Source organism: Candidatus Paceibacterota bacterium (assembly GCA_041666915.1).
GTDB lineage: Bacteria > Patescibacteriota > Minisyncoccia > Phycocordibacterales > PALSA-1337 > C7867-002.
The window spans coordinates 56,443-102,320 of sequence record JBAYFZ010000002.1 but is presented as its reverse complement, the minus strand read 5'-3'; the positions used below and the strand labels follow the sequence as shown (position 1 = coordinate 102,320).

Annotated in this window: 43 protein-coding genes and 4 tRNA genes (1 of these 47 running past the window's edge); 22 read left to right on the top strand and 25 right to left on the bottom strand. The window is 38.0% G+C overall.

Features of this window, described 5'->3' with window-relative positions:
* Positions 1-552: 552 nt before the first annotated feature.
* Together WCS89_03010 and ruvB are read left to right on the top strand one after the other, a co-directional pair.
* The gene (locus WCS89_03010) at positions 553-2,226 is read left to right on the top strand and encodes an ATPase, T2SS/T4P/T4SS family (protein MFA6554455.1); all 1,674 of its coding nucleotides are present in this window, start codon (positions 553-555) and stop codon (positions 2,224-2,226) included.
* A 498-nt stretch (positions 2,227-2,724) separates the two neighbouring features.
* Positions 2,725-3,735 (top strand): Holliday junction branch migration DNA helicase RuvB, encoded by a 1,011-nt coding sequence (gene ruvB / locus WCS89_03005; GenBank protein MFA6554454.1) that lies wholly within the window; start codon positions 2,725-2,727, stop codon positions 3,733-3,735.
* Positions 3,736-4,088: 353 nt separating this feature from the next.
* On the opposite strand, the gene WCS89_03000 is transcribed toward ruvB, so the two are convergent.
* Entirely contained in the window at positions 4,089-4,361 is a 273-nt protein-coding gene (locus WCS89_03000) for a helix-turn-helix domain-containing protein (protein ID MFA6554453.1), read from the bottom strand.
* Positions 4,362-4,432: 71 nt separating this feature from the next.
* On the opposite strand from WCS89_03000, the gene WCS89_02995 reads away from it, so the two are divergent.
* The 4 genes from WCS89_02995 (at position 4,433) to WCS89_02980 (ending at position 8,464) form a co-directional block, all read left to right on the top strand.
* A complete protein-coding gene (locus WCS89_02995; protein ID MFA6554452.1) occupies positions 4,433-4,963 on the top strand; it encodes a YebC/PmpR family DNA-binding transcriptional regulator in 531 nt (176 codons plus the stop codon).
* A 4-nt stretch (positions 4,964-4,967) separates the two neighbouring features.
* Positions 4,968-5,468, top strand: coding sequence for a crossover junction endodeoxyribonuclease RuvC (ruvC, locus tag WCS89_02990; protein MFA6554451.1), 501 nt, complete (start codon positions 4,968-4,970; stop codon positions 5,466-5,468).
* A 122-nt stretch (positions 5,469-5,590) separates the two neighbouring features.
* Entirely contained in the window at positions 5,591-5,905 is a 315-nt protein-coding gene (locus WCS89_02985; GenBank protein MFA6554450.1) for a hypothetical protein, read from the top strand.
* A gap of 27 nt (positions 5,906-5,932) precedes the next feature.
* Positions 5,933-8,464 carry a penicillin-binding protein gene (locus tag WCS89_02980; GenBank protein MFA6554449.1) on the top strand — a complete coding sequence of 844 codons (2,532 nt, stop codon included), beginning with the start codon at positions 5,933-5,935 and terminating at the stop codon, positions 8,462-8,464.
* A 201-nt stretch (positions 8,465-8,665) separates the two neighbouring features.
* Here the strand turns inward: WCS89_02980 and WCS89_02975 are convergent, their stop codons facing one another.
* The 3 genes from WCS89_02975 to dnaA form a co-directional block, all read right to left on the bottom strand.
* A complete protein-coding gene (locus WCS89_02975; protein MFA6554448.1) occupies positions 8,666-8,923 on the bottom strand; it encodes a hypothetical protein in 258 nt (85 codons plus the stop codon).
* A gap of 1 nt (position 8,924) precedes the next feature.
* The gene (gene dnaN / locus WCS89_02970) at positions 8,925-10,031 is read right to left on the bottom strand and encodes a DNA polymerase III subunit beta (protein ID MFA6554447.1); all 1,107 of its coding nucleotides are present in this window, start codon (positions 10,029-10,031) and stop codon (positions 8,925-8,927) included.
* A gap of 224 nt (positions 10,032-10,255) precedes the next feature.
* Entirely contained in the window at positions 10,256-11,599 is a 1,344-nt protein-coding gene (gene dnaA / locus WCS89_02965) for a chromosomal replication initiator protein DnaA (protein MFA6554446.1), read from the bottom strand.
* A 120-nt stretch (positions 11,600-11,719) separates the two neighbouring features.
* Between dnaA and rpmH the strand changes: the two genes are divergently transcribed.
* The 3 genes from rpmH to WCS89_02950 are packed head-to-tail and all read left to right on the top strand — an operon-like array spanning position 11,720 to position 12,968.
* Positions 11,720-11,854, top strand: coding sequence for a 50S ribosomal protein L34 (rpmH, locus tag WCS89_02960; protein MFA6554445.1), 135 nt, complete (start codon positions 11,720-11,722; stop codon positions 11,852-11,854).
* Between the two features lie 4 nt (positions 11,855-11,858).
* A complete protein-coding gene (locus tag WCS89_02955) occupies positions 11,859-12,197 on the top strand; it encodes a ribonuclease P protein component (protein MFA6554444.1) in 339 nt (112 codons plus the stop codon).
* Between the two features lie 60 nt (positions 12,198-12,257).
* Positions 12,258-12,968, top strand: a complete 711-nt coding sequence (locus WCS89_02950; GenBank protein MFA6554443.1) for a YidC/Oxa1 family membrane protein insertase — start codon at positions 12,258-12,260, stop codon at positions 12,966-12,968.
* 13 nt (positions 12,969-12,981) lie between these two features.
* Here the strand turns inward: WCS89_02950 and WCS89_02945 are convergent, their stop codons facing one another.
* From WCS89_02945 to WCS89_02895, 11 genes are all read right to left on the bottom strand, one after another.
* A complete protein-coding gene (locus WCS89_02945; protein MFA6554442.1) occupies positions 12,982-14,313 on the bottom strand; it encodes a hypothetical protein in 1,332 nt (443 codons plus the stop codon).
* A 10-nt stretch (positions 14,314-14,323) separates the two neighbouring features.
* Positions 14,324-15,541 carry a hypothetical protein gene (locus WCS89_02940; protein MFA6554441.1) on the bottom strand — a complete coding sequence of 406 codons (1,218 nt, stop codon included), beginning with the start codon at positions 15,539-15,541 and terminating at the stop codon, positions 14,324-14,326.
* Between the two features lie 9 nt (positions 15,542-15,550).
* Positions 15,551-16,576 carry a hypothetical protein gene (locus WCS89_02935; GenBank protein MFA6554440.1) on the bottom strand — a complete coding sequence of 342 codons (1,026 nt, stop codon included), beginning with the start codon at positions 16,574-16,576 and terminating at the stop codon, positions 15,551-15,553.
* 33 nt (positions 16,577-16,609) lie between these two features.
* A complete protein-coding gene (locus tag WCS89_02930) occupies positions 16,610-17,071 on the bottom strand; it encodes a hypothetical protein (protein ID MFA6554439.1) in 462 nt (153 codons plus the stop codon).
* Between the two features lie 7 nt (positions 17,072-17,078).
* A complete protein-coding gene (locus tag WCS89_02925) occupies positions 17,079-18,893 on the bottom strand; it encodes a DUF87 domain-containing protein (GenBank protein ID MFA6554438.1) in 1,815 nt (604 codons plus the stop codon).
* 1 nt (position 18,894) lies between these two features.
* Positions 18,895-19,536, bottom strand: coding sequence for a hypothetical protein (locus WCS89_02920; GenBank protein ID MFA6554437.1), 642 nt, complete (start codon positions 19,534-19,536; stop codon positions 18,895-18,897).
* A 2-nt stretch (positions 19,537-19,538) separates the two neighbouring features.
* A complete protein-coding gene (locus WCS89_02915) occupies positions 19,539-19,973 on the bottom strand; it encodes a PrgI family protein (protein ID MFA6554436.1) in 435 nt (144 codons plus the stop codon).
* A gap of 70 nt (positions 19,974-20,043) precedes the next feature.
* On the bottom strand, positions 20,044-20,853 hold the full coding sequence (locus tag WCS89_02910; protein ID MFA6554435.1) for a hypothetical protein: 810 nt from the start codon (positions 20,851-20,853) through the stop codon (positions 20,044-20,046).
* A 2-nt stretch (positions 20,854-20,855) separates the two neighbouring features.
* Positions 20,856-22,742, bottom strand: a complete 1,887-nt coding sequence (locus WCS89_02905) for a hypothetical protein (protein MFA6554434.1) — start codon at positions 22,740-22,742, stop codon at positions 20,856-20,858.
* Positions 22,743-22,787: 45 nt separating this feature from the next.
* Complete coding sequence (locus WCS89_02900; protein MFA6554433.1) at positions 22,788-24,338, bottom strand: hypothetical protein; 1,551 nt, start codon at positions 24,336-24,338, stop codon at positions 22,788-22,790.
* A gap of 7 nt (positions 24,339-24,345) precedes the next feature.
* Positions 24,346-25,242, bottom strand: coding sequence for a hypothetical protein (locus tag WCS89_02895; protein ID MFA6554432.1), 897 nt, complete (start codon positions 25,240-25,242; stop codon positions 24,346-24,348).
* A 144-nt stretch (positions 25,243-25,386) separates the two neighbouring features.
* Here WCS89_02895 and WCS89_02890 point away from each other — a divergent pair, with 144 nt between their 5' ends.
* Entirely contained in the window at positions 25,387-26,430 is a 1,044-nt protein-coding gene (locus WCS89_02890) for a peptidoglycan-binding domain-containing protein (GenBank protein MFA6554431.1), read from the top strand.
* Here the strand turns inward: WCS89_02890 and rsmA are convergent.
* Both rsmA and WCS89_02880 read right to left on the bottom strand, forming a co-directional pair.
* Positions 26,427-27,227 (bottom strand): 16S rRNA (adenine(1518)-N(6)/adenine(1519)-N(6))-dimethyltransferase RsmA, encoded by an 801-nt coding sequence (gene rsmA / locus WCS89_02885; protein MFA6554430.1) that lies wholly within the window; start codon positions 27,225-27,227, stop codon positions 26,427-26,429. The genes WCS89_02890 and rsmA overlap by 4 nt on opposite strands.
* Before the next feature lie 2 nt (positions 27,228-27,229).
* Entirely contained in the window at positions 27,230-29,164 is a 1,935-nt protein-coding gene (locus WCS89_02880; GenBank protein MFA6554429.1) for a UvrD-helicase domain-containing protein, read from the bottom strand.
* Between the two features lie 495 nt (positions 29,165-29,659).
* Here WCS89_02880 and WCS89_02875 point away from each other — a divergent pair, with 495 nt between their 5' ends.
* Positions 29,660-30,763 (top strand): peptidoglycan DD-metalloendopeptidase family protein, encoded by a 1,104-nt coding sequence (locus WCS89_02875; protein ID MFA6554428.1) that lies wholly within the window; start codon positions 29,660-29,662, stop codon positions 30,761-30,763.
* Positions 30,764-30,962: 199 nt separating this feature from the next.
* Here the strand turns inward: WCS89_02875 and WCS89_02870 are convergent, their stop codons facing one another.
* The 6 genes from WCS89_02870 to rpsO all read right to left on the bottom strand — a co-directional run bounded on the left by WCS89_02870 (position 30,963) and on the right by rpsO (position 37,794).
* A complete protein-coding gene (locus tag WCS89_02870; protein ID MFA6554427.1) occupies positions 30,963-32,486 on the bottom strand; it encodes a YifB family Mg chelatase-like AAA ATPase in 1,524 nt (507 codons plus the stop codon).
* A gap of 95 nt (positions 32,487-32,581) precedes the next feature.
* Positions 32,582-32,944, bottom strand: a complete 363-nt coding sequence (locus tag WCS89_02865; GenBank protein ID MFA6554426.1) for a TraR/DksA C4-type zinc finger protein — start codon at positions 32,942-32,944, stop codon at positions 32,582-32,584.
* Between the two features lie 9 nt (positions 32,945-32,953).
* On the bottom strand, positions 32,954-34,501 hold the full coding sequence (locus tag WCS89_02860; protein MFA6554425.1) for a hypothetical protein: 1,548 nt from the start codon (positions 34,499-34,501) through the stop codon (positions 32,954-32,956).
* 50 nt (positions 34,502-34,551) lie between these two features.
* The gene (locus WCS89_02855; GenBank protein ID MFA6554424.1) at positions 34,552-36,693 is read right to left on the bottom strand and encodes a polyribonucleotide nucleotidyltransferase; all 2,142 of its coding nucleotides are present in this window, start codon (positions 36,691-36,693) and stop codon (positions 34,552-34,554) included.
* A 210-nt stretch (positions 36,694-36,903) separates the two neighbouring features.
* On the bottom strand, positions 36,904-37,428 hold the full coding sequence (locus WCS89_02850; protein MFA6554423.1) for an NYN domain-containing protein: 525 nt from the start codon (positions 37,426-37,428) through the stop codon (positions 36,904-36,906).
* Positions 37,429-37,527: 99 nt separating this feature from the next.
* The gene (rpsO, locus tag WCS89_02845; GenBank protein MFA6554422.1) at positions 37,528-37,794 is read right to left on the bottom strand and encodes a 30S ribosomal protein S15; all 267 of its coding nucleotides are present in this window, start codon (positions 37,792-37,794) and stop codon (positions 37,528-37,530) included.
* A 63-nt stretch (positions 37,795-37,857) separates the two neighbouring features.
* Here rpsO and xerA point away from each other — a divergent pair, with 63 nt between their 5' ends.
* Together xerA and WCS89_02835 are read left to right on the top strand one after the other, a co-directional pair.
* Positions 37,858-38,775, top strand: coding sequence for a site-specific tyrosine recombinase/integron integrase (gene xerA, locus WCS89_02840; GenBank protein ID MFA6554421.1), 918 nt, complete (start codon positions 37,858-37,860; stop codon positions 38,773-38,775).
* A gap of 30 nt (positions 38,776-38,805) precedes the next feature.
* Complete coding sequence (locus WCS89_02835) at positions 38,806-39,600, top strand: exodeoxyribonuclease III (GenBank protein ID MFA6554420.1); 795 nt, start codon at positions 38,806-38,808, stop codon at positions 39,598-39,600.
* A gap of 501 nt (positions 39,601-40,101) precedes the next feature.
* On the opposite strand, the gene WCS89_02830 is transcribed toward WCS89_02835, so the two are convergent.
* Complete coding sequence (locus tag WCS89_02830) at positions 40,102-41,586, bottom strand: HD domain-containing protein (GenBank protein ID MFA6554419.1); 1,485 nt, start codon at positions 41,584-41,586, stop codon at positions 40,102-40,104.
* Between the two features lie 106 nt (positions 41,587-41,692).
* Here WCS89_02830 and WCS89_02825 point away from each other — a divergent pair, with 106 nt between their 5' ends.
* The 8 genes from WCS89_02825 to WCS89_02790 all read left to right on the top strand — a co-directional run bounded on the left by WCS89_02825 (position 41,693) and on the right by WCS89_02790 (position 44,772).
* Entirely contained in the window at positions 41,693-42,385 is a 693-nt protein-coding gene (locus tag WCS89_02825) for a hypothetical protein (protein ID MFA6554418.1), read from the top strand.
* Positions 42,364-42,436, top strand: a tRNA-Arg gene (locus WCS89_02820). The genes WCS89_02825 and WCS89_02820 overlap by 22 nt, the downstream gene beginning before the upstream one ends.
* Before the next feature lie 105 nt (positions 42,437-42,541).
* A tRNA-Gly gene (locus WCS89_02815) sits at positions 42,542-42,612 on the top strand.
* Between the two features lie 184 nt (positions 42,613-42,796).
* On the top strand, positions 42,797-43,207 hold the full coding sequence (locus WCS89_02810; GenBank protein ID MFA6554417.1) for a YraN family protein: 411 nt from the start codon (positions 42,797-42,799) through the stop codon (positions 43,205-43,207).
* Positions 43,208-43,229: 22 nt separating this feature from the next.
* Positions 43,230-43,302 (top strand) — tRNA-Pro (locus WCS89_02805).
* A 1-nt stretch (position 43,303) separates the two neighbouring features.
* Positions 43,304-43,738, top strand: coding sequence for a hypothetical protein (locus WCS89_02800; GenBank protein MFA6554416.1), 435 nt, complete (start codon positions 43,304-43,306; stop codon positions 43,736-43,738).
* An 83-nt stretch (positions 43,739-43,821) separates the two neighbouring features.
* Positions 43,822-43,892: transfer RNA gene (locus WCS89_02795), tRNA-Gly, on the top strand.
* Positions 43,893-44,136: 244 nt separating this feature from the next.
* Complete coding sequence (locus WCS89_02790; protein MFA6554415.1) at positions 44,137-44,772, top strand: hypothetical protein; 636 nt, start codon at positions 44,137-44,139, stop codon at positions 44,770-44,772.
* Between the two features lie 545 nt (positions 44,773-45,317).
* On the opposite strand, the gene WCS89_02785 is transcribed toward WCS89_02790, so the two are convergent.
* The gene (locus WCS89_02785) at positions 45,318-45,728 is read right to left on the bottom strand and encodes a four helix bundle protein (GenBank protein ID MFA6554414.1); all 411 of its coding nucleotides are present in this window, start codon (positions 45,726-45,728) and stop codon (positions 45,318-45,320) included.
* A gap of 3 nt (positions 45,729-45,731) precedes the next feature.
* Between WCS89_02785 and WCS89_02780 the strand changes: the two genes are divergently transcribed.
* Positions 45,732-45,878, top strand: the 5' portion of a protein-coding gene (locus WCS89_02780) for a reverse transcriptase domain-containing protein (protein ID MFA6554413.1). Its footprint extends 858 nt past the window's final position; only the first 147 of its 1,005 coding nucleotides appear in the window; it begins with the start codon at positions 45,732-45,734; its stop codon lies off the right edge, out of view.

Genomic DNA, 45,878 nt, shown 5'->3' with positions numbered 1-45,878 from the left:
TTACAGACAAGGAACTTAGCAGCGTTGTGTGGATGATGAACCACACAAAGCGTAAATGCCTTAATTGGCGTACTCCATGCGAAATGTTTGGGAAGTGTTGCACTTCAACCTAGAATTCAAGACCGCCAACGCCAACATTTTAACGATAATTTTCATAGAACACTTGCCTTTCTTTTTTCATCCTAAGTTCATCCTAGGATTACTTTACTTCGTATACAATTATAGCACAGTTAACATCACAAAGTCAATCATAATCACACAATATGACTCTATATAGCCATTTATTACTTTCGTAGCCATATCCAACCTAGCTACCGCACCCTTTTTCCTAAAACACACCTACTAATTAACTGCTTAATTGTTATAGCAAGAGCTCGGAGATGGGTATTGTTTCAAAACGACATCCACAGACAATTTTCAGCAGAAAATTGTCGAGGACTAGGACGATTTCTTGCAAGAAATCGTCCGCGTCGTTTTGAAACAATACCCATCTCCGAGCTCCTCCCAATTATTAGTAGGCGTGTTTCCCCTTCTTGCGCTATAATATCTCCAATGACTTTAACCTTTGACGAAGATAAGCAAAATCAAAAGATTACGGATCTTCTTCACAAAGAAGAGGAGGAGCTTGTCCAAATATTATCTGCAAAATATGGTTTAGAATACGTAAACTTATCCGTTACCCCAATAGTAGCGGACGCTCTCCGTCTCATTGATGAAAAAGATGCCAAAGAAGCTTTGGTAGCAGGATATGCTCTTGTAGACAAAAAGATCAAAGTAGCAAGTCGTAATCCACAAAACGAAAAGACTTTGGCTGTACTAAATACCCTCAAAGAAAAAGGATACATTCCCGAACTTTATATAACTTCTACACAAAGCCTAGAAAAAGCATGGACTGCGTACAAAGACCTTTCTTTCGCCTACGAAAGCAAGTCTGGCTCAATAGAGGTTTCTAGTGATGAAATAACAAAGATTATAAATGAAACAAAAAATCTACCAGACGTAATCACGGTTCTAGAAAAAATCTTAGCTACCAAAATGAGTTACAGAGTTTCTAGGATTTTGGAGACATCTATAGCCGGTGCTTTGGCAGTAAGTGCTTCTGATATTCACTTTGAACCAGAGCAGGCCTATGTCCTACTTCGATATCGTATGGACGGAGTTCTTCATGATGTTATCCGTTTTGATAATGAAACTTATGCTTTACTTTTATCCAGAATCAAACTCATCTCTGGAATGAAATTAAATATAAAAAAAGATAACCAAGACGGACGTTTCAGTATAAAACTAGCTGATGGCGAGATTGAGGTTCGTGTCTCAATACTACCAGGCGCATACAACGAATCAATCGTTATGCGTATCCTCAACCCCAAATCTATTGACGTTCCCCTAGAAAGCCTCGGTATACACCCAAAACTTTTGACAATACTATTAAAAGAGATGTCCCGCCCAGACGGCATGATACTCACCACAGGACCGACCGGTTCCGGTAAAACAACAACTTTGTATTCTTTTCTTAAAAAAATTCACAGTCCAGATTTGAAAATAATCACACTAGAAGATCCTATTGAATATCATCTTGAAGGTATCGTCCAGACTCAAGTCAATGACAAGGGTTACAATTTCGCAGAAGGCTTACGTGCAACAGTTCGCCAAGACCCCGACATTATAATGATCGGTGAAATCCGTGATGGAGAAACAGCAAACATCGCTATTAACTCTGCACTTACAGGACACTTGGTATTTTCTACGCTACACACCAACGATGCCGCTGGTACATTCCCCCGCCTCATAGACCTAGGTGTCAATTCAAAAGTTATAACTTCAGCCATCCGAGTTGCAATGGCACAGAGATTGGCTCGTAAACTTTGCGAATTCTGCAAGAAAGAAACTGCACTTGAAGGAAACGAGAAACAAGAAATAGAAACTATTGTAAATAGTATTGAAGACAAATCACTGATCCCAGAACAAAGAACAAAGATTTGGAAACCCGTAGGTTGTGATAAATGTAATAAAACTGGCTATAAAGGAAGAGTTGGTGTCTACGAGGCTATTTTGAGTAGCGAAAAAATTGAAAATGCCGTTGAAAAAAATCCTAGCGAGAGAGAGATCTGGGCCGCCGCAAAAGAACAAGGAATATTAACTATGCGACAGGATGGAATATTAAAAATCCTCCAAGGAATTACTTCATTGGAGGAACTAGAAAGAGTTATTTCTTTGCAAGACTAAAAAGGCTACTGGAACTTTTGGTGTTTTAAAAATTAAATTACGTTAAAACAGGCAGTTATCCCCTTTGTCAATTGCTTTTTATTTGTGGACAGAGTTAGTATGCAAACAGATACAAACCGATCCTGCATTTTTGGATGCAGTTCGAGGAACAAGCGAGGTTTATGACCAAAATGTATTTTCTATACATTGCGGGAATAAACCGAGTGAAGAGACGAAGAAATGCGCCAAAAATGCGGGATCGGAATTTAAGAATGTGAATCTCTAAGCAATATCATATCGCGTGATGCGTTATGCGAGGCACAGTCCCGAGGATAATACCAGTACGCAACGCCGAAGCGTTACAACCAAGATGTCCTTAGCACTATGCCCAAACCTCGGAAGGCCATTGCTTAGAGGTTCACGAGCTCAAATACCAACAAATATAAATATTTGTGAAAAAACGACTATTATGACGACGCTCAGTTCACTGCCCCAATATACTAGCATATAGCAATACAAATGTCAAGAAATTCCAACAATTCCGTAAATAACGAGAAGGATCCTGGGTTTTTGGACCAAACCCTTCGACCGTCACGTTGGGAAGAATACATCGGACAGAAAAATATTAAGGATAATCTGCATATACTTCTCACTGCAGCAAAAGAACGCAAACATCCTCCGGAACACATCCTTTTTTATGGCCCACCAGGTTTGGGCAAGACAACTTTGGCACATCTTATAGCAAAAGAAACTGAAGCGCAGATGAAAGTTACTTCTGGACCAGCCATTCTCAAAGTTGGAGACTTGGCATCTGTCCTCACCAACCTTTCTTCTGGTGACATACTTTTTATTGATGAAATTCACAGGCTAAACAAAGCTATTGAGGAGGTTCTCTACCCCGCCATGGAAACAGGTAAGCTTGATATCATCATTGGTAAAGGTCCTTCCGCTAGAACTATTCAATTAGACCTTCCTCCTTTCACTTTGATCGCTGCCACCACTCGTATTGCCATGATTTCTGCTCCGCTTCGTTCCAGATTTTCTGGCGGGGTTTTCAAATTGGAATTTTATAGCAACGACGAGATAAGTCAGATCATAAAACGTTCTGCAAAGATTTTGGATATTGGAATAGAACCTACAGCTGTTACCGAGATAGCAGTCCGTTCAAGATTTACTCCTAGAACAGCCAACTATCACCTAAAGAGATGCCGTGATTATGCGCAAATAAATAAGACTACTCTTACAAAAGATATTGTTGAAAAAGCTCTTTCAATGCTGGGCGTAGATATTATCGGACTCACCGGCGCCGATCGTGATATTTTGAAAGTTATTATAAATAAGTTTAATGGTGGCCCTGTTGGTTTGAACACTATCGCAGCTGCTCTTTCTGAAGAACAAGCGACTATTGAAGAGGTTTATGAGCCGTATTTGATACAACTTGGTTTATTGGAGCGTACTCCTAGAGGAAGAATCGCTACTGATAAAGCTTACAAACATATAGGGATTAAGGAAACTGGGAGGTTGATGTAGTAAAAAAGGGCGGTGGCAGAATTTATAGTCGTGGCAATCTCATGTTCGGGGAGTTAATTGCCACACCCACTTTAACCACATCAAAAAAGTGACGAACTTTTCGTCACTTTTTTGATGTGACAAAAACGACACCGTCTGACACACACCCCTTTTCCCCAAACTTGAACTTCGTAAAATGTGACGGAAAATCCGTCACATTTTATTTGTGAGGAAAGAGGACTCTCCCCCACCAAGTCCAATTTACGCCATTTCAAACAACCTCAGTTTTCCAATCCAATTCCTCTACACGCCTCTACACGTTATTACCACTTTTTACCGCCACACCATCCTGACCATTCAATTAATAGAAAAAATCACCACTTAACCGGTCGTCTCTCCATAAATTCCAATCCTCTTTTATATTTCCAATTAGATCTCCTTTTCATAGTCACTCTCTCAGCAAGACCTCTTTCTTTTAATCTATGTAAAATATCACTAACTGTCATCCTCGGTAAACCTGCAACTCTCGCAATCTTCGCAATATCTCTTCCAAGAGTTTGAGTTCTAAGCACCTCAAAAACCTTTGCCTCATTAATAGACAAACCGAGCGAACCTAGTATTTTTGGATTAATTTGAGGTTTTTTCATGATCATTAACTCCTCTGGAACTCTTATCCATTCGTGCTAATATACCAGAGATACTAACTAACATAAAACTTATGTCTGGACACAATAAATTTTCTAAAATAAAGCACTTGAAAGCAAAGAATGATGCTCAAAAGAGTCAGCATTTCGGTAAACTTGTTCGTCTCATTACAGTTGAAGCAAAATCTGCAAAAGGTAATCTCTCTTCTCCGGGACTTGCCGCCGCTATTGAAAAAGCTCGCAAGGAGAACATGCCAAACGACACAATAGACCGCGCAGTCAAAAAAGCTACTTCCGACAATAGCGCCGCTATGGAAAATATTATCTACGAATCATACGGACCAGGCGGTGTAGCTATCCTCATTTCATCTCTTACTGACAATCGCAACAAAGCTGCACAAGAGATCAAACACATTCTTTCAAAAAACGGATTTGAACTCGCTTCCCCCGGAAGTGCTTCTTGGGCTTTCCAAAAAACTCACGAAGGTTGGACACCAACTACAACTATGCCATTGGAAGATGCGGACATTGATGTTCTAACCAAACTTGTTGAAGATCTGGAAAATAACGAAGATGTGCAAGAGGTATTCACGAATGCAGAATAGTTAAATGAAAATACTTGGTATTGACCCAGGCTATGGTCGTCTCGGCCTAGCCGTCATAGAAAAACCAAACAAAGGAAAAGAAGTTGTCCTTTACTCTTCTTGCATGGAAACTTTCGGTAAAGATTCCATATATCAACGTTTCAAAGAAATAGGATTGGAAATTGTAAAAATCATAGAAGAATACAAACCTGATGAAGTTGCTCTAGAAACTCTTTTCATAGAAAAAAACCAAAAAACTGGCATGCGGGTTGCTGAAGTGCGTGGAATTATTATCTACGAAGCGGTCAAAAGAGATATTCCTGTTTTTGAATATAGTCCCCTACAAATCAAATCGTCCATCACCGGCGATGGTACTAGTGATAAAACAAGAATGATAAAAATGATCGGACTTCTTGTAAAATTACCAAAAAAGATAAAGTTAGATGATGAATACGACGCTATCGCCGTTGCTTTGACCCATTCTGCATGCAGACGATCTCTTTTATCACCGACTACCAACCATTGAAACTTTACGGGAATTAACCAATAATGGAGGCGCACATAATTATCCCCAGAAAGACTTTCTTGCAAAAAATACAGGATTTGTTAAAACATAGGCACGGTCTTTAATAGATTCACAATAAGAGTATGCCTCAAAGAAAAAATTCACATTCTAAAAATGTAAAAACAAGTGCTAATTCCAAAAACGCAAAATCAAGCACAAAAATAAAAAGTAAAGTTGCTATAGTAGCTCCTGTACAAAACGAGGACGAAATGAAAGACGCTCAAGTTTTGAACGACAAAAAAATCATAGATCTAGAAGCTGTTCTTGAACCCGCTCTAGTAGAAGAAAAAGAAGTGGAAGACGCTCCTATTGTAGCTGAAGATTCAGAAGAAGCCGAAGATCAACTATCTTTAGATGATGAAGAATTAAATCCTTTTGGTGATAAGTGGGAACAATAAGCACGCAGTGCTATAATAAACTCCTACATGTCTCATAGACACAAGAGCAAATTTCGTCACGTAAAATCATTGATTCTACTAGGAATATCCGCCTTTCTAATAATAGTTGGCTTAGGCGCTCTTTGGATTGCCACCATCAAAATGCCGGATTTGAATTCTTTTCAAAACCGCAAAATAATAGAATCAACAAAAATTTATGACAGAACAGGTACTGTTCTTTTATATGACACTGGTATCAATACCAAATTAACCTTTGTTCCCATCTCTCTCATATCTCCTTACATTCAAAAAGGAACAATAGCTATAGAGGACTCAAATTTTTACAATAATATTGGCATTGAACCAACATCTATCCTTCGTGCTGTTTTAGCAAACTTCGTTTCAGGAAATTACAGCCAAGGTGCTTCCACGATAACTCAACAGGTAATCAAGAATTCCCTTTTGACACAAGACAAAACTGTTACAAGAAAGATAAAGGAGTGGGTTTTGGCTATAAAAATTACTCGCATAATGAGTAAGGAAAAAATCTTGGAAACATATCTGAACGAAAGTCCTTACGGTGGAACGGTATACGGGGTAGAAGAAGCTAGTCAAACATTTTTTGGTAAACCAGCAAAAGACTTGTCTCTAGCTCAATCAGCTTACATAGCGGCAATTCCTCAAGCTCCAACATACTATTCCCCTTATGGTACACACCGTGAAGCTCTAGACTCAAGACAAAAACTTGTTCTCCAAAGGATGAAGGCTCTAGGAATGATCTCCGAGGATGATTATAAGACCGCTATAGCAGAAAAAGTTCAATTTCTATCCAAAAATTCTGGGGGTATCCGTGCTCCACATTTTGTAATGTATGTAAGAGATTATTTGGTACAAAAATACGGAGAAGACACAGTTACCGATGGTGGTCTACGTGTAAAAACAACGCTTGATTTCAATATGCAACAAAAAGCCGAAGATGTAATTTCAAAATTTTCACCTTCATTGGAAGAGACATACAAAGCAACAAACGCATCCATAGTAGCAATAGACCCAAAAACTGGTGATATTTTGACCATGGTTGGATCAAAAGATTATTTTAGTAAAAAAATAGATGGAAACTTCAATGTTGCTCTAGCCAAACGCCAACCAGGTTCAACCTTCAAACCATTTGTCTATGCCAGTCTTTTCAAAAAAGGATACACTCCAGAAACCGTTCTCTTTGACACTGAAACAGAATTTTCCACATACTGCACACCAGAAGGAAAACCTATAAACATCAATGATGATCCAGAAAAAGTTTGTTACATGCCAGGAGAATACGATGATATTTTCCAAGGTCCTTTGACTATACGTCAGGCTCTAGCTCAATCTCGTAACATTCCAGCTGTTAAAGCTCTATATTTAGCAGGGATACCAGAATCAATACAAACAGCCCATGATTTGGGTGTTACAAGCCTAAACGATCCATATCGTTACGGCTTAACACTTGTTTTGGGTGGTGGCGAAGTCAGTTTATTGGACATGACAAGTGCTTATGGAGTTTTTGCTAATGACGGAATACGTAACCCAAATAGAGTAGTTTTGGAAGTTTATGACAATAAAGGAAATCTTCTAGAAAAAGCAAGTCAAAACCCTATGCAGGTGCTTGATCCAAAAGTTTCTAGACAGATTTCTAGTATTATTTCTGACAACTCTGTTCGTATGAATAGTCTAAAACCTATTGCCGATAGCGTTGGAAGAAAAGTTGCTATAAAGACAGGAACAACAAACGACTATCGCGACGTTTGGACCATTGGATACACACCCAATCTGGTAGTAGGTGCTTGGGCTGGAAACAATGACAATACTCCGATGCAACATAATGTCGCCGGACTTATCATCTCCCCTCTTTGGGGCGCCTTCATGTCACAAGTTGCCAAGAATTTTCCTCCAGAAGATTTCGGCACACCGCCAGAACCTCTAACTGATGCCAAACCAATCCTCCGTGGTATTTGGCAAGGCGGTGTTTCTTATAAAATTGATACAATTTCAGGAAAATTGGCAACGGAATACACTCCAAAAGAAACAATAAAAGAAACTGTTTTCAATAACGTTCACACTATTTTACAATGGGTTAACAAAGATGATCCGAATGGAAAAGCTCCTAATGAACCAATATCTGACACTCAATACCCTTATTGGGAATATGGTATTCGTAAATGGTTTGATAATTGGAAACTAAGCCACCCTGAATTCAAAGAAAGTACTACTGATGTAGCTATTCCAACAACTTATGATGATGTCCATACTCCGGACAAGGCTCCACGAGTTACGATTACTTCTCCAGCACCAAATTCAATAATTAACCCAAATAACCAACTTTCTATCCAACTCCAATCTTCTGGACCTTTCCCAGCAAAAAAATCCGAGGTTTATTTAAATGGTAAATACGTACTGACCGCTGAAAGTAATCCTCTTAACATTACTTTTGTTCCGGCTGATGTTAGTGGTCTTTCTGCTACAAACACTTTATCTGTTACTCTTTACGACTCTGTATATAACAAAACTGAAGCTTCGGTTGATTTTGTAGTCCAACAATAAAGACGGCAATTGCAGGGTCATTTAAACATTAGTGCAAAGTGAGAAGTGCAAAATGCAAAGTTTTAGTGAAAAGTTATTAAGTTCCCTTAACTACTAACTAATTAACTAAAACTTTGCATTTTGCACTTTTCACTTTGCACTAGAAGAAGTTGAATACATGCGCAGCTACAAAAAAAGAGTCTAGCCAAGACATTATCACTACTACCTAACATCCGTAATAATCTTAACCCCAGAATTCTTGAGATCTTCCAAAATCTTCTGTTTTTTTATAAAAATAACAGAAAGAGCTGATTGATTTACGTTTTTCAAGGCCACAGTCTCCCCTTTGCAAGTGATACTCTCTATTGGAATATCTACGCCAGTGTGTTTCTTTATAATTTCTTTGATAGTTGTACGTAGAACAACCTCTTTGGTAAAAGAATTTTGAATATTCTTAAAAAAACCAGAAATTCCAAGCATATTACCTATTCATTGGCATCGCCAAATACATAAATGACTGATCGCCAGAAACTGGACGGATGACCATTGGACGGTTTATGCCACTCAACTGTAAGGAAACACTATCGGCGTCAATAGATTGGAAACAATCGGCAATGTATTTGTAATTGAAATTTATCTCTACACGGTCACCAGTGATGGACGCGTCCACTGCAGTACTATTTTCACCAATATCACTATTTTTGGTCTGTATAGCGAAAATTTTCTCTTTGGGGTCTATCGTGAGGTGGATCTGATTGAATTTATCAGAGAAAATGTTGGATATCTTCAAAGCATTTATAAAATCCTGTTTCAACATTATGGCTTCTGTACTGTAATTCTTTGGAATAATCTGTTTATAGTCTGGAAAGACACCGTCAATCAGACGAGAGACGAGATAAATATCTTTGGCAGTAAAGGATATAAGATTTTTATTGATCAAAACCTTAACGTCACCGCCCATACTTTCAAGAATTCTGATGATATCGGGGATATTTTTGAATGGAATAAGAATGTCACTAAGATTTGCAGATGTTGGAGCTTTTATTCTCTTTTCAGCCAAACGAAATGAGTCCGTAGCCGCAAATACCAAATTTCCATCATCCTTATAAACATAAACACTGGACAACTCTGGTTTAACACTAGAAACTGACGAGCTGTACCAAACAGACTTGAGTCCTTTTACAAATAATTCTGAGGGTAGAGAAAATGACTGACCATCTATAACCTGAGGAATAGTTGGAAAATCTTCAAAAGGTTGAGTTTTTATTACGCCTTTAGATTTTGAAGTGGTTATCTGAAGATTGCCTGACGAATTTTCCAAACGAACAACCTGACTATCTCCAGAAGTTTGAGAAACAAAAGAGGCAAGTATGTGAGCAGGTACAGCCATAGTACCATCTTCATTGGACTTAACTGGCACAGAAATTTCTATACCAATATCAAGATTGGTTGATTTGAATACAGCTAAGTTAGATTTAACTTCTATCAAAATACAAGAAAGAACTGGTAAAGTCATATGTTTTCCCGCCACCTTATCAATAGTGAGAATTGTATCTTTTAGTTTTTGAAAATTTAATTCCAGTTTCATGTTTGTTTTTTAAATAAATAAAGTTTTATTACTATTAAGGGAGTGGATAGGTTGATAGTTTTTTTATCCTTGATTTAGTTAAGTGGTTTAGCTTTTGTAAATATTTATCATGTGAACACCTACAGTTTTAATTTGGAAGTAATTTTTGGTTAAAAAGTATCAACTAACTATCCCCCTTCTGTTTAGTTTCTAAAACACAGTTTATCAACAGCTTTTACACATAGTTATAACATTAAACGAATCTGGTTTATTTCTTGCGATAACAAAGTGTTGCTCTTGATCTCCTCCTTAACCTTCTCATAAGAGTGTATAACCGTTGTGTGGTCACGTCCACCAAGTTTATCCCCTATTGAAGGGAAAGAGATACTGAAATCTTCACGCAAAATATACATGAGTACTTGGCGAGGGCGAACAACCTCTTTTCTACGGGTTTTGTTATATATACTTTCTTCATCAATATTGTAGAAATCAGAGACAATCTTCACAATATCCTTGATAAGAACGGTTTTCTTTGGTTTAGCGCTATTTTTTAAGATAGCCTTTATCTCATTAATGTTTAATTCTCTATTACGAAGCTGGGTTTGGCAGGCAATGACGTTGATAATACCTTCTATTTCCCTGATATTGTCTTCTATTGCTCCGGTAACTAGTTCTACAGCCTCATTACATAGTGTTATTGAATGTACGGCGCATTTGGTGCGTACTATGGCAATCCTAGATTCATGATCTGGTTCTGGTATATCAACTATCATACCTACACTGAACCTGCCACGCAGGCGTTCTTCTAGCCCTGGAATAACATTTGGGTGACGATCGGAAGAAAATACCAACTGTCTTCCTGTATCATGGAAGGTGTTGAAAAAATGGAACAATTCTTCTTGGAACTTTTCTTTATTAGAGAAGAATTGAACATCGTCCATAATAATAACATCGTATTTACGGTATTTGTCTTTAAAAGGTTGGACTTTGCCTTCTTGGATAGCCACGAAGAATTCGGATCCAAAGCGTTCGGAAGTCATGTAAAAGACTTTCTTGTTTGGGTAAAGCTTTTTTATTTCGTTTCCAACGGCTTGAATAAGGTGAGTTTTGCCACGACCGGTGGAACCATAGACGAATAGTGGGTTATATACCTGCCCAGGGCTTTTTATGACGGTTTGGGAGGCGGCATGAGCCAACTCATTGAAAGGTCCAACAACAAAGTTTTCAAATGTATAACGAGGGTTTAAATTGTCTTCCTTGTTTATGTAGAAATCCTGAAGAGGCATAGACATTGTTGGAGCAAGGAGGTGTTTTTTTGAATTGTCTACCTTTTTACTATCTTCTTTGACTACAACGTATTCCAAAGCACGCACATGGTCGTTCAGTTGGCGTAATATCTTGAGAATTGAGTTATGGAACTTCTTATAGAGCCATTCTTGGGTGAAAGAGTTTGGAACACCTAGATATACAATCCCCTCTTCTTCCTTGATAATGTTTGTTTCTTTGAACCATGTTGAAAAGTTGGCCCGAGATACATCGGATTCAATCTCGATGAGAGCGGTCTGCCACATTTTTGAATAGTCTTGCATTGCGATAAGTATATACCTGTTTATAATTCTGCAAACTTGTGGAGAGCTTTAAAATATGTTGATAAGTTTTTAACAACTTTGTTTCCTTGAAAAAAAACTGAAATACTGTATAGTGGTGTAATGTCATTTACGTATCAACCAAAGAAAAGAAAGAGAGCAAAGACTCACGGTTTTCGTGTTCGTATGAAAACACCAGGTGGTCGCAAGGCACTGGCTCGTCGCCGAGCTAAAGGTCGCAAGCGCGTCGCTGTTTAAAACTATGCTTTCTCGTTCACAGAGACTCTCTGGAGAACAATTAAACTCAGTAATGGAAAAAGGGAGAGTTACTCACTCTTCCCTTTTTTGGTTGCGAACTCTCAAGCATGAAGGGAAAACCAAGATTGCCGTAATTGTTCCTAATAAAGTTGTTAAGACCGCTTCCGGTAGAGTTGGTTTGAGAAGACGAATGTACGAAGCCGTTAAGTTGATTCATTCATCTATTGTTTCAGACAATTCACTAGTAGTTATTTGTGCCAAAGAACCAGCTGTAAAAGCGGAGTTTAAGGATCTTTCAAAAGAAATGAAGGATATTTTTGTAAAATCTGGCCTTTTGAAGTAGAATAGACAAATGTATAACACATTTATATTTCTCCCTCTCTACAATGGTCTTGTAGGGATTATGAACATTATTCCAGGAATAGACGTAGGTATTGCTGTAGTTATTTTTACTTGTATTGTTCGTTTGATCCTCTTCCCTCTTTCAAAGAGTGCTCTGATTACTCAGGTTCGTATGAAAAGTGTAGAACCAGAAGCCAATAAGATCAAAGCTCAATACAAAGATGATAAGCAGGGACAGGCTTTGAAGATAATGGAGCTTTATAAGTCAAAAAATATAAAGCCTTTTTCTAGTATTCTACTTGTTATTATTCAATTACCAATCCTTTTTGCTTTGATTTCAGTCTTTTACAAGATTATTCCAAATGTTGACCCAACTCTTCTCTACTCTTTTATCAAAGATCCACACGCGTCAGCAACACTTTTGGGTCTAGATTTAACTCAGAAAAGTCTAATCCTCGCCCTTATTACTGGAGCAATTCAATATTTACAGCTTCATTTCTCTGTTGCTGCCAAACAACACAAAGAAATGGCAAAAAATACAGTCAATAATGGCAACAAGTTAGATATGGCTTCACAGATGGCAAACTCAATGAATACTCAGATGAAATACATGCTTCCTGTTCTAGCCTTTGTTTCTGTGTACTGGATAATTCCCGCTAGTTTCCCTCAGGCTGCCGCTATCATTGCTATATATTGGTCAGTTAGTTCCCTATTTACTCTAGGACAAGAGATCTACATCAAAAAGAGACATCTTGGTGAGTTGGGTAATTAATTTCTCTTACTACTTACTGCTTAGCATTCAAATCAAGTGACCAAAATGATAGGTCACTCTTGTTCATGAAGAATAGAAAGTCATCTTTCATATCTAAACCAAGATTGAAAGCGTCAATAACGCGATCCGATTGGTCTACAATAGAACTGACCAAATAAGCCTCTCCATTTGTTGCATTTATCTGCCAGATTTTATCTATGAATGAAATATTGCCCTTATACCAGTCGTCAGGATAAATAGATGATTCAATCTCTGATGGTACGGCGCAATAAACTAATTCTTTGTAGAAATTACCCCAAACACATTTGTCTGCAAGTGTTCTGATGATTGCGTCGGTTGAAGTACCATTTGATGTGGAGTAGATGTTTGTTGATATAGAGCCATTCTTGTTCGTTCCAGAAGTCAAAACATATTTTGCATTACGGCTTACTTTGGTACTCAATCCGAATATTGGACCAACTATCTTTTTCCAGATACCTGTTTTGGTGTTAACAAAGTACAAGAAACCAGCCTGACTAGAAGAACCTTTTGTCGTTATAGCTATGGTGGTTTCTTCTGGCCAATCAACGTTGATTTGAGTCAGTGGTGTATTGAATATTTTAACAACCGAGGTACCGTCAAAGTTTGCTATGTAACCTACTCCAGAATTACTTTCTTTTACTAACATGAAAATATTGTCTCCTTTTGGTGATACAGCATAATCAATCATGCCTTCGGGCAAGTTTTTACCTTTAAGTGAATACGGAGTTAGGTTTGTTGTTTGAGTGTCAGATGAAGAATTTGAGTTAACTAAAGTTGTTGACGCTATTGAAATTATTTGTTTTGGTAGAGTTGAAGTGGCCTGTACTTTCAATTGAGCATAAATAACAGTTGGAACATCAGTTTTACTTGGTAATAATGAGCCAATGAAAGCCGATATGTTTTTATTCCAAACACTTTGGTATGTCCTAGGAAGAATCGTGTTGGATAAAGTGTCTATAGTGAGAGAATTTCCTTTTGCTTCCATAACATTTCCTCTTCCGCGATCAACCCAGCGCACAATAGTCGTGCTAGCAGTTGTACTGGCGCCATAACCACCTATCGGAGTATTACTGAGTAAGCGTAAAGATGGTATAGGTTCTGTGTTTGAGATTGGTTGACCTTGTTCACCACCGTTATTATTGTTGTTTGTACTAGTGCCGTTTGATACCGGAAAACCGTTGGAAAGAGGAGAGAAACCATCTGGGGGGTTAGTTACAGGTGTAATAGGATTTCCCTTTCCATAGAAGAATAGGTACCAATAAATACCACCTACTACAAGTAGTAGGATGATGACTGATATTATTATGATAGATTTTTTCTTCATGGGTTTTTATTTATTTTCCTCCAAATTTAGCGTTTAGTGTGGCTTCCGAGCTATTTATTTTAGCTTGAAGGTCAGCTTTTAGTTTTGGATCTTTTATGTTTTCTGTTGCTGTTTTTGCTTTATCTATCTCACTTTGGATTGATGCTTTTGCGGATTCTACGCTTTGTAGACTTCTAGGACCACTTCCGTCACTACTTTGTAATCTTGCATTTAAACTACCTCCTTTCACAGATTGAGCACTATTAGTTATTTGATCTGCTTTCATTAAAGTAATAACAGCTTCTGTGTAATTTGCATTATCGTTAATTTCTGTATGATTGAATTCGCCTAGTTTTTGTAATTTTGAAGTTGCTAGGTCCCTATATTTTCCAGCACTTTCTAATTCTTTGTTTAGTTGTTTGATTTTGTCGGGAGTATCATAGTCGGGGTTTGTAGTGGCTGATGTTGCACCAGATAATGTTCCGTTTAAAGCACTTTGAGCTAATTGTTTTTGATATTTTATTTCCGAATTATTGAGCTCGTTTGTAGCTTTAGCTTTTTCCGCTAATAGTTTTGTATACTCTGGATTGGTGGTATCGCCTTCGTATTCATAAAAACCTATCTGAGTATTAAGTTCGTCTATCTCTGCCTGTTTAGTAGCTTTTTCTTGTTTTGTATCTTGTAATAATTTTCCAACTTCGTTTCTTTTGAGGTTGTATTCTTTTGAATCGTTTTGGATTCTATCCAACAACATCTGTGAAGCATCTTTAGTCATATAATCCTTCAGTATTATTTTTGGTACCAAGGTCGTAGGTATTTCTACTAGTCTAGGATCAATAGTTTTTAGAATAATGAAAGAACAAAGTACAAGAACCAATCCAATAATTGCATTTTTTGCTCTTTCCAAACCCTCTTTCTTTCCTTGGAATGAACCGTTGTACATGTATTCTATTCCCCCCCAAACAATCATAACTACAGCAATAACTGCAGATATCGCGATCATTAAGTTTATAGCGTATTGAACGTAAGTCTTGAAATCTACTTTTTCTTGCAAGGAACCGTCTCCGCCAGCACAAGTTATACCGTTCCCTGCTACGCAAGGTAGTGGTGCAAGTACAGTGTAAGAATCGGCTGATGATGGAGTTTCTGCTCCGTTTGCAATAGGAGTTGCGGTAAATAGAGGAGAACCGGCCAAAATGGTAACGGCTAGAACAATTATTGGAAATTTAAATTTGTGGAAATGATTCATGGTAGATGATTAGAAGCTGACATTGTTTGTTTTTGAATTACCGGTTTTGAAGTTTGCTGAGAAACCTAAACTGGCACCCTGAAGTATTTTCTTTGTATTTCTTATACGCAATTCAACTTTTGAAGATCCAGATGATTCGTTTGGTGCTCGTAATGTTACAGACTCATTTTCAGCTAATTCAGGATGTTCAACACCATTGATCATCCAAGCAAGAGCCAGATCACCTATTCCTGAGTTTGGTTTATTGAATCCAAAAGGAACACCGAGAACACTAGTTTCTTTTTCTGAACCTATGGAAATGATATTTTTTATTGCTTTGTTGAACAGTGGTCCGTAAAGAGAGTCGTCAAGATAAAATGATAAAGACGGAGACTCGTAAGGTATGGATATGTAACCCGTTGCCCTAGAATCACCATCACGAGTAGAAACGGTAACTGTGATAACAGCGGTACGAGGTACAATATCACCAATCAAAGTCATTGATTGTTTGTTATAGCCAGACTGATCTTCAACTGCAAGGCTATTTTTTTTCCATTTATAAATAAGAGTCTTCGGATCGTATTCTACCCCTTTGGAATCGGCTATATGAGGAACTGCAATAATATTGATACTATTTTGATAACTTACAGGTTGTTTACCTTTGAAAAAAGGGTGAACATAACCGTTGTTTTCTACTATCATATCTACTGAACCAGAACTAATGGATATTGTACCAGCTGAAGTTATACCATTTGTTGTCACAGCCGTTACGTTTATATTAAGTTTTTGACCTAGAGTAGGAGCTTTGATCTCTAGTTTTGTAGCACCTACGTTCTTCTCTACAACTTTACCGTTGATTGTCCATGTAACAGTTGAAGCGTTTATATCTATAGTATAACTTCGGGCAGTGATGGTAACTGTTTGTCCAGGAATAGGGCTATCTGTTGAGGCCGTAATGTCTACTCCAACTCCAGCGGGAACGCCTTGTGCTTGCGCAGTAATAGAAAAGAGCAAGGAAGAGAAAAAGAAAATAGTTAGTAAGAGTACACGATTCATTGATAGTATTTTATCATACTAAAGAAACCTGACCTATGTAGATAATCCCCCATTTGGCGGTCTCACCCCTTCTATATTTATTGATCTAGAAACATTGTTCTGTACATTATATTCAGGTTGTCTCACACCATTATTGTAAAGAGGTTTACGACTTCCAGATAATTTATTTGATCCTGGCATCAATTTTTTACCAGTTTTATCTTCAATTCTTACTAAAATAATCACTGCTAATGCCCCAGCAAAAATAAGGGGGAGCTCTTGGACTAGTGGAATCATTTCGGCAACCATTGAGATGATGGATGTTGCCAATCGTCGCGCATTCAAAAGTCCACAACCAATGCTCCAGAGATAAATACTGACACAGACCCAAAAGATTGGTCCGACAATGTCCCCGACAAACGGAACAAGACTCAATAAGTCAGCAATTACAGCAGTTATTAAAATAACAGAAATTCCCATCCATCCCATTCGGTATTTTTTTCTGGTTTCTTCCATGTTTTTATTACTGCCCTGCTGACTCCAAATCCTTCTTGGCTTTGGTTATTTGCATAACTTGTGCGGGATTGGTTGTGATGATCTGGTCTTCTGTATATGAGGCTATTATCTTTATAGCGACATGTTTCAAGCCTACGAAGAACATTCCCTCTCCTACGTCTGATTCTAGAAGTAGATATTTTTCTTCATCAGTGAGGTTGAATGTCTTTTGAATATGATCAATGATAGTCGGTGATTGTTTTAGAAGAATTTGGATTGATGAGTTTGTGAGGATAGGTAAACCATAAGGAGATTTCAAGAAATCATCCACGTCTTGGGTGATAGTGGCCAATCCAAGGAAATATTTACGTCCACGTTTTGCCAAACCGAATAAGAATGAAGCGGTATCTTCAGATTTCATCATCCACCAAGCCTCATCAATAACTAGCAAACGTTTTTTTAGATTTTTACGAATAGCATTCCATATATAGTGAGTGACGATGTACATAGCTACTGGTTTGAGTTCATCTTCCATATCGCGTAGAGAAAAAACCACGAATTTTTTGTTGATGTCTACATTTGAAGGACGGTTGATGAAACCTGCCCATGTTCCTTTTGTGTACTTGGATAACCTTTGGACCAACGAATCGGCTCCTTCCATTCCTGCCAAAACTAGTTCAAAATCTGACAACAAAGGTGGCTCTACACGTCTAAAGTCTGATTCAGGAGTAATATCCTTCAAGGCGTAAGTTTCTGTGATTGCACGGTCTATGATAGCGTCTTCTTCTTGAGTGAGACCACCTAACATGATGCGGAATAGTCCAACCAAATTGATAATATTTGAACGTAGAACATCGCTAGCGGATTCATCTTCACGAGGTATAGGCAGATCAAATGGGTTTATGTGGTGCTCTGAATTTAGAGAAATATTGAAATATTTACCACCAGTAGCCGAAGCCATGTATTCGTATTCTTTTTCTGGGTCAATAACTATGACATCAGTATCAAACATGAGTGTACGGAGAATTTCTAGTTTGGTGCAGTAAGATTTGCCTGCACCAGCCATAGCAAAAGTTACGGAGTTGTAGTTTCCTAGAAGAAAACGATCAAATAGAACCAAAGATGAGTTGTGGCGATTGATACCGTAGAGAATGCCTTTGTCCGAGGTTAGATCAAATGAAATAAAAGGAAATAGTGAAGAAAGTGGTGAAGAGTTGAGTTTGGAATGGACTGCTAGCAAGTCGTCGCCAACTGGCAGAACACTTTTGAAACCTTGTTCTTGTTGGAATAAAGCAGGTTTAATGTAAACAAGTTTGGATTCTAGTATGGATTTGATCTCTGATTCTAGTTTATCTAGTTCTCCTTCTGAATCTGCGAATATGGTTATGTAAACACCAACATCAAAGAGGTGTTCCTGTGCCTGCATGAGCTGGTCTCGTAATGCTTCTAGATCTTGGTAAGCCGTATCTAGAGAAGGGTCACGAACTAGTCCTTTATCTTCCCTTCGGGAAATCTGACTCTGTACCTCAGCAACTTTCTTTTGGAAATGACGAAGGATTTTGGCTGTGTCTACGGGGTGAATAAAAATAGAGACGTTAAAAACTTTGTCTAGGTTTATAATAGGAGAAAACCAGCTCTCATCTATAAAACGAGGGTATGATATAACAAATAATGTACGTCCAACCTTTTCGCCGAGGTTCAATTCTTTTGGACTGATCTTGAGAGCAGAAGGAGCTATGACATCTTTCAATTCCAAAACCCCAGCCTGATATATTTCTTCAGGCAAGACCGAGATAATCGGTGATTCTTCTTTTTTACCAAATATTTTGTTTAGGAATGACATGTTATGTGATTTGGATTGGCTTCTCTGTCTCGCCAGGATTGAATAATTTGTAATACAATTCTACCACCTCTTCAGTTCCTAGTTCGGCAGTGCGTATACCACAACGAACCAGACCTTGCTCTACTACTGCTGTACGTTGTTCAAGCTGGCTTCGGTATTCTGTAAATTGTTCATCGGCTGTTTCTGTTTGAGTTTTACCTCGGTTTTTACCTGGAAGCATTCTAGAAATAGGATTGTTTGATATAGCTACTGGTGCAGGGTCATAAGGTATGACGATAAAGAAACTTTTTGACATAATACTCGTATTTTCTACGAATGTTTTGACGAACTCTATGTATTCCCGAACTTGGATCTTCATAAGTTCAGTTGTTTGTTCCTTGTAACGATTTTCCAAGAGAGCTATATATGGCCTTATATCAAGTTTTTTTGATTGAATGAATATTTGTATGGAAAAATCCAATGAATTTAGAAAGTTTTGGAATTGCATCAAAATTGAGCTTTGTTCATCTTGTGATTTCAAAGCAAAATTAAGAGAAGATGCTAGTACAAGACTTCTCATCCCACCATTTTTCAAGATGATTACACCATCACGTATTTCTTTGATTGGAACAAAGTCTTGAGTTGTCTTGGATTTTATTGCCATAATTATTTCTGGTTATTTTTTGAGTACAGGCTCTCCTTTATATCCAAACTCCATGTCAAATCTTTCAATCTGCTATCAGAAATTTTGGGAACCATGATGGATGCGTAATTTTTTGCATCTTTTACTGCAGTCTGAATATTTTGAGGTCTGACTTTTTCTTGTTTTTTCCATATGTAGAGTTTATTACCAAGATAATATTTAAATGCTGATTCTACTACGTTCACAAAAGGCTTATTGTTGATTTTGTAGAAAGCGAAAGTGCTTGATATGACCATTATTAGAATAATGGGAATAGCTGATAGAAAGACACTATCTAGAAATATATATACTAAGAAAGATAAACCTCCCCCACCAGCCATGTATATGAACTGTTTCAGCGTTAGTTGGCCGAAGATCTTATCTTCCATCTCGATAAATTGAGGAACTTGGAATCGCATTGGTTACATTATAGCTTATTGTGTCATTCTCGCGAAGGTGAGATCTGTCTCCTGTCTAGAGATAACGAATTTAAAACGGTTCCCTGTATAAATCTGCACCTTTTGGCTTTTGCGGGACCGCTTGAACTATCGGAGGTGTAGCGTTTTCTGAGTTTTCTGTCGGTAGATTTGCTGGGATTGGTGGTGCAGGCTTTTGAACAACCTCCTTTTTTATTGACACTTCTGGCATTGTTGGTACTTTTGATATTGGTTTTACGGCGACATCTTCAGATTTTTCTGAAGAAGTATCATTTAAGGCTTCTAACAGGTGATCTGCCAAAGGTTCTTTGTATTCCTCTGTCTTTGTAGAATTCGGTTCATTTTCAATTGTCATGTTACCAGCTTTTTCTAAGTCTAAAACATGACTTGATTTTGGTGTCTCAACAGCTGGTGGCAAGATGATTGGGTTTATAGGTTTGAGTGTAGGGGTAGTTGATGGTGGTTGAATGGGAGGAGTTGGTTCGGTTGGTGGAGTTTCAATACCCAACTGACTGTTTTGGGGTTCATTAATAGCATTTTTTTCTTCATCAGTTTCTCTTATGTAAGAACGTATTTTGTCGAAGACTTCCCTATTTATGTCCTCGGCAATTGCTTTTGATATATCTTCACTCAAACCTGTTTCATTAGAAAATTCTTTGATGAAATTTTTGGAAGATATTATACCAAGCATAATAAGTCCAATTAGGTCTACAAGTTCACCTAATTGATCTACTTGCAAACTATATTTTTTGGCTACATTTTGTATCGTTTCGTTTATTTCAGGAGAAGTTATAGCCGACTGCAATTCTTTGGGCAGTTTTTCAAATTGAGCTTGTATTTCTTCAGCTGTAAATTTTTTCATACTTATTTTTTATCTTCTTTAGGTTTGTCTTCACCACCTTTATCTTCCTTTGGTTTCTCTTCCCCACCAGCTTCTTCTTTAGCTTGATCGGCTAATTGTTTTAATGCTGCAGAAGTATCTTTCTTTTTCTTTGAACCAGAAGCACGATCAACAGCACCTTGAAGTTCAACATTCTCTCTTTCCAAACGTTTCTTTTCCGCGATTTCCTCACTAGTTAGTAATCTTAATGAACCGGGTTCTGTATTAACGAGTTTTTCAATTTCTTTTATACGTGTATCGTTTTCGACTATTTTAGCTTTATTTTCTTTAAGCATCGCTTCCTCAGTTAGACTTCTAGAAACTTGTTTATTTGCCCTATTATCAAGCATAAATCCTATGACACTATTGTTTCCCCAAGGAATATTTTCTCTATATTCCTTCTTCATCTCTTCTGCCTTTCGTTTTGCTTCTATGTATTCTGCTTCTGATGAGTAGTTATCTCGGTCAACATTTCCAATATGCTTATGTAATTTTTCGTAATTTGTCTTTTTTGCCTTTAATCTATCTTCATAACTTCCTCCCTTCTTTGCTCCAAATCCAGCGGAACTTACACCAGAAAGACCTTTTGATGCCAATCCTCCTAATAATGGAGATCTACTAGCTAATCCCTTTATTGCAGAACTTTCGTTTAATGCGTAAGCGGCTCTACCAAGAGTACGACTTCCAGCTTGGCTTCCAACCCCCTTCCAAATATTCCCAGCATCAAATTTTTTCATACCACCACTTATAAGAGTAGTTGCCATACTGCCCATAGATAGACCTACAAATAACGGCAAGTTGAGCATGAATATAACTAAGACGAAATTCACAGCCAAAATGATGAAAGGAAAAGCCCAGTTGGTACCAGTTGGTAAGTTAGAATTGGCAGACATCATTGCCCCCATGATATTACTTTCATTTAGAATTCTGAGAGCTACATACATGAGAAGTAGATAGACGGGCATGAAAACGAGTTGTGAATATAGGGCATCGTAGAATTTACCCATGTATTTTTCTAGATCAGGCAACATCTTTCCTGCAAACCATAATGGTGAAAAAGCTAGGAGGAAAAGCAGTATTATTAACCTAGAAATGAAAGCTATGGCAGCCAAGATGAAACTAGCCGCTGTTGTGAGCATCATAATAATTCCAGTTATTCCAATCATTATGATTTTGAATGGGTCACTACCAGAAGCACCTAGTTTGTTGCCTTGTACATCATATATCGTCTGTATTTTCAGACTATTCATAAATACATTAGAAATGTCAGAAGATCCGGACTGCCCCACCAAATCAGATAGTGACGATGTTGGACTTATATGTACTTCTGCATGATTTGGTATCATGGAATTGTATATGGCTTGCGAGATGATGTTGGAAGCGTCAATAGCGATACTGGTAAGGAAGAAACTAAAGTTTATGAGAATACCTGCAACAACTATATTTTTTATTGTTTCGGCATAACTAGGACCTTTTCCGTATCCAGTAATCATCTGTATTGCAGCGTAAAGAAGATAGAATATGAAGAAGAGTCCAGTGATATCTCGCAGAGTTTGCCAGACGGTATATATTGCAGGAGTAGCGTCCACGAAGTCTTTGATATGCAAGGTTAATTTTATGGAGACGTCCAATATGTATGCCGCCATAGAGACCAGAAAACCAGTTAACATCAAAGCTGTGTTGACGATGTAGGATAAGATATCGTTTACGAGTCCCAAGAGATTTGAGGATCCAAAAAACATTTCTTTGGCAGCTGAAGCAGCAGCGACAATTGGTGCTTGAGCGTAAGTTGCGTTGGTTTGTATCACGAAAGCCAGTCCTGCGACTATGATGGCGACGAAAATATTTGGAAGGTAGCTTTTTGGTCTCATGATTGGCAATTCTTTCTAATTCGGACGCCTTACTCAGTAATCTTTCTAATAACCCTGACATTCTCTAAGCAACGAAGCCGATTCGGTATTTAATGACTGAACCTGTCTCTGTGTCTCTGAAAGACTTGCTAAAGCGTCATCAAATTTTGGTTGGTAGTTTGTACCCCCTGCTGTGACGAAATCTGTATAATTTTGTGACTGTCTGCTGATATTGTTTAATGAATTATCGGTAGTTAAGAAGTAATTTATATCAGTAAGCTTTTTCTTGTCTGCCAAACTGCTATTGTATTTTAGAGTCAAAGCATCTAGCGGAGGATTGATGGTGTTGTTTATCTTTGCATCTATAGTTGCAACTCTTGCCATAGCGTTGGTTGTATTTTTGTTGATGAAACATGTTCTAGCTGTTGTGTAACGACTCTTGCTGTCGGTTAGTAAGTTAACAGATTGTTTGTATAGAGATACGTAACTCTCCACCTGATCTAGAGATGATGCGACTTGAGGTTGTAAATTGCGAAGTATCTCTTGTGCTTCCCTACTTGAATTTGAATCGTTTATAACTTGTTGAGTATAAGATTGTCCTCCACCAGAATTGCCACTGAGAGAATTGAGTCCAGAAGAGAGCATTGTACTTATCATTTGTGTTACCAAAGCATTTATAACTGCATTTATATTGTCAGCCAATTCTAGTTCGGTTACAGGTACGTTCAAGTTTTTTTGCAAAGTTCCAGAGATGACTGAACCCGGTGTTTGAGTTTCACATTGTTGATATGTAGTAGTTCCGTCTCCGTTTTGAACCTGATTGTTGCCAACTTCAGATACCTGATCTTCGGGATCAACATTTGAAGCCCCTGGGATATCTTTGCAACTTTGCCATGACATGAAACCACTTCCCAGTTGTATATCGGCTTTGATAACATTTTGTCTTGCACTTATCCTTGAACGTAAATCACTTTGTGCAGCTAAGGTTGCTCCGTAAGGATTGTTTTGTTGTTCTGTTGTGAGTGCTATGAATGCTGGCCAACCACCTTGATTGAAATCTCCACCCAAGAAGCCGTTCATTGAACCAGAAGATGAACGAACTGACCTTCCGTTGACGATGATCTCGGGTCCATTTTTCTGTGCCTCAATAATCCTGCCCAATGTACAAGTATATCTCTGGTCCGCCATAGAGGTCTGACCTAGGGCTAGAGATAATGAAAGGTCTATGACAAATGGAGAACAAAGAGATGAAAGAGGTCCATTACCGGCTAGGAATGCTCCAGTTATCTGGTCTCCAACGTCAAGAAAGAAAGCTTCTGGATTGGTGAGAAATGCAGGACTACCTTTGAAACCAGAGTTTATCCAGTTCACTACACTAGCTGTCATCTGGTGAAGTATTTGCTTTGCTATCATTGTAGCGATCTTGTCTAGAGTGAAATTCTTTTGATAGTTCATGACACTCTGAAAATCTTGACCAGTTGATATAGGAACACCTAGCGATGGTGCTGGTGCTTGTGCTTGTGCAGTTTGTATCAAAGGATATACGGATGACACGAAGACAATTGCTATTACACAAACTCCTGAAACGAACTTTTTTATTTTGTTTTTTGTAAACATACAATTGTTATTGTGGAACAGTTACGAATAATATTCCTGGTTCATTGTTAGTAAAATAGACACGATTTGTATTGAAATAACTATTCATACTGAGGAGTGCTAACCTTATAGCCTCTTGTGTAGGGGTATAAAGTTTGATAGCCAGCATACTCTGTACTGGATCGGTAGAAACTTTTTCTAGGCCTTGTGTAACAAAAAGCATGGAGCTCAAAGAGTTAACGAGATTGAGATGGTAATTTGCGAGTGGTCGTGGTACTGGAGTAGCTATGACAGCTCTTATCATCTTATCGTAAGAAGTTATTATAGGTTTTATGTTTTTTAGTAAATTCATATCCCCTTTTTCTAAAGCGTCACTTACTATCATGACAGGATCTGCTCGAGGACCGTCTTTTGAAAAGACCGTTCCTATATTATTTCCGTAACTATGGGTAGTATTGGAACTAGTGTCTTCTATTATTGTCAGATGAGAGAGGTTGTATATTTTTGGTTGCGAAGCAGAATTTATAGTGGTGTTCAAAGTTTGGTCAACAATCTTTTGTACGGATTCATTATCTTCTGATAGATTGTTTTTCTTCAATTCTACGTAACGGGTGAAAAAATCCCTGCTGAGTTGATCGGTCAGAGTTAATTTTTCTTCAGTAGTATTTTTTGTGGAACCGTTTGAAGTTTTTGTAGATACAGAAGTTGTGCTGGATGTTGTCAGAAAAGCTTTTCTCCAATCGGTGTTGGATACATCGGATATTGTATTTTTTTGCTCTTCATTGACGGCTTTTATCTCTACATTTGAAAGACTATTATTTTTAATCAAAATTTGAGGGCGAATATATACCAATGTACAGATTACGATTAATGTACATATAATGGCAATAAGCACCGTCTGTTTATGTGGGTAGTATTTAGCCATACTAATCACAATTATAGCTTAAAAGACAGGTTTTTATCATGAAAATGTGGGGATAGTGTTGATTTTATGAAGGTAATTTGTCGGACAACAATCAGGTGTTATAAAAATGATACTTTTTTAAGTTAAGTGGTATAATTATTCTTAATGATTAAAAAGAATTACACATTTTTTATAATAGTCACGTCAATATTTTTATTGTCTTCAGGAAATCTTGCACAAGCCGTGCAATTCCCTATTTCAAGAACGTTAAAAGTTGGAATGTCTGGAGAAGATGTGAAAGTTTTACAAAAAATACTCAATCAAGACTCTACTACGAGAATATCTAGTGTTGGTATCGGGTCTTCCGGTCAAGAATCAACATATTTCGGTGCTTTAACACGTAATGCAGTCATTCGCCTTCAAGAAAAGTATAAAAATGAGATTTTGACACCAAATGGCCTGTCTTTTGGCACAGGTATCGTTGGTCCAAGTACTCTCAAGGTACTTTCTTTGCTATTTCAGGGCTCGGCAACAGTTTCTACTACAGTTATACCTACCAATTCTACAGCTACAAATATAAATATTCCTACAAATCCCACAATTGTACCTATTTCTACTACCGTAACAGTTCCGAAAGTTCCAGCAAATCCAAATCTTAACAATCTCAGTACCTTTATTGATTCTTTTGAGAAGGTTTCAAAAAAACAAGGCTTATCCAATGAAAGAATTGCTTTTCTTAAAGATAAAATTTTAAAAGATGTTGCTACATCAACAGATCTAAAGAAAGAATTTATGAAATTGGTAGAAAATGACAAAAATATCTCTAAAAATAACGAAATAGACGGGCAATTTCCTATAAAAACCGCCTTTAACGAGGTTTTTGAGCTTCTAAAAGATTCTTTTGTTCCTAAAGAAGCCTTTGCTGGTGTCGGTACACCATTTGGCGGACCACTCATTTATTCATTTTATTGTGATTGTAGTGCTAGTTGGCTTCTCACTATTGGACCTTTGCCTCCTACAATGGTAACTCTTTTAACATATACGGTAGGTTCGCAAGCTCATCTTTCTTATAATATTCCTAAAACAAGTTGGCTTTTGGGAGATTATACAAAACTTACTGGTCAATGTTTGGTAAATACTGGAGAGACTTGCGGAAGTTTACCTTCAGAAGGCCATATAACTCCAACCGTTGGCTCATCACCAAACTAGTTAGGCCTGTTGAGGTGTTTGGAGATATTGATCCAATTTTCTAGTGTCATTTTCTCGGATCTAATTTTCGGGTCAATCTTTAAGGTGTTCCAAATCTCTGCAAGCTTATTTTTGTCCATGATTTCTCCCAAATTGCTTATAGTATATTTGCGTTTATGGGCAAATCCAGCCTTCACAACTGCAAAAAAGCTAGATATTTGGACGTTATTTTCTTTGAATAGTTTATCGGAAATATTTTCTATTGCGAGAATTGCTGAATCAACATTTGGTGGTGGTGTGAAGGCTCCACGAGGCACTTTTGCGACTATTTTTGGTGTACCAAAGGCTTTGACTGATATAGATAATATACTTTCTTTATCATCTTTGGTTGTAATCCTGTCGGCAACTTCTTTTTGTACCAAGAGAATCATTCTATTTGGTTTACGATCATTTTCTAGGAATTTTTCTAAGATTGCACCAGTGATGTAGTAAGGAATGTTGGCAACTATCAGATATGGCTCATTTGGTATGCAGTTTGAGGAATCTTCTAGCACGTCACCATGAATTAATGTTAGTTGTTGTTTGGTTATTGATGTTTGGAATTTGGATCTTAGCAATTCTATTGCTCTATCATCTTTTTCAACCGTTATGACTTTTGCTCCTGTATTCAAAAGTGCTTCCGTCAAAATACCTGTGCCTGGACCTATTTCTAATACCAATTCCCCCTTTTTTATGTTGGCAGATTCAATAATCTGTTCCAAAACATGTTTGGAATTGAGAAAATGTTGCCCTAATGATTTTTTTGCAAATAAAAACATAATTAGAAATCAATAAATAAAGCTTTTGCACCACTTGGTTTTTCTGCCGTTTGTTCTTCTATCAAACTTTTTTCTATATCATCTATGAATTCTGATGGAGTATTCACTTTTTGAGCTCCATATATGCTTCGGATAATAGCATAACTCAAATACACTTTCATTTTTGCTCTAGTCAGAGCTACATAAAAGAGTCTCCTCTCTTCTTCCTCTTCGGCTTCGTCAATATTTTCTTCCTTTAGGTGTTTGAAAGGAAATAGTTCTTGTTCCATTCCTGCAATGAAAACATATTTGAATTCCAAACCTTTTGAAGCATGAACCGTCATGAGTTTTACTGCATCGTTATCTTTTTGTAGTTCATCCTGATCTGTAGCTAGAGCAACGTTAGCTAGAAACGCTTCTATTCCTTCCTCTGGAGGTAAATGGTCGTAGCTAGAAGCTACTGTTACCAATTCTCTAATGTTCAAAAGTCTTTCTTCATCTTCGGCATCACCTTCACGAAGTGAACGTTCTATACCAGTTTCTTGTATTACAAATTTCACTGATTCAGAAGGTTTCTTTTCTATAATTTCGCGCTTGATATCTTCTAGGAGTTTCCAAAAATTAGCAATTTTAATTTTCATGGCTGGTGGCAAAAGATCTTCTCTTTCAGACATGATTTTGGCTACGGTGGCTTTACCTATGCCTCGTACAGGAACGTTGATGATCCTACCTATATCGCTCCAACTGCTTCTATTCAAAGAAGCTTTGATGTAAGAAAGAACATCTTTTATTTCTTTTCTCTCAAAAAATCGCACGCCGATAAGTTGGTAAGGAAGATTTTTCTTTATAAATGATTCTTCCAATACTCGTGATTGGAAATTTGTTCTATAAAGTACAGCAATATCACGAGCCTGAGTGCCGGCTTCTATGAGTGACCTTGTTGTGTCGGCAATATTTCTAGCCTCATCATTTTCTGTATATGAAACTGAAAGAGAAATTTTCTCACCAGAATCATTGTCTGTGTATAGAGTTTTCTTTTTACGTAAACGATTTTTTTCAATGACGTTATTTGCTGCCAAAAGAATAGTTTTTGTTGAACGATAATTTTTTTCTAGTGTAATAACTGTAGATTCTGGATAATCTTTTTCAAAATTAAGAATATTTTCAATAGTTGCACCGCGCCAACTGTAAATATTTTGGTCAGCATCACCAACGACACAAAGATTATGATGTTCTTCAGCTAGATGTCTAACTATTTTGTATTGAACACGGTTTGTATCCTGATATTCGTCAACGTGGATGTATTTCCAGATAGAACTATAGTGTTTGCGTACAGCCTCGTATTTTCCTAACAAGTAAGAAGTCTTCAAGAGGAGGTCATCAAAATCCAAAGCTTTTTCTTTGGCCAAAATAGCGTCATATTTCTCCCAGATACTAGCGACAGTTTCTTCCATGAAATCTTTTGAATGATCCAAGTATTCCAAATATCCTATCCCCTCTCCTTTGGCTCTGGAGATGAGGTTCAATATTGTTCCCGGGTCAAATTTCTTTGGATCAATGGAGACTTGCTCCATGGATTCTTTGATAGCTCTCTTTGAATCGCTACGATCAAATATTGTGAAATGCCTAGTCAAACCCAGTAATGAAGCATTTTCTCGAATGATGTGTACTCCAAGAGCGTGAAAAGTACTAATAAAAGGGCGTTCATTCATAGAAACGGGGATGTTTAGACCGGAATCTTCTTTCAAAAGCATACCCACCCTTTCTCGCATTTCCGTCGCCGCTTTATTGGTGAAAGTTATTGCAAGTATAGAATGTGGAGCAGTACCTTTTTTGATTAAGTTTAAAATCCTGTGGGTTATAGCCTTGGTTTTACCTGTACCTGCTCCAGCGATAATAAGGACAGGACCATCGGTTGTATCCACCGCTCTCTGTTGTGCTTCGTTTAATGATGACATGGAGGTTAGTTTAACACAGAGATGATTGAAAACTGGCAGAACATTCTTTTTGAAAACCTGCGAAAACCACTCTTTTAGAGAGGAGTCGGGTCAGAAAATAACAAAACATTCTTTTTGAAAACCGAGAACTTGTCTGAGCGCAGTTTTAGTTTCTTAGTAAAATGCGAATGTCCTTGGAATTACGAGAGGACGATTAGTCCTCCGTAATTCCTGAGCATTTTACTTAGAAAGTAAACGGAGCGAGTCTCGCAGGTTTTCAAAAAGAATGTTTTGTTATTTTCTGACCTGATTCCGACCACATTATTTGACACCTAATCAATTAAAATGACTGTGTATAGCTATCATTGACAATAAATTCCTTCTTGCTAGTCTAGATAGGTCACTTGAAATTTGATTTAATAATTATGGCTAAGTAGAGCCATATAAATATATAAGTTACCAACACCGAACGAAAGAAAGACCTTTACGGACTATTGCCAGCGCGAACTATATGTTATGAAATTAAATACTCACAAACAAACTAAATATAACCTTACTTTTAAGCGTCTAGCAAACTGGATTGCTATTTGTGTTTCTATATTTATTATAACCATTACTTTCTCAGAGACCGCCCATGCAGGTCTCGTTTCTTTTATAGGTTCAATGTTTGGAAGTGAAGAAGCTTCTGCAAAAATCTCCAAAAACGTATCGGTAAATTCACAGAACATGCCATTACCTATTGTTGCTGTTAATTTTGATCCAAATCCAGACAAATCTTTTGATACGGTACCAGTTGTCGGTGGAGAGACTCTGGTTGCGGATATAGCCAGTACAAATGGTGTTTCAACGGATACTTCTACAAAAATAAGTATTTATAATGTTAGATCTGGCGATACATATTCTGGAATAGCAAAAATGTTTAATGTTTCGGTCAATACAATACTTTGGGCAAATAATCTAACAAGCAAATCTGTTCTTAAAGTTGGTCAAATACTCATAATCCTCCCTGTTACTGGTATCAAGTATACGGTTCAAAGGAACGATACTGTCTTGGGTATTGCAAATAAATATCATGCAGATGCTGGTGAAATATATAGTTACAATGATCTAGATGCGTCATCCAAGCTTGTTATTGGTCAAAATTTAATTATTCCTGATGCTGAAATGGGATTGTCTGCAACTGTTTCAAAAACAATCAATCAAAAACTTATTTATGAGCCAGTCATAGGAAATGTCAGTAACTTACCTTCATATCCTGGATATTATAGTTGCCCACTTATTGGTGGAAGATTGAGTCAGGAGTTGCATGGACGTAATGCTGTAGATATGGCTACGCCTATAGGGACACCTTTGCGTGCTTCTGCTGCTGGTACGGTCATAATCAGTAAATCAAATGGTGCTTGGAACGGTGGTTATGGAAACTATATAGTCATTTCTCATTCTAATGGAACTCAGACTTTGTATTCCCACATGCTTAGAAGTCCTATTGGTCCTGGTGAGCAAGTCTCAAAGGGTCAAATCATTGGTTATAGTGGTAATACAGGTTTTTCTACTGGACCTCATCTACACTTTGAAATCCGTGGTGCCAAGAACCCTTTTGTTGACGGAAGATGTAATTAAAAATTTCTAATCATTGTTAGTGATTCCTGACAAGACAGAATTGTCTTTTTCAAACCCGAGTATTTCTCCCGAGCGACGAGCAACTAGCATTTCCAGAGATAATTAAGCGCCACGAAAAAAATTGTAAGGAGAAATGCAGGAGCGAGGAGTTCCTCGGGATACGCAGGGTTTGTAAAAGACAATTCTGTCTTGTCAGGAATCACCCCACTTTCTGCCTATACTGCAGTGCCTCCAAAATATGATGCTTTTTAACTGAACTGCTCTTTTCTAAATCAGCAATGGTCTGTGCCACCTTTATAACCCTATGAAAAGCCCTACCAGAAAGTTCCAATTTTTCTGCTGATGAAGTAAGTAATATACGAGCGTCATCGTCTAGAATAACAATTTTTTCTATATCCAAAGCATTCATCTCGGCATTGAAGACTTTTTGAATTCCGTGGGACGCAAATCTTTGTTCTTGAATTTTTCTTGCTCCAATAACTCGGTCTTTTATAGTTTCTGAACTTTCTCCTGACGAATCTTTGGCACCAAGTTGTTTGTAATCTACTTTACTAACGTTTAGCCATATATCTAGTCGGTCTATGATAGGTCCGGACATTTTTCTATTGTAAGCTTCAAGGGCTTTTAGGGTACAGGTACAACCATTGCGCCTACCTTTTCCACAAGGACAAGGATTCATAGATGCAATGAGGATACATTGTGCTGGGAAAGTGACTACTCCTCTGGCTCTAGAAATGGTTATCATCCTATCTTCCAATGGTTGACGTAAAGCTTCTATGACACTGCGGTCAAATTCTGGAAATTCATCTAAAAATAATACACCTCTGTGGGCTAAGGTTATTTCGCCGGGTTTTGGAAATCCTCCCCCACCAACAATAGATGGGTATGAGGCTGTATGATGGGGCGACCTAAATGGTGGACGGAATATCAAACCTCGTTCTAGTGTCCTAGCGGTAGAGTGTATGCCAGTGACTTCTATTGCTTGTTCGTACGAAAGATCCGGTAATATTGAAGTGAAACATTGAGCAAGCATGGTTTTGCCAGTCCCTGGAGGACCGCACATGATGATATTGTGTGCACCGGCTGCAGCTATTTCTAAACCACGTTTGGCTGTTTCGTTACCGCGAACATTGTTCATATTTGTTCCAAAAGATGAAGATGTTTCTGGATTTGAATAAATGGTTTCATTCGGTTTTATATTTTTTATACCAGTAAGATGTTCAATGATTTGATTTAAGGTGGAGGCGGGATATGTGGTTATGCCTTGGGCCAAGGATGATTCTTCGGAATTGTCTTTTGGAATGAAAGCTTCGGTGAAACCTTGGGCTTTTGCTTGGCAAAGAATCGGTAATATACCACTGATTTTTCTCAAGTTTCCTTCAAGTGATAATTCTCCTAAAAATAGTTTATTTTCTGGAGAAAAATCTATCTCTTTTGATGCAGATAGATAAGCTATCGCCATGCCGAGATCAAAAGAAGGCCCTTCTTTGTGTATATCTGCTGGAGCTAGTGATATGACTACTTTCTGGTTTTTCTGCTTTGGAGATTTGAAGTTGCTATTTTTTATAGCTGCAGATATACGATCTTTTGATTCTTCTACGGACCTATCGCCGAGTCCAACTACGGAAAATGAATGAAGACCGTTTGAAATGTCTACTTCTATTGTCACAACTTCTGACATGAGTCCTATTAGTTGTGCGCTGTATGTTTTTGCTAAGCTCATCTAATAATCATACAGATACGAGTTAAAATCCTGATTAAGAAAGGTTAAAGAAATGATTAAGAAAAATCCCGAGACAATATCTCGGGATTTTTCTGTTAGTGCTTGTGTTTTATTGAAATTTTTGAAGAAGGGTTTGCTTCTAGACGTTCTTTTTCTATGGGCTCTTTGCAAACCTCACATATACCGTAATTACCATTGTTAATCCTCTCTAAAGCAGAATTTACTTCATTTAACTGTTTTTCTAGCTTTTCCATGACACCTTTGTTGCCTTCATATTCTTCAAACTTGTCTGCAACCTCGTTTTCATCGGCTGGGTCAACGTCCATATTGCCTGAAGTGGCTTCCCAACCTTGTGCTAAAGATGGATTTTTTTGGGCAACTTCACCAAGCTCGGTTTCAAGATCCTTTTTTTCCTCTAATAATTTAGTTTTGAAATGCTCCAAGTCTCTTTTGTTCATAACCTCATATTATCTTATAAGTGTTGTTTTTTCAAGCCTTGAGATTATTTCTTGTAAAGTCTCTTCACTATCCGTTATGACTAGTTTATTGTTGTCTATGAACGAATATAGAAAGATAATGTGTCCATTTTCAGCTATATATTCACGGACATCTTTATTCTTTATAATACGATCTTTGTATTGTCCACGTAATGTTATCTTTGATAATTCGGAAGACGAAGCGTTATTGGGAAATGTTGGATATAGATATTGTCCCAAATCTTCGGGCATAGTCTTTTCCCACTGAATTATTCCAGCGAAAGTGTTTTGGAAGAAGTTGTTTGTCGTTATTACAAAAGTATTTTTTTGTCCATTAGTGCTGGCGTATACACCAAGCATCCAGTCTGTGCCAAGTGATCTACTGAAGATATCTGGAGGTGTTAATCTTGCTATTTCAAGTATCTTTTTGGCCGAAGTTTTCTCGGTTATATCGTTTAGTGTTTTTGTAAGGAGGATTTCTTTTATACTATTTTCTTTTTGAGTTTTGTCTATTTCCTTTTTTATGCGAGATATTATCTGATCTTGAGTCAGATTGTCTATATTTATAATACTTTGACTGTCAGATTTAATAATTGATCTGGAATATTGAGGTTGTGCTACAGGTACAGGAGGAGTTACAAGAGATAATTGACTCTTGGAATAAAAGTAATAAGCAGTATATGCTCCACCTCCTACCAAAATCAGACTCAATATACTTAGGATTAGGTTTTTGATTAGATGGGATGGTTCTTTTTGTTCAACCATCCTTACACGGTCTGCAATCGCTATATTTTCATTGGAGATTATATCGTCTTCTTTGATTGTCTCATTTCTTACAACTTCATTTTTTATAGCCTCTTCTTTTTTGTCTTCAGCTATGGCAAAAGAAGCCTTTGATAGATTTCTCTTGGACATTGCTTCAGCAAAATCAGTCTCGTATGTTCGTATTGGTTTTACATTCGGACCATTTTTTATTTCTACAGGTTTACTGGGTATGGTCTTACCTTCATTTGATTGACTTATAGATGAAACCGCCTCTTGTAAAGAAGTTGGTCTTGCAGGAATGTTTTTTGTTTGATCAACTGGTTTGAAGGAAAAAGTTGTAGACCCTATAGTCTTTGCAGGAGGGTTTGCTGGTCCGTATTGAGAAGTTGTTGCCTGTGGTTTTGGGGTAAGTTCAGGTCTTACAGGTGTTGGAGGATTTGTACCTGGGATTGTTATCTTTGAAACAGCTTCTTCCAGAGTCGTCTTTTTTAGATCTACCTTTGGTGTGCTTATTGGGATATTTATTGGAATAGGTTTTGGAATCTCTGTTTTTATTGGTCGGGCTGTATTTATTGAAGCTGTGGAGATCGCTGAAATTGTCTGTGGTGATATGGGGGCAGGATTTTCAACATCATCTTTGGCGGGTGAGATGTTTAGGTCCGCTGTTATATCAAACATTTGTACGTTCGTAGCTTCATCCTCACGTTCTTCTACGGCAGGACTAGTATTTGGAACATTTTGAACAGGAGCTGGTTTGATTAGATCATCATCCATCTCTCTATTATAGCAAGAGTTATGAGAAACTCTAATCCTCACAAATCTGACTAGTACCTTTTCTTAAATTCCGTCTTTGGTTTAGGGACTTCTTCTTTTTTTGTGAAGAATGTTGGATTTGCAGTTTTGATTGATAGATTGATTCTTCCTTTTTCATCTACTTCTTTCACCGCTACAGGAACTTTGTCCCCTTCTTTGAGATAAGTTTCAACTCTTTCTACTCGGAATGGTGCTATTTCTGAAACGTGAACCAGACCTTCTGCATTAGGACCAATCTTTACGAAAGCGCCGAAGTCCATAAGGCGAACGACTTCACCTTCAAATTTTTCACCGGCTAGATATTCACGAGTCATGCCGTATATGATATCTTTTGCTTTTTGAGCAGTTTCATTTTTACCTGTGATAAAGATAGATCCGTCATCTTCAATAGTAATATCTTCTACGAGTGTAGTGTCACGAATTTCGTTGATAGTTTTACCGCCAGAACCGATCACTAGTCCGATTTGATCTGGTCTAATCTTCATAACAATGATCTCGGGAGCGTTTGGTGAAATCTTGGCTCTTGGTGTTGAAATTTCTTTTTCTATAACATCAAGGATTTGGAAACGTGCGGTCTTGGCTTTTTCAAAGGCTTCAGCAAGTATTTTCAAAGGAATACCACCTACCTTTACATCCATTTGTACTGCTGTAACTCCATTTCTAGTACCAGCAACTTTGAAATCCATATCACCATGATGATCTTCTGGTCCTTGGATATCAGTCAAAACCTTATATTCCTTTGGACTACGCATCATAAGTCCTGAAGCGATACCAGCAACCGGAGCTTTGATAGGAACACCACCATCCATGAGGGCTATTGTAGATCCGCAAACTGAACCCATTGATGTTGAACCATTTGAAGCGAGTGCTTCGGACACTAGTCTGATAGTATAAGGAAACTTATCCTTATCTGGTATAACTGCAGACAAAGCTTTTTCTGCGAGAGCGCCGTGACCGATCATTCTCCTATTTGTTCCACCCATGCGTCCTACTTCACCAGTTGAAAATGGTGGGAAATTGTAATGGTGCATGAATCTTTTATTTTCCTGAGGAACCAAGCTATCCATGACTTGAGCGTCACCAGGTGAACCTAGTGTCAAAATAGAGAGGACGTGTGTACCACCTCGGTAAAATGTTCCTGTTCCATGAAGTATTGGGGAAATACCACCGGCTTTGGCCAATAATGGGCGGATTTCATCCATTGTTCTACCGTCTGGACGCTTGTCGTTATCAATTGCTTCGGAATGTAGCAAGTCGTTGACTGCTTCTTCAAATATTTCATATGCCATAGGCTCATTTCCTTCTGGGAATTTTTCTGCAAATAGAGTTAACCACTTCTTTGTGATTTCCTCTATCTTTTCTTTTCCAGGTTCGCCACTGAAGACGAATTTTTTCAAAAGTGGAGCAATTTCAGTATCAAAAAGTTCCTGAGTTCCTTCGGTTGGAACTGCCAATTCAACTACAGTTTTCTTTTTTCCAATTTCAGACGCTATCTTTTTCTGCCAAGCCTGAATCTTCTCAATTTCTGCTGAAGCTAGAGTAAGTCCTTTATTTAATGTATCTTCACTAACTTCTTTACTTCCAACTTCTATCATATTGATCATTCCATCTTTACCACAAGCGATCATGTCCAAAGTAACCTCAGGGTTTTCACGGTCTTCGGTATTTGGATTGATTATGAAATCGCTTTTCTTATTAATTCTTACAGCAGAAGCAGGGCCATTCCATGGAATATTGGAGGTGCTTAGAGCCAAAGAAGCGGCGATAACTGATATTACATCAGGATCTTCCTTGTCTATTGAAAGAGTTGTGAGTACAACTTGGATTTCATGACGCATTCTTTGGTCAAACAATGGTCGGATAGTGCGGTCTACGATTCTTCCGGAAAGGATAGCTTCTGTAGAAGGTCTTCCCTCTCTGCGTACAAATCTAGATCCTAGAATTTTGCCTGTAGCGTAAAAACGTTCCTCGTAATCAACTGTCAATGGAAAGAAGTCACTATCTTTTGCATTTTTACCCATTACAGCGGTTGCCAAGACTACGGTGTTACCGTAACGCAACATAACTGCCCCGTTGGTCTGGTCAGTAAGATCATTGAACTCTGCTGTGAGAGTTTTTCCTCCGATCTCTAGAGAATATTCTTTTTTATTCATAAGTTTTGTTCCCGGTGTCTGCTCCACCAATTGGCGGATGTTTGAAACATCGAGAGGACTCACCCCTAGATTACAGATTGCAAGGCATTTTTGCTTGCGTGAAAACCTGTGTATCTAGGGATCAGTAATAATTAATAAAGGTACTTCGGACACATCAAATGTAACACGGTCGGCTTGTGTTCAACAAGTAAGGTTTTATTTTTTATCTTATTATTTCCCCTTCCCTCCTGATCTTAGCAAATACTTATTCGGAGCTTGATCTAGGTCCATGAAGTTATCTGCTGCTTCTATAAGCTTAGCAGAAGTAGATTTACCGAATGAAGCGACTTCAACTTGGCAACCTTGGTTCATTTGCAAGTATTCAACGAGCGGTACGAAGTCACCGTCACCAGTTACAAGGATAACTGAGTCTAGTTTTGGTGATAGTTTGACTGCATCTATAGCAAGCCCAACGTCCCAGTCGGCCTTCTTGGCTCCAGAACTAAAGACTTGGAGATCTTTGACCTTGGTTTCTATACCCATCTTTGTAAGTGCCTCGAAAAAGGCGTTTTCTTCACCTGATTCTGTAGCGATAACGTAAGCTACGGCTCGAACGAGTTTGCGTCCGTCCATTGCGTCTTTGACTATTTGACCAAAATTGACTTTGGAGTGATATAGATTTTTACCACTATGATATAGATTTTGTGCGTCTATGAAAATACCAACGCGCTGTTCTTTGTGTTTGATTATTGACATGAAAATGTTTTATAAATTATTTCTTATTAAAAAGTCTTACTAATACAATTATACCCTAATGAGGGTATAAGTAGTTAAATATGAGAGAAAGAGAAAAGACTATTTCTTGAGTTCCAACTTCTTTATGATAGCTGAATAACGTCTTGGATAGTTCTTCTTGAGGTAATTGAGGTGAGTCTGACGATCTGCAACCATGCCTAGGAGACCACGTCTTGAGTGATTGTCCTTGCGATGTTTGCGTAGATGACCTGTTAGTTCGTCGATTCTTTTTGTTAAAAGAGCGACTTGTACTTCCGGAGAACCGCTATCCTTTTCGTGGATGCCGGTTTCTTTGATTATCTTGGTCTTTTGTCTCGGTGTTAACATGGCGATTATCATAGCATGAATGGAATATTGGCGCAAGGACGGCTTTAAGACTACAATGTACCTATGTCGCAAAATATCAATGAGCTCAAACAGCAGTTTTTGGAATATGTTGAGATAGAAAAGGGTCGTTCTCTCAAAACTGTTGAGAATTATGATCATTACATCTCTCGTTTCATAGAATATTCCAAAATAAAGAAGGGTGAAGACATTACAGAAAAGATAGTTAGGGAGTTTCATTTGTGGCTCAATCGTCAATCAAGCAATAGAAAGGCTGAAAAAGAGACTCTGAAGAAGAAAACTCAGAACTATTATCTCATTGCCCTACGTTCTTTCCTGAAATTCTTGGCAAAGCGTGGTGTGAAGTCTTTATCTCCTGAACATATAGAGTTAGCAAAGGTTGGAGAACGTCCACTAGACCTCATAACTTCTGAAGAATTGAAAAGACTTCTAGATTCGTCCAATGGTGATGATTTGAAATCATTACGTGATAAAGCCATATTAGAGCTCCTATTCTCTACCGGTCTTCGTGTCTCTGAGCTCTGTTCCATTTCAAGAGATATAGATCTTAGTGCTGATGAGTTTTCCATAAGAGGTAAAGGAGAGAAAATCCGTGTAGTTTTCCTTTCTTCTGAAGCAAAAAGTGCCATCAAAAAGTATTTGGATAAGCGTGCAGATATAGACGATGCCCTCTTTGTTCGTCTAGGTCGTGAAAATGCTAGAGGTGGTGATTTGCGACTTGATACACGTTCTGTTGAGCGTATTGTGAAGCAATGCGCCATAAAAGCTGGTATATCAAAGAAAGTTACGCCCCACGTCATTCGACATGTCTTTGCCACAGATTTACTTTCCAATGGTGCCGATCTACGTTCAGTTCAAATGCTTTTGGGGCATTCCAATATAAGTACAACCCAAATCTATACTCACGTTACGGATTCGGAATTAAAAAGAGTTCATAAACAGTTTCATAATAAGAGGAAGTAAAAATTATATAGATAATGTTATCATTGTCCTATGCGTATCATTTCTTGGAACGTAAATGGTTATCGTGCCAACGTCAAAAAAGGTGGTTTTGATTGGTTTTTGAGCGAATCTCCTGATATTTACTGTATTCAAGAAGTAAAAGCTGAAGCAGAACAGCTAGAAGCTGGTGTAAGGAATCCTGTTGGTTATTTTTCATACTTTGATCATTCAAAAGGACGCAAAGGCTATAGCGGTGTAGCCGTATATTCCAAAGTTAAACCTACGAAAGTTGAATATGGAATGGGAATCCCAGAATTTGATCAAGAAGGACGTTTTCTAGCTTTATTTTATGAAGAAAATGCTTTTGGTAATAAGTTGGGTAAATTTGTTTTACTCAATGTCTATTTCCCCAACGGAGGTGGTGGTCCAGAGAGACTTGAATTCAAGTTGAAATATTATGATGAGTTTTTGAAATATATAAATGGATTGAAGAAAAATGGTTATGAAGTAGTCTTTTGTGGTGATATTAATACTGCTCATACAGAGATTGATCTAGCTAGACCAAAAGAAAATGTTGATAATACAGGTTTTCTTCCGGTTGAACGTGCGTGGTTGGATGAAGTTGTAAACGCCGGCTATACGGATGTTTTTCGTCATTTTTATCCAAATGAGATTGGTAAATATACATATTGGGATATGAAAACCTTTGCAAGAGAAAGGAATGTTGGTTGGCGTATAGATTATTTCTTTGTTACTTCTGGGATTTTGAAGAAGATAGAAAAGACCAAAATACGAGATAGTGTCATAGGTTCAGATCACTGCCCTATTGAGTTGGTGATTAGGTGATTAGCATAAAAAACGAACAAAATAAAACCGCACAGATATGCGATCAGAATGAGCGCAAGTGTGCGGTTTTTAAGTTCCTCTCAAAATAAGAAAGAACAAGTGGGTCACATGACCCTTAGGTTCAAAAGTCGAACCTAATTCATCCAGACAGTTCCTTAAAGGTGGCGATGTGCAGTCTCTTTTTGAAATTGCTCTCCCGTAGGGAGGCATAAATATATTTGAGAGTCATACATCGTCATTCTTCCTTAGCAACGGAAGGATGGATTTAAAAGTTTTTGAGAGAGACTTCAAACTAGGAGTAGAAGCCTACCTTTCCCTTTATAAAAGAACATTGCTTGTTACGATCACAGAATAATATCAGCGAAATTTTTTCTAACCTCTATTTTTTTCGTGTACATTATTCTGCGATCGTCTCGGACAACAAACTGGTCTGGTACTATTCTATGTCCTTTACAATAGAGTGTAAAGGACAAACTGTGGATAACTCTATAATTATGTCCTTTATCTAACACTGTGCTTGTTTCTAATCTCTTCTATTTCTTTTTCTTCGGCTTCTGCTTTCTTTTCTTTCCCTTTTGTTGCAAGATTATTCAATTCTTCTTCGGATAATGCAATAAGTTTTTGAGTTTTTTCTTCAAGATAATCTTTTGTATTTAATTTTGGATCATCCAAAACCTCTTCCATGAGAGCATTCAAAACCATACCAACTTTTGGACTTGGTGGAATGTTGGCAATCTCCATTATCCTCTTTCCATCAATTTTGAGCATTTTCACAGAAACAGGAGCTCTTACAGCTTCTTCTATCATTGATTTATACTTTCTAAGCCTGTAAGGGTCTTCTTTTGGTCTTCCTGTACCAATACGGTCGCACATACGTAGATTCATAAGGTTCCAGATATTATCTGGTCCGACGTTAACAACCATCCTTCTTACTGCAGAAAGGCTTATTTGCTCAGGATCAGCAAAAAACATGTGCCAACGTACCAATTTAGTCACTTTTTCTATTGTTGCACGTGAAAACTTCAATTTCTCTAGTATTCTACGTGTTTCACGTGAACCAACTACGTCATGACCATAGAAAGTAGGCTGATTTGTCTCACGTGAAAAGTCTTTGGTCTTTGGTTTACCTATATCGTGGAATAAAGCCGATAGGCGCATATCCAAGTCGTAACCCTTGTCTGCTGAATGTTGAACGGTCCTAAGCAAGTGTTCCCAAACATCGTAAAGGTGTGCTTGCGGTTGTTTTACACCAATTCCCTGTTCTAATTCAGGGATAATGTATTGAAGCAATCCTGATTCGTGAAGTAATTCAATACCTTTCTTTGGACTTTCTGACATCATTATCTTGGTAAACTCATCCCTAACCCTTTCCAAGGATACTTCTTTTATTAGTGAATTATGGCTCTGTATAGCCTTGAAAGTTTCGGAGTTACACGTGAAACCTAATTCCACAGCCAAACGAACGGCTCTAATCATACGCAAAGCGTCTTCATTGAAGCGGTCCTTGGCTTCCCCGACTGTCCTTATAGTCTTATCCTGAATGTCTTTTAGTCCACCATAAAGATCAATAGTGTCTTTTATGGCTCCATTGGACAAGTTTATAGCTATGGCGTTTACGGTAAAGTCACGTCTTTTGAGATCGTCCTCTATCTTTGTACTGAAAGTTACCTCGTTTGGGTGTCTGCGGTCGCTATAACCAGTTTCGGTTCGGTAAGGCGTTATCTCTATATTCTTTAGAGTTAAGTCTTCAGTTTGTTCATTTATGACAGCAACTGTACCGAAGGTATTTTCATAGACGGTTTTTGGAAACAAAGCTTGAATCTGGTCTGGTTTGGCATTGGTGGTTATATCCCAGTCCCTAGGCTTTCTTCCTAAGAAGATGTCACGAACACAGCCCCCTACTAGATACGCCTCAAATTTGGCATTTTCTAGGGTTCTAAGGGTATCTGCAACTTCCTTTGGGATTGTTTCATCCTTGTTTTTCATGACATTGATTCTACAATAGTTTGGGGTTTTCTCCAATCAGGTTGTTTGCGGTTGATAAATCCATGCTTGTATTCAAAAATTGAACAGTGTATTATAGTTATGTAACATGACAGCAAGATTAATAGAAAAAAATAAAGCAATAGAGCTACGAAAACAGGGTATGACTTACTCTGAAATAACACAAATAGTACCCGTATCAAGGGGATTATTGTCATATTGGTTCAAAGATTTGGAATTTTCTAGAGAAGAAAAAGAGGGTATTGCTAAAAGGTTAGTTGATAGGAGAGGAAAGGGTATGTTGAAGTCGGCCGCGACCAATCGGCAGTCAAGACTCAATAGGGAAATAGTGGCTTTTGAAGATGCAAAAAAGATTTTTAAGGAAATGCAGACCGATCATCGGTTTTTGATTGGGATTACTTTATATTGGGCTGAAGGTGCCAAAAGACACAATAATTTTCAATTTGTGAATTCTGATCCAGACATGGTTGTTTTTATGTATAACTGGATTCAGAAATATCTAAAGGTTGATAGCGATAGGATAAAATGTCGTCTTTTTATACATAGAGTTCCTGGATATGAAAATATAGAAATGTTTTGGGCTGGTAAATTGGGTGTAAATCCAAGCTTGTTTCACAGAACAATTTATAAGCCAACCAAGCGTATTATAAAGAAAAACCCTGATTATAAGGGTTGTATGTGTCTTTATATAACAGATGTCTATGTCTTCAGACTTATGAGAGCTTGGCAAAAGCTATTAATACAGTATTATGGAGATACGCGCTCGTGGCTCAATGGATAGAGCACTTGGCTTCGGACCAAGGGGTTGTAGGTTCGAGTCCTACCGAGCGCACTACTTCGCAATTGGCTAATAGCCAATTGCTTCGTAGTGCAAGCACAGTATAGATATAATTTGTAAAAAAGACTTAATACAGTTATACTCTTGTTTGTAATCAAAGCGGGTATAGTTTAGTGGTAAAACGTATCGTTGCCAACGATAAGTTGGGAGTTCGATTCTCCCTACCCGCACAGGGAAGAGGTTATTAAATATTGTTGTCTCTAATTAACTTATATTTTTAGGCGTTTTTATTGCGCATCTAATTTTGCATAGGACTTATATGAGACTAAGTCCTAAAGAATACGGCTAAAAATCGTAAAAGTAATGGACAACTGGGGATAACCCTGTGGATTTGGTGTATAAAAGACAGGTTTTATGGCTAATATACGTCAAAATAGGAAGTCTAATAACAAGTTGACAGGGAATAAGGGCGAAGACATTTCCTGTAAATTCCTTGTAAATAAAGGGTTTATTATCGTTGATCGTAATTATAGAAAGGTTTGGGGAGAAATAGACATTATTGCTCAAAAAGACAATATTCTACATTTTTTTGAAGTCAAAAGTGTTACCGTTCAATCTTTTCACGATCTTGGTAATGATACTCGTCGTCCAGAAGATAATGTTCATGGCTTGAAAATTAGGCATATTAGGCGTATGGTAGAAACCTATTTGGATGAAAACCATATAGGACTTGAAATAGAATTTCGTTTTCACGTTATATGCGTCTATTTGAATATGGCCAATCGTATGGCGAAATTAAGAATGATAGAGAATATTATTTTATAATATGTTAGGATAGTTTAGTTATCGGAGCGTGGTGTAACGGCTAACATTCCTCTTTTGGGAAGAGGCGACTCCGGGTTCGAATCCCGGCGCTCCGACATGATAAAAAAAATAGTTAATTTCTTTGATAAATTTGAAGATAATGTACGTGGTCATTTGAGCAGGTATCCGATAGTTTATACTCTCATCGGAGGTACGGCCATTGTGCTTTTCTGGCGCGGTGTATGGCATACAGCAGACATTTTGCAGGCTAGGGGAGGATGGTTGGGCTGGTTATTCTATGAACCAGTGAACGCGATCATCGTTACAATAATACTTCTTGCAACAGGTCTTTTTGTTTCTTCTTTTATTGGACAAAGTATTGTGATGAGTGGTCTCAAAAAAGAAAAGAAAGCTACGGACAAGACTGAAAGGGAGGTTCAAGAAGAGGAAGCAGAGATACATCAGATTCAAGCGACTATAAAAGAGATCAAGAAAGAAGTTGATGAGATCAAAGAAGCAGTCTCTCCTGAAGATAAGTCAGTAAGTAAATAAGTTTTTAAAATACAAATATAGCATTACATCTTGTTACGGGTGGATATTATTGCTAGTATAGATTTTGTTCTCAATCAACATATGCGGGATTAGTTAAATGGTATAACAGCTGATTTCCAATCATCGGTCGGGAGTTCGATTCTCCCATCCCGCACAAAGTAGAATAGGGTGACACAAATATATACCTAAATAGAGTCATTATTTCATTGACTTGACTTATAAAACAGTTATGATATAATACTTATCATAACATAAGTTCTTTGATACTCTAATTTGCGTTCGCCACAGCATTTAGCGCCTTACTTTAGGGCTTTGAGTGCTGTGGCGAAGAGCCCAGCATAATAAACCAGAGCATGCCTTAATAAGGCTCGCTCACAATAAAGAAAGGACAAGCTATTATGAATAGCACGTTCACAATGAGTCAAGGTGCGGGTCAGAAATTGGAATTCGCTTTCCAACGCAACGGCGGTAGTACAGCCGTTTTGGATTGGCTTTCTACTGGTGATAACCTTAAGTCGGTCATTCGGCTCGCTAGTGGCGAAGCGGAATTAATCATCAAGCCCAAACCCATCCTTGAACCAGAACTGGCGATTGACCCTGTTATCCGCGTAGATCGCTCCATTCGTCCTTCATATCCAGATTGGGTGAAGGAAGTGATGCATCCGAAATTGGAGAATGTCGGTCCTACGGAATATGACATCACCAAGGTGGAGCAATGGTTACATGATGGTCAGAAGGATGGGTGTATCGGGGGAAACAAAATCTACACTCATCTCAGGGAAACCGACACGTTGAAGACTTGTCTTGGTCTTCGAGACCTTGAAGAAATCCAGAAGAAAGGTATTGTCTTTTTCAGGAAATACTTTAAAGATAAGGCAGTCTTCGGCTGGGCATCAGTCGTGCGGGACCGCCTCGGTAGCCTCTCTGTCCCGTATCTCTACGGGTGCGGCGACAAGGTGATTCTCAATTGGGACTGGCTCGGCAACGATTGGTACGGGACTCTTCGGCTCTCCGTCACGCAAGTTAGCACTTAGACCTTGGTCACTTTGCACTTTCTGCACTTTGACCTTTGTCCTAAAAATTTGGTGGTCTAACCACTCGGCATGGAATGAGCCGCTGACATTCAAAACCCACATGATGAAATCGTGTGGGTTTTCTGCATATGGTAAACTTATATCTGGTAGTAGGCGAATCTGCTGGCGGTCAAGGCTTCCAGCGGCCGAATCCAGTATCCATAAGCTGAGAACGAGAGCGGTCAACCCAGTAGGTGATTCTGCTGAATCAGGCTTCTCTCGGAGGGTTTATGTAGACACTTCAAAAATTGAAGATACTTGGTGTAAAATGCTATGGCATTAGCTCAGTAGGTCATTCTGCTGAATGAGATGCCGAATTCGATTCAACCTTGAGAGTATTCAAAGGGTGGTGGTATGGGAGGCATTTTGCATATACGTGCGGAACCGCAACGGTAACCTCAATGTCCCGTATCTCTACGAGAACGGCGACAAGGTGATTCTCAATTGGAACTGGCTCGACAACAATTGGAACGGTAACAATCCGGCTCTCCGTCACGCAACTCTCTTCATTTCTCCCTCGTCTTCATGGGGGAGTTTTGTTTATCTCGAGTATTGTCGAGAGATTTTGCAAGTTGTCCACTCCAACCACCTAGGTTGCGACCGATTTCATCGAGTTTTACTGATAGTGCGATGTATTTCTTGTCGTTGAGTGATTTAGTTTCCCATAGGATCATGAGCAATATCTTGAGTGTATCAAGTTTTCGTATAGCAAGTCGGATATACGGATGCTTTTCTTGCTGTGACAAGAAACTGGCGGTGACAATAGCTTCAATTGTTTCAACAAACAATGAATCGATGCGGTACCCGAAGGAGTTCCGATTAAATTTTGGTAAATCTTGATAATAACTATGCCACAACAAATAAGCATTTTTGACATTATTCAAGACCGGCAAAATCCGGTTGGGGGGGGCTTTCATAGTTTGCGACGAATCAGATCTAATCATACCTATGATGATATCATTTCTATCGAAAATCTTCTTTTGGCTTGGAAAGAATTTAAGAAAGGTAAGCAATCAAGAAAAGATGTTCAGGAATTTGAACGTGACTTGATGAGTAATGTGATTTCA

Coding starts and splice junctions, on each gene's coding strand:
- WCS89_03010 (MFA6554455.1), top strand. CDS start 553: ATGACTTTAACCTTTGACGAAGATAAGCAAAATCAAAAGATTACGGAT.
- ruvB (MFA6554454.1), top strand. CDS start 2,725: ATGTCAAGAAATTCCAACAATTCCGTAAATAACGAGAAGGATCCTGGG.
- WCS89_03000 (MFA6554453.1), bottom strand. CDS start 4,361: ATGAAAAAACCTCAAATTAATCCAAAAATACTAGGTTCGCTCGGTTTG.
- WCS89_02995 (MFA6554452.1), top strand. CDS start 4,433: ATGTCTGGACACAATAAATTTTCTAAAATAAAGCACTTGAAAGCAAAG.
- ruvC (MFA6554451.1), top strand. CDS start 4,968: ATGAAAATACTTGGTATTGACCCAGGCTATGGTCGTCTCGGCCTAGCC.
- WCS89_02985 (MFA6554450.1), top strand. CDS start 5,591: ATGCCTCAAAGAAAAAATTCACATTCTAAAAATGTAAAAACAAGTGCT.
- WCS89_02980 (MFA6554449.1), top strand. CDS start 5,933: ATGTCTCATAGACACAAGAGCAAATTTCGTCACGTAAAATCATTGATT.
- WCS89_02975 (MFA6554448.1), bottom strand. CDS start 8,923: ATGCTTGGAATTTCTGGTTTTTTTAAGAATATTCAAAATTCTTTTACC.
- dnaN (MFA6554447.1), bottom strand. CDS start 10,031: ATGAAACTGGAATTAAATTTTCAAAAACTAAAAGATACAATTCTCACT.
- dnaA (MFA6554446.1), bottom strand. CDS start 11,599: ATGCAAGACTATTCAAAAATGTGGCAGACCGCTCTCATCGAGATTGAA.
- rpmH (MFA6554445.1), top strand. CDS start 11,720: ATGTCATTTACGTATCAACCAAAGAAAAGAAAGAGAGCAAAGACTCAC.
- WCS89_02955 (MFA6554444.1), top strand. CDS start 11,859: ATGCTTTCTCGTTCACAGAGACTCTCTGGAGAACAATTAAACTCAGTA.
- WCS89_02950 (MFA6554443.1), top strand. CDS start 12,258: ATGAACATTATTCCAGGAATAGACGTAGGTATTGCTGTAGTTATTTTT.
- WCS89_02945 (MFA6554442.1), bottom strand. CDS start 14,313: ATGAAGAAAAAATCTATCATAATAATATCAGTCATCATCCTACTACTT.
- WCS89_02940 (MFA6554441.1), bottom strand. CDS start 15,541: ATGAATCATTTCCACAAATTTAAATTTCCAATAATTGTTCTAGCCGTT.
- WCS89_02935 (MFA6554440.1), bottom strand. CDS start 16,576: ATGAATCGTGTACTCTTACTAACTATTTTCTTTTTCTCTTCCTTGCTC.
- WCS89_02930 (MFA6554439.1), bottom strand. CDS start 17,071: ATGGAAGAAACCAGAAAAAAATACCGAATGGGATGGATGGGAATTTCT.
- WCS89_02925 (MFA6554438.1), bottom strand. CDS start 18,893: ATGTCATTCCTAAACAAAATATTTGGTAAAAAAGAAGAATCACCGATT.
- WCS89_02920 (MFA6554437.1), bottom strand. CDS start 19,536: ATGGCAATAAAATCCAAGACAACTCAAGACTTTGTTCCAATCAAAGAA.
- WCS89_02915 (MFA6554436.1), bottom strand. CDS start 19,973: ATGCGATTCCAAGTTCCTCAATTTATCGAGATGGAAGATAAGATCTTC.
- WCS89_02910 (MFA6554435.1), bottom strand. CDS start 20,853: ATGAAAAAATTTACAGCTGAAGAAATACAAGCTCAATTTGAAAAACTG.
- WCS89_02905 (MFA6554434.1), bottom strand. CDS start 22,742: ATGAGACCAAAAAGCTACCTTCCAAATATTTTCGTCGCCATCATAGTC.
- WCS89_02900 (MFA6554433.1), bottom strand. CDS start 24,338: ATGTTTACAAAAAACAAAATAAAAAAGTTCGTTTCAGGAGTTTGTGTA.
- WCS89_02895 (MFA6554432.1), bottom strand. CDS start 25,242: ATGGCTAAATACTACCCACATAAACAGACGGTGCTTATTGCCATTATA.
- WCS89_02890 (MFA6554431.1), top strand. CDS start 25,387: ATGATTAAAAAGAATTACACATTTTTTATAATAGTCACGTCAATATTT.
- rsmA (MFA6554430.1), bottom strand. CDS start 27,227: ATGTTTTTATTTGCAAAAAAATCATTAGGGCAACATTTTCTCAATTCC.
- WCS89_02880 (MFA6554429.1), bottom strand. CDS start 29,164: ATGTCATCATTAAACGAAGCACAACAGAGAGCGGTGGATACAACCGAT.
- WCS89_02875 (MFA6554428.1), top strand. CDS start 29,660: ATGAAATTAAATACTCACAAACAAACTAAATATAACCTTACTTTTAAG.
- WCS89_02870 (MFA6554427.1), bottom strand. CDS start 32,486: ATGAGCTTAGCAAAAACATACAGCGCACAACTAATAGGACTCATGTCA.
- WCS89_02865 (MFA6554426.1), bottom strand. CDS start 32,944: ATGAACAAAAGAGACTTGGAGCATTTCAAAACTAAATTATTAGAGGAA.
- WCS89_02860 (MFA6554425.1), bottom strand. CDS start 34,501: ATGGATGATGATCTAATCAAACCAGCTCCTGTTCAAAATGTTCCAAAT.
- WCS89_02855 (MFA6554424.1), bottom strand. CDS start 36,693: ATGAATAAAAAAGAATATTCTCTAGAGATCGGAGGAAAAACTCTCACA.
- WCS89_02850 (MFA6554423.1), bottom strand. CDS start 37,428: ATGTCAATAATCAAACACAAAGAACAGCGCGTTGGTATTTTCATAGAC.
- rpsO (MFA6554422.1), bottom strand. CDS start 37,794: ATGTTAACACCGAGACAAAAGACCAAGATAATCAAAGAAACCGGCATC.
- xerA (MFA6554421.1), top strand. CDS start 37,858: ATGTCGCAAAATATCAATGAGCTCAAACAGCAGTTTTTGGAATATGTT.
- WCS89_02835 (MFA6554420.1), top strand. CDS start 38,806: ATGCGTATCATTTCTTGGAACGTAAATGGTTATCGTGCCAACGTCAAA.
- WCS89_02830 (MFA6554419.1), bottom strand. CDS start 41,586: ATGAAAAACAAGGATGAAACAATCCCAAAGGAAGTTGCAGATACCCTT.
- WCS89_02825 (MFA6554418.1), top strand. CDS start 41,693: ATGACAGCAAGATTAATAGAAAAAAATAAAGCAATAGAGCTACGAAAA.
- WCS89_02810 (MFA6554417.1), top strand. CDS start 42,797: ATGGCTAATATACGTCAAAATAGGAAGTCTAATAACAAGTTGACAGGG.
- WCS89_02800 (MFA6554416.1), top strand. CDS start 43,304: ATGATAAAAAAAATAGTTAATTTCTTTGATAAATTTGAAGATAATGTA.
- WCS89_02790 (MFA6554415.1), top strand. CDS start 44,137: ATGAATAGCACGTTCACAATGAGTCAAGGTGCGGGTCAGAAATTGGAA.
- WCS89_02785 (MFA6554414.1), bottom strand. CDS start 45,728: ATGAAAGCCCCCCCCAACCGGATTTTGCCGGTCTTGAATAATGTCAAA.